This is a genomic window from Thermomonospora echinospora, from assembly GCF_900108175.1.
Taxonomy (GTDB): domain Bacteria; phylum Actinomycetota; class Actinomycetes; order Streptosporangiales; family Streptosporangiaceae; genus Thermomonospora; species Thermomonospora echinospora.
In genome coordinates this window covers 1-46324 of the sequence record NZ_FNVO01000036.1, presented here as the reverse complement: position 1 = coordinate 46324, position 46324 = coordinate 1, and the positions used below count along the sequence as shown (strand labels likewise).

The window sequence follows — 46324 nt, the reverse complement described above, 5'->3', positions numbered from 1 at the left end:
CGCCACGATGGAGCTGGCCGGCCAGATCGCCCGGATGCACCCGTTCGCGCTGCGCCAGGCCAAACGAGCCGTCAACCAGACCCTCGACGTGCAGGGCTTCTACGCCGCCGTCCAGTCGGTGTTCGACACCCACCAAACCGGCCACGGCAACGCCCTCAGCGTCGACGGCTACCCCGTCCTCATGCAACTCGAGGGCATGAAGGACAAGCTCAGGAGGCAGTGAGCAGCCGCGGGCGGCCGGTTCCGCAAAGACGGTTCCGGCCGCCGCTGAGGTCCACGTCGCGAGGAAGGCGACCATCACGGGGACGATCTCGCGGTGAAGAGCGTTCGGGTCCGACCGCACGCGGAGGTCTGCGACGCCGGATCGAGTCGCGCGGGCGGCGAACGCCGGCAAGTCGTCCAGCGGCGGATCGGTACCCGCCATGAGAATAACCGAGTTCGGAGGGCTGATATGGAGTTCGGGGTGCAGCTCGGCGCCGTCAATCCCAAACTGTGGGGCGAGGTGGCCGAAGAGGCGGACCGGCTGGGGTTCGAGTCGGTCTGGATCCCCGAGCATCTGGTCGTGCCGATCGATACTGCGGGGAGCCCGCATCAGGGCTCGGACCACCCGCCGATACCGCCCGAGGTCCCGGTCTTCGACGCGCTGGGCATGCTGTGCCATCTAGCGGCGCGGACGACCCGGATAAGGCTCGGCACCTGCGTGTACAACATCGGGCTGCGGCACCCGTTCGTGACGGCGCGGGCGGCGACGACGGTGGACGTGCTGTCCGGCGGTCGGCTGGCCTTCGGTGTGGGGGCCAGCTGGCTGCGGTCGGAATGGGAGGCGGTGGGGCTGGACTTCGACCGTCGCGGGGCGCGTGTGGACGAGGCCATCGCGGTCTGCCGCCGGCTGTGGAGCGAGGCCGTGGTGGAGCATCATGGCGAGTTCTTCGATTTCGGTCCCGTGGCGTTCGAACCGAAGCCGGTGCAGCGACCGGGGCCGGCGCTGCACATCGGCGGGGACGGGGCAGCGGCGCTGCGCCGGGCGGCCACTGTCGGCACGGGCTGGATGCCGATGAACCACACTCTGGAGCGGCTCCCCCGCTCACTGGCACTGCTGGGCGAGCTGGCCGAGCGCGCAGGACGGACCACGCCGATCGAGGTGACGCTGCCCGGCGCCCGGATCAGCCGGCCGGAAGAGATCGAGTCCTATGCCCGGGCCGGGGTGACGCGCATGATCGTCGCGCCATGGACCCGTTCCCGGGAGGCGCTGGACGGCCTGCGCCGGTTCGCCGACGAGATCCTCCGTCCCGCCCAGGCCACCGGCTGATCCCTGCGCTTCCTCGCGCGTCACCGGCTCCGGGTCCGCCGAGCACCATGGAAGGTTCTGGCGGTGGCGATGCCGGTGAGGCGGTCGCCGTTACCGGCATCGCGCAACTCCACCTGGCCGAGACCGTCGCGCAGGCGGGCGGTGGCGACGACGGGCCCCACCCGGGCGGGCTGGAGATAGCGCAGGCCGAGCGAGCACAAGGTGTCGCCCGGCGCCAGCGACAGTGCCGCTTCCTCGGCGACCAGGGCGATGAGCCCGCCGTTGATGGTGCCGGAGGCGTTCAGCCCGTCCTCGGATCGGGGCAGGACGGCCACACCAGGGCCGCGGCGCGTACAGCCCGCCCGCTCGGCGAACGGCTTGACCAGCCGCTCGCGCTGCAACGGGAGTTCGACGTCGAAGGCGGTCGGCAGCGTGATGCCGGGGTCGGGGGCCATCATGAACGACGCGTGCGCGATCGCCAGCGGTTCGGCACCGGCCGAGGTGAACTCGACGCCGGCGACGAAGACCGAGCGGCCGACTTTGACGACCCTGGCGATCCCGTCGACGGTCCCGTTCGCGGGAGCCGGACGGTACAGCTGGACGTCGAGTTCCAGCGTCACCGGCACACGGGGTGCCGTGACCTGGGTGGCCAGCAGCCCGGTCAGTGTGTCGGCCCATGCGGCCAGGATGGACGTCCGCAGGTGCGGGGTGCCCGGTGCGTGCATCGCGGGGGTGACCGAAGCCGTACCGTGCAGGTCCTCGCCGACCCTCCTGGTCGCGAAGCCGAGTTCGCCGAGCATCCCCTGCGACGCCTGCGGATCGGTGCTGGTGGTCAAATCCCCGCTCCCTCGGTGCGCTGCGGTCATCGGAGTGCCGGCAGGACTTCCTCGGCGAAGAGCCGGATCGTCTCGGGCGTACCGAAGTCGTGGAACTGGCAGACGAACAGTTCGGCCCCGGCTGCACGTTCGCGCGACAGCGCCTCGGCGACCTCGTCGGGGGTTCCGGCGACGACCCCTCCCCAGGCGCCGAAGCGACGGCGGGTCGTCTCGACGACCTCGTCCCGGGTGGCCGAGGAGGCGGCCAGGCCGATCGGGTGCTGGATCGAGATCCGGGCCGCGCCGGCCGACGGGCGCAGCTCGGCGAGCCTGTCCGCGGCGCTCGACGGACAGTTCCACCAGTCGGCCCGGCTCGCGACCAGGGGCATGGTGAGCCGGGAACCGGCACCGCCGATGTGGATCGGCACCCGGCCGTCAACGGGCCGAGGACGGCAGACCGCCGCCCGGAGCGTCCAGTGTTCGCCGTCGAAGTCGACCGGCTCGCCGCTCCACAGCAGGCGGAGGATGTCGATGGTCTCGGCGAGCCGGCCGGCGCGGGCGGCGGGCCCGGGATCGGTGAATCCGTAGTCGGTGAGCTCCCTGGCGACCGATCCCCATCCCAGGCCGAGTTCCAGGCGCCCGCCGGACAGGACGTCCAGGCTGGCGGCCATCTTCGCCAGCAGCGCCGGGTGGCGGAACTCCGCGCACAGCACGAGATGGCCGACGCGCAGCCGCTCGGTGCGCATGGCCACCGCCGTGGCGACGGTCCAGGCGTCGAGCATGTCGAGATCGCGGCCCGCCGGAGGCGCCAGATGGTCGATGAACCAGACGGAGTGGAAGCCGCACTCCTCGGCCGCCCGTGCCCGCCGTTCGATGGCGGCGAAGTCCATCCGGACCTGCGGCAGGTAGAGGCCGGCGTGAGCCCGGTCAGTCGTCATCGTGATCGCTCCTTCGTCCGCGACCGCCGCCCGGACCGTCCTCGGGGCGTCCTCGGGGCGTCAGGCCCGCCGCCCGGACGGACGGCGGGCCCTCCAACGCCCCGGCCCCGCACCCGTCACCACGGCGCGCTCGGGCTGGAAAGGGACGTGCGGTCCGCTCACACGGGGATGAGGCGGGAGAGGTTGCCGCCCATGATCTTGGCTTTGGCCTCGTCGGACAAGGTGGCCAGGTCGTCCACATGGGTGATCGGGTCGGCCTTGCCCTCGGGGTGCGGGAAGTCCGAGCCGAACAGCACCCGGTCGGTCCCGAGCAGGTCGGCCAGCGCGGCCATGTCGTCCTCGATGAACGGGCTCACGTGGATCATCCGGCGCATCTGCTCCACCGGGTCCTCCTGGAAGCCCTGCGGCATCTTCTTGTGGATGACCGCCAGCTTCTCCAGCAGCGGCCCCACCCAGGACGACCCGGTCTCGATGGTGGCGATCTTCAGGTCCGGGAAACGGGACAGGCAGCCGTGGCAGATCAGCGACGCCACCGTGTCCTCGATCGCCCGCCACTGCCCGATCTCGCGGAAGGGCTGCAGCGTGAACGGCAGGTACTCGCGCTGCTTGCCCTCCCAGTCGGCGGTGTAACGCTGGTATCCGCTGTCGGAGGAGTGGAAGGCCACCAGTGTCCCGCTGTCCTGGACCAGCTTCCAGAACGGGTCGAACTCCGGCAGCGCGATCGAGCGGGGACCGTGGACCCCGTACGCCGGCGCGGGACGGACCAGCACGACGCGCGCGCCGCGCTCCAGGCACCACTCCAGTTCCCTGACCGCCTCCTCCACGATCGGGAGCGTGATCACCGGTGCCGTGAAGATCCGGTCCTGGTAGTTGAACGACCAGACCTCCTCCAGCCACCGGTTCAGCGCGTGGACCGCCGCATGGGTCAGCTCCGGGTCGTCGCGCATCCGCTCTTCCAGCAGGCTCGCCAGCGTCGGGAACATCAGGGCGCGCTCGATGCCCTGCTCGTTCATCAGTTCCAGCCGCGGTCCCGGCTCCCGGAACGCCGGGATCGACTCGATCGGCTTGCCGACGATCTCCCGGTACGACTTGCCCTCCGGGTTCCCGTGCCGGAAGTAGTCCTCCTGCGCGCCGGGGCGGGCCACCTTCTCAAACGTCGGGTTCGGGATGTACTCACTGATCCGCCCCTGGATCGCGATCTTCGTCCGCCCTCTGACCTGCACGTACTCGATGGCGCCCTGGTACTCCTTCGGCAGGTGCCGGGTGAAGGCGTCCTCGGTCTCGTACAGATGGTTGTCCGCGTCGAACAGCGGATACGGCAGCTCGCGTGACGGCATGAAAGTCACCCCTTCGGATCGACATGGATCGCCTCTTCCACGAGGAGTCCCGGTGACCTCCCGGTCGCCGGGGCGAGGCGCTCACTCCCGCGGCCACTCTTGGGCACGGCTGGATCGCCTGCAGCGTATATCGACCTCGATGTCAAAATCAATGAACTGCCCGGACGTTGCCGGATACCGCCGGACGCTGCCGGCCGTGCCGTCACAGCACCATGTCCGGGGCCGAGGGCCTGCGCACCAGGGGCCGGATCATCCCGTGCACGGAGTAGGACGCGGCCAGCCGTCCGTCCTCGCCGTAGACGCGCCCCTCGCTCTGGGTCGTCCCCCGTCCCGTGTAGACGACCTGGTTGACGTAGAGGAGCCATCGGGTGACGTCGATGTCGTCGTGATAGGCGACGGTGGCCTTGGAGATTCCCGTGGAGATCGTCTTGTGCGCCATGGCCTCGCTGTAGCCGGCGTGCGGGCGCAGCGCCGCAGCGATCGTCCAGTGCGTGACCGAGTGCGTCATCAGGGCGCTGTGCAGGTACCCGACCGGCGGCGCGTCGGCGAAGCGGGTCCACACGAACAACTCGGCGGGCCCGACATGCCCGGGGTCCCAGTCGTAGGCGTCGTCGACGATGCGCAGCTCGCGGCCTCGAACCTGCATGTCGGGCCACTCGAAGGGGCGCACCGCGTCCGGCGGAGGGACGTCGGGCATCGGCGCGGTGGAACCGATCAGGTCATCGGCGTCGGTCCCCATGAGGATCAGCCCCGCGCAGCGCAGCCTGTCCTCCTGCATCACCCGCGCCTGGACGGTGGAGTAGGTCCGGCCCCTGTGCGGTACGTCCAGCTCGACGGCGATCTCCTCGTCGTGGCGGGCGGCGCGCGAGAACACCATGGACGCTGACGTGACCCGCTGGCCGGGGATCTCCTTGGACGCCGCGACGACCGCATCCGCGAGGAGCTGACCGGCCTCCACCACGTTACGGCTGGTCGCGCCGTGGGCGGGCGCCGTGTACCGCCCTGGTCCGGCCGGCTGGACGTCCATCAGCCGGAGCAGTTCGTCCTGGTCCCAGGGCTTCGCCGGCCCGCCCGCAGCGGCCCGCTCTCCACCAGCCCCCATCGCTCTCACTCCCCAGACGCATCGAGGTCGACGATCGCGCCACGCGGTCCGGCGCGGCGTCCCGGAGCAATCTAGCCCTCCGGCCAATCTATTGACAACGACGTCGAAATTGAGTTGGCTCTGCGGACGGGAGCCCGGGGAGGGGACGTGCCGGACGCGATTTCACAGATCCTGCGCTTCGTCGACGGCTGGGGACGGCGCGCGTACCCGGTGCGGTGGTCGCTCCGGGACACGATCACGTACGCCATCGCCACCGGGGCCGACGCACGCAACGCCCGCGCGTTCGTCTGGGAGTCGGCGCCCGACTTCGGACCACTGCCGACGTTCGCGACGCGCTTCGCGCACGACGCGCTCATCGACTTCGCCGCCGGAACGCAGCACGCGGGCCTGTCGTCCTTCGCGCGCGCGACCCGCGTTCGCCTCCACCGCCCGCTCCCCGCCGAATGCGACCGGGCCCGCGCCGTCACAGCGCTCAGCGTCAAGGAACGCTCCCCCGGACGGCTGGTGCTGACGCTCGATGTCGAAACGTGCGCGGCCGGCGAGACCATCGCGCACTCGTCGCTCGACGTGCACTTCCGGGTCGCCCACGGAAGGAGTACGCGGCCGCCTTCCTCCGGCACCGGCGACACCGAGGGCGGCGGCCGGACGGTCGAGGTGAGGGAGAGCGTCCGGCCCTACCAGGCCGCGGTCTTCCGCACTCTGCTGGGACTGACGGCCGATGGCCGCGTGCAGGACGCGATGCACATCGACCCCGTCCGGGCTCGCGAACTCGGGCTGTCCGCGCCGGCGCTGCCCGGGGAGGTCACCTTGGGCATCGTCGCCAGGCTGGCCGCGCAGAACCTCAGGCGGCTCGGCGTCGGCGGCCTCGTCGCGGCCGAGATGTCGTACCTGAGCCCCGTGTCGGACGTCGACCGGCTGACGATCGCGTTCGCTCCGTCCCGCGGCGGTTCCGTACGCACGAAGGTCGTCAACGGAAAGGGCCGGGTCGCGGCCCGCGGCGCACTGCACTTCCGGACCGGCCCCACAACCTCCGACCGCGGGGAGACATCATGAAACCGTCCTTCGAAGGCTCGCTTCCACCGTTGGCCGAGCGCACCGTCGTGCGCGTCCTGCGGGAACACGCCGAGCGGCACCCCGGCCGGCCGGCGCTCGCGGGTCCCGGGGTCGAACTCGGCTACGGCGCGTTGCTGGACGTGGCCGCCGCTCTGGCCGGCGGGCTGCGCGCTCACGGGATCCGGCCCGGCGACCGCGTCCTGCTGATGCTCGACAACCATGTGGACGCGGTGATCGCGTGGCTGGGCCTGACCTGCGCGGGCGCGGTGGAGGTCCCGGTCAACACCGCATTCGACGGCGGTTTCCTCGACCACGTCGTGCACGACAGCGACGCCGTCGCGGCGATCGCCGAGACGCACTACCTCGATCGTCTGGAGGGGGCCGACGGCGGGCGTCTGCGCGGCCGCGTCATCGCGCACGTTCCGACGGAGACCGGCCTCGGCGCCTTCGGGCTGCCCGAAGGCGAGCCCACGATCACCGACGCCGAGCCCTGGGACATCGCGGCGGTGTTCTACACCTCCGGGACGACCGGGGCGAGCAAGGGCGTCCTCGTCCCGCACGCCCAGGCCTACGGATACGCGAGCCCGGTGTACATCGGCGCGGTCGAGCCGGATGACACCAGCTACGTGGCATTGCCGCTGTTCCACGTGGGCGGCCAGCTGTGGGGCGTCTACAACGCGTTGATCGCCGGTGCCCGCGCCTACATCTGTCCCCGGTTCTCGGCGTCGGGTTTCTGGGAGGACATCGCCCGCAGCCGCTCGACCTTCGCCGTGCTGACCGGAGCCATGGCGCGCTTCCTGGAGGCGCAGCGACCGAGCCCGCTGGAGCGGACGAGCGGCCTGCGCAAGGTGTGCCTGGCGCCGGTCCCGGCGGACGTGGACGCGTTCTGCGCACGGTTCGGCGTCACCTACTGCGCCGGTTACGGCAGTACGGAGGCCGCCACGCCGCTCGCCGCCCCGCACGGGGTCTCGGGCGCCGGCGGGCTCGGCTGGGTGCGTCCGGGTTTCGACGCCTTGGTCGTGGACGAGCACGACCGGCCGGTGCCGGACGGGCGGATCGGGGAACTCGTCGTCCGCCCGCACGAGCCGTGGACGATGTTCCAGGGCTACCTCGGGCGCCCGGAGGCCACGGCGGCGGCATGGCGGAACTCCTACTTCCATACCGGGGACGCCGTCCGCAGAACGGCCGACGGCGAGTTCTTCCTCGTCGACCGCGTCCGCGACAGCATCCGCCGCCGCGGTGAGAACATCTCCTCACTCGAAGTCGAGGCACAGGCGAACACGCACGGGCAGGTCACCGAGGCCGCGGCGGTCGGGGTGCCCAGCGAACACAGCGAGGAAGAGGTCCTGCTGCTGGTGGTCCCCCATCCGGAGGGCCCGCCCCACCCCGCCGACCTGTTCCGGTATCTGGCCGAACGGCTGCCGTACTTCGCCGTCCCCCGCTTCATCGCCTTCGTTCCCGAGCTGCCCAGGTCAGCATCCAACAAGATCATGAAGGGGCCGCTCCGCGCGGCGGGCGTCCCGGACGACGCCTGGGACGCCGAGCTGAACGGCGTGCGCGCCACCCGGCACGGCATCGTGGCGATCTGAACGAGAACAGGGGTACCCCATGGACGTGGCTCCCAGCGACGAGCAACGCCGGCTCGTCGAGTCCTTCACCGCGCTGTTCGGCGACGCGTCGCCACCGTCCCGGGTGCGGGCGGCCGAGCCGCTCGGCTTCGACCCCGCCCTGTGGGAGACGGTGCGGTCCGCCGGCATCGTGGCCATGGCCGTCGGCGAGGCGGACGGCGGATGGGGCGCCGAACCGCTCGACCTCGCGCTCGTCGCCGAGGTCCAGGGACGCTTCCTCGCCCCCGTCCCGATCGTGGAGGCCCAGGTTGCCGCGCGGCTCCTGGCCCGCCTCCGGACACCGCGCGCCGCCTCCGCACTCGCCGCGGCGCTGGCGGGTGAGCGCACCGTGACGATGGCCGTGCACCCGAGCCGCGAGGGCGTGGCCCGGCTCGTACCGGCCGGCGCGGTGGCCGATGACGTGCTCGTGATGGACGGGGGGCGGCTGCTGCTCGTCCCATCCGGCGGCGACCACGGCCAGGTCGAGAACCTCGGTGCGATGCCCCTCGCCGACCTGCGCCTGGGCCCGGACGCCGAGGTGCTCGCGGACGGGCCCGGCGCCGAGGCCGCCTACGAGACCGCACTGGACGAGTTCCTCCTCCTCACGGCCGCCGCCCAGGTCGGCATCGCGGCCCGCGCGGTCGAGATCGGCGTCGGCTACGTCAAGCAGCGCCGGGCGTTCGGCGTTCCGATCGGCTCGTTCCAGTCCATCGGCCACGCCCTCGCCGACTCGGCCACCGCGGTCGACGGTGCCCGCCTGCTCACCTACGAGGCCGCGTGGGCGCACGGCACAGAGCCCGGACGTTTCGCCGAGTTGGCGGCCATGGCCTTCGCATTCGCGACCGAGACGGCGCGCGAGGCGACCTACCGCAGCCTGCATTTCCACGGCGGTTACGGCTTCACCGACGAGTACGACATCCAGCTCTACTACCGGCGCGCCCGCGCATGGGCCGCCGTCTGCCTCGAACCGCGCGCCGCCTACCGCCGGGCGGCCGACCACCGTTACAGCGCCGTCCGGACGGCCGCACCGATGGAGGAACAGTGGACTTCGGCATAGGAGAACGAGGCCAGGCGCTGCGTGCGGAGGTCAGGGCGTTCCTCAAGGAACATCTCACCGACGAGTTGGCCGAGCGTTGCCACCGCACTGGTGTCGCGCATGACGACGCATTCGTCCGGGCGATGCACGAGGCCGGACTGCTCGCGCTGGGATGGCCCGAGGAGTGGGGCGGACGCCCCTGCGACCCGCTCGGCCTGTCCGTCGTCGAGGAAGAACTGAGCAAGGCTGAAGCCCCCACGTACGGGGTCAGCACGACGCACATGGTCGCGCGCGCCATCCTGCGGTGCGGGAACGACCGGCAGCGGGCGGAGATCATCCCCAGGGCCGTGCGCGGTGAGATCCTCATCGTGCTGGGCTTCACCGAACCCGAGTGCGGGTCCGACCTCGCCGCCGCCCGGACCCGCGCGGTGCGGGACGGCGACGAGTGGGTCATCAACGGCTCCAAGATGTTCACGACCAACGCGCACATCGGCGACTACGTGTTCCTCCTGGCACGGACCGGCACCACGTCCAAGCACGAGGGCCTGACCGTGTTCCTCGTCCCCGCCGACCAGCCCGGAATCGAGGCGCAGGCCGTGCGCACCATCTCCGGTGAACGGACGAACATCACCTACTACCGGGATGCGCGCGTCCACGACGACTGGCGGATCGGCGATGTGGGCGGCGGCTGGCGCGTCCTGGGCGAGGCGCTCCAGGAGGAGCACTCGGTCGGCTTCGGCGCCTCGATGCTGCGCCTGCTGGAGGCGGCGGAGGGATGGGCGCGTACGGCGCGCGGCAACTCGGGCCGGCCCCGCATCACCGACCCGGACGTGCGGGAACGCCTCGGCCGGTGCGCCGCCGAGGCCGAGGTCTCGCTGCTGCTCCAGCGGCGCGCCGCGGCGATGGCGGGGCAGGGCGTCGTCCCCGTGGCGGAAGGACCGATGGCCAAGCTCTTCAGCTCCGAGGCACTGACCCGAGCCGCCGAGGACCTGTTCGACCTCCTCGGCCCGGATGCCCTGCGCGGCCACCTGTCGCCCGGCGCGCCCGAGGGAGGGCGGGTCGAGCACGCGCTCCGCTTCTCCCTGGGGACGACGATCTACGGCGGGACGAGCGAGATCCAGCGCGGCATCATCGCCCGCCGGGGCCTCGGTCTCCCCCGCTAGAAGCCGGCCCGCGCGTCATCGTGAGGGACTCCCCCACGATGACGCGCGGGCGAGAACGGACCGGCCATCGCCCTCCGCTCCGTTCCGGGCGTCGGTCAGCCCGGTCCCGTTCCGAGGTACGCCGACCGGAGGACATCGGGTGAAGCGAGCAGTTCGGCGCCCGTGCCCGACGTCGACAGCCGGCCGCGCCGCAGCACGTAACCGCGGTCGCTGACCGCCAGCACCTGCGAGGCGTGCTGCTCGACGATCAGCACCGCCGTCCCGGCGTCGGCGGCCGCGCGCAGCCGCTCCAGCAGCCGCGTCACGATCAACGGTGCCAGCCCCAGGGACAGCTCGTCCACCAGCAGCAGGTCCGGCTTTCCGGCCAGGCTCCGGGCCAGCGCCAGCATCCGCTGCTCGCCGCCCGACAGCAGGCCGCCGCGGCGCCCCAGCAGCGGCTCCAGTTCGGGGAACAGCGCCAGCGCGTCCTCGACCGGGCCGGGCCCAAGCCGCAGGTTGGCCAGCGTCGTCAGCCGGCTGAATACCGACCCCTGCTCGCTGATATAGGAGATGCCGCGCCGCGCCCGCCGGTGCAGCGCGCCGCGCAGCGGGGCGTCCCGGTAGCGGACCTTCCCGGACGTCGGCGTCAGCACCCCGGCCAGCGCCAACAGCGTCGTGGTCTTGCCCGCGCCGTTCGGGCCGAGCAGCGCCACGACCTCGCCCTTGTCGATGGTCAGGTCGAGTTCGCGGACGACGTCCACGCCGGAGTACCCGGCGGACATCCCTTCGACGGTCAGCAGCACGGACCTCACGCCCTCTCCGGCTCGGCCTGCGCGTCGGTTCCCAGGTAGGCCTCCACCACGGCCGGATCGCGCAGGACCTCCTCCGGCTCACCGTCTGCGATCAGCCGTCCGAAGTTCAGGACGGCGATCCGGTCGGCACAGGTCTGTACGAACGACATGTCGTGCTCGATGACCAGGACGGCGATGCCGAGATTGTCGGCCAGCCGCCGGATCAGGCGGGCCAGCTCGGCCGTCTCCTCCTCGCCGAGGCCGGCGGCGGGCTCGTCCAGGAGCAGTACGGCCGGGTCGGACGCCACGGCCCGGGCGATGGCCAGCAGCCGGCGCCGCCCGTGCGGCAGCTCGCCGGGGAAGCGGTCCAGGTCGTCGGCCAGCCCGAACTCCTGGACGGCGGCCTGCCCGGCGGCCGTCAGCCGCGGCCTGCGCGGCCGGACCAGGTCGGTGACGTACCGCAGGGCCGGGACCTGGGAGGTGACCAGCAGGTTCTCCAATACCGTCAGGTCCTCGAACAGTTCCAGGGACTGGAAGGAGCGCACCAGCCCGGCCTGGGCCCTGCGCGCGGCGCTCCAGTCCTCCAGAGCCTGGTCGCCGAGCCGGATCCGCCCTCCGCGCTCCGCGCTCACGAAGCCGGTCAGCGCGTCGATCACCGTGGTCTTCCCGGCGCCGTTGGGTCCGATCAGCGCCACCACCTCACCGGGGCCCACGCGCAGGCTCACGTCGTCGACGGCCTGGACACGTCCGAAACGGACGTTCAGCCCGCTGACCTCCAGCGTGCGCGCGCTCGCCGGCCGCTCCGCCCTTGGTACGTCCCCGGCGTCGGCCGGGACGGGCGCGGCGGCGGACGCGGATTCGCGGCGCTTACCGGAGGTGATCCGCTCGCGGACCGCCGTGACGGCTCTGACCTGCTCGAAGGCCATCCCGCTGGGGTTGGCCAGGATGATCATCAGGAGCATGGCGCCCGAGACGATCTCCAGGGCGTTGGTGCCGAGCCCGAAGGAGTGCAGGATCTGCCCGCCCACGCCGCCGGGGGCGAAGGAGCCGCCGCCCAGCGCGCCGATCACGTAGCCGATCCCGCCGATCACGGTGTACACCACCAGTTGCACGGACGAGAACGGGGAGAACTCGGTCAGCACCAGGTTCTGCTGCCGGAACGCCAGGAACACGCCGCCGAGCGCGGCCAGCGCGGCACCGAGCCCGAACGCGTAGACCTTGATCACCGCGCTGTTGAGGCCGAGCGCCGCGGCCGCCCGCTCGTTGCTGCGCAGCGCGATCAGCCGCAGCCCGGTGCCGCTGCGCCGGACGTTGGCCACCGCGACGCACACGACGACGACGACGGCGAGCGTGACGAAGGCCAGCCGGCGCGGATGGTCGAAGCCGTCCAGCTCCCAGCCGAACAGGTTCAGCTTGCCGATGTCGATGCCCTCCAGCCCGCCGGTGAGGGCGGGGTTCTGCAGGATCAGCTGGGACAGCACGACCGACAGGCCGAAGGTCAGCAGGGCCAGGTTCACGCCCCGGGTGCGCAGCGCAGGCACCGCGATCACGACCCCGACCACGGTGGTGATGACCACGGCGGCGATCAGAGCCGGGACGAACGGCCACGACTGCGTCTGGATCAGCTTGCCGGCGATCCACGCGCCGGTTCCGGCCAGACCCATCTGCGCCAGCGAGATCTGCCCGGTGAAGCCGGTGACCACCACCAGCGACAGGCAGATGATCGCGGCGGCCAGGCTGACCTGGATCGAGGCCGCCCAGGCGGCGGGCACGACCGAGATCACCACGACCGTCACCGCCACCGCGGCGAGCAGGCCCGGGAGCCGGATCCGGCCGGAGCCCAGCACCGGCAACCGGTCCAACAACTCGCCCCGGACGGGCAGGTTGCGGCCCGCGACGAAGAGCACGACGACGATCATGAGGAACGCGGCCGAGTGCGACACCGACTGGGCGGTGAAGGCGCCCAGCAGCAGCCGGTCGTCGGAGACCAGCGGTGCCAGCGGCCCCTCGTCCACGATGTAGCGTCCCAGCAGCGTCTCGACCACGCCGATGACCAGCGCCGCCGCCAGTGTCCGCCAGAACGAGACGAACCGGCCGACCAGCGCCGCCGCCAGCGAGCGCAGCACGATCAGGGCGAGCGCCTCGACGCTGAGGAACAGGATCGGCGCGACCAGGATGCCGGCCAGCGAGGCCAGAACGGCGCCGAGCACCCAGTTGGCGGTGGCGACCTTGTCCGGTGATGTGCCGAGGGCGGCCGCGGCGACCGGGTTCTCCGCGATCGCCTCGGTGGTGCGGCCGAACGGCGTCCAGCGGAACAGCGCGACCAGGCCGAGGGTGAGCACGGCCGCAATGCCGATGACCCAGAACCGGTCCTCGCCGATCCCCGCCTCCGCGCCGAACACGTGGTGGGTGCCGTGCGGAAGCGGGGAGACGACCAGGTCCTGCCCGCGCCCCCACAGCTGGTAGCCGATCCCGACCAGCAGCGCGAACACGCCCAGGGTCGCCACCAGCCGCACCAGCGCCGACGCCCGGCGCAGGTGCTTCATCAGCAGCAGGTGCGTGGCGGCGCCGAGCAGCGCGGGGACGCCCAGGGCGAGCGGCCACGCGGCGGCCTGTGGCAGCCCCAGGTCGGGGGCGACGCGGTAGAACAGGAAGGCGCCGATCATGCTGTAGGCGCCCTGCGCGAAGTTGACCACCCCGCTGCCGCGGTAGATCAGCACCAGGCCCTGGGCGGTGAGGGCGTAGACCGCCCCCACCGACAGCCCCAGGATGAGGAAGGTGAGCAGGTCGTTCATGGGCGAGGCTCCCGACCGGGTCCGGTCACTTCTTGGCGAACTGGTTGAGATCGGTGAACGTGCCGCCCTCGGGCGCCATGATCTTGCCGCCCTGCACCGTCTGGAACTGGACGGTGGCGCGCGGGAGCCGCGGGAGCTTGAGGAAGTTCGGTGAGCCGTAGGTGAAGTCGGGGGCGATGCCGATGGAGACCTTGCTCCCCTCCAGCGACTTCATCAGGGCCGGGCCGCTGATGTCGGTCGCCCCGTTGAGCCTGTCGGCCACCAGGTGGATCGCGGCCCACACGTTCAGCGCGAACTCGGTGCCCTCGATCTTGCCGTCGCCGTACTTGTCCATCTCGTCCACGAACTGCTTGATCTTCGGGTTGGCCGTGTTGGTCGCCGCGTCGTAGTCGCTGACGACGACAGTGCCCTCGCTCGCGTCGCCCATCTTGGCCAGGGACGCCTCCGACACCGCGGTCGCCACGACCGCGATCTTGCCGCGGTAGCCGGCCTGCCGCAGCCCGACGATCGTCTTGGTGGTGACGTCGGTGGAGGCCAGCAGCGCGACCCCGTCGGGGCGGGCCCCGGCGATCTGGCTGAAGTGCGAGGTCAGGTCGGCCGAGACGTCGAAGGGCAGGTAGTGGGCGCCCTTGAGGTCGCCGGGATCGGCGAGCAGGGCCTTGACGTACTGGGGCACCAGCCGCCCGGACGGGCTGTCACCGGTCACGACCGCCACCGTCTTGGCCCCCGCCTGCTGCAGCGCGACGCCGGTGGCCGCCGACAGCATCGGCGAGCCGCCCTGGATCGGGAAGGAGGCGGGGCTGGTGAAGTCCTGCCCGGTCTGCACCTGCGTGCCGACCAGCGGGATCTTCGCTCCGTGGAAGGCCTGGACGACCGCGTCGGAGGAGACGTACTTGCCGACCCCGGCGATCACCTTCTTGTCGATGGCCTCACGGGCGCACTTGGTGGCGGCGTTCGGGTCGGTGACGGTGGAGGCCTCGCAGTGGATCAGCTTGATCGGCCGGGCCGCGCCGCCGCCGCCCGGCTTCACGCCGCCGGCGTCGTTGATCGCGTTGGCCGTCGCCTGGGCTGCCTTCAGCAGCTCGGGCTGGTAGATGGGGCCGGGACCGGAGGCGATCACCGACAGGTTGATGGGCTCACCGGTGAGGTCCTTGCCGTACTCGCTCTCCGAACCGGAGCCGGAGCAGGCGGTGACGGTGGCCGCCGCCAGGGCAGTGAGGGCGGCGAGGCTGAGGGCTCGGCGCATGGGAATCTCCCTATGTCAGGGGCGGGGTGGGGTGGAGACGACCGGGTCGGCGGTGCCGATCTGCACCAGGGTCCGGTCCTGGTAGAAGGCGATGTGGTCGCGCAGGATCGCGACCTCGGTGTACGGCTGCGGGTACTCCCAGGCGATGGGGTCATCGCCGTCCCGCAGCCGCCAGTACTTCGCCCGTCCCTTGTAAGGGCACCGCGACGTCTGGTCGGAGGGCGCGAGGTGCTCGGTTCGCACGTCCGCCCGCGGTATGTAGAGGACGAGTCCGTGGTCCTGCTCGTCGACCACGAGGGCGGCGGTGGTCTCCGCCAGCACCACGCCCTCGTGGGTCACGCGGATGAGGTTGCGCTTGCGGCGCACGTCCACGCGGTAGTCCGGCCGGTCGACGTAACCCGACGGTTCCAAAACCTCTCCCTTCTCGGAGGGCGTCCACCGCGCACTGCACGGGTGCGCGGAACGCATCGACCGGCACGTGTCACCGGGTCTCCCGCAGCGAGCCGTCACGCACCTGCTGGCGCAGGCGGAACTTCTGGATCTTGCCGGTCGCCGTGCGCGGGAAGTCTTCGACCAGGTGCACCGACTCCGGCCACTTCTGCCGGGCGAGCCCGGCCGCGGCGAGATGGGCGCGCACGTCCTCCAGCGAGACCGGCCCGGCCGCCTCGTGCGGGCGGATCACCGCGGTGGCGTGCTCGCCCAGCCGCGGGTCGGGCTCGGCCACCACGCTGACCTCGGCGACCTGCTCCATCCTCAGCAACAGCGACTCGACCTCCTGGGCGCTGATGTTCTCGCCGCCCCGGATGATGACGTCGGCCACGCGGTCGGTGATGGTGAGGTAGCCGTCGCCGTCCACCTCGCCCATGTCGCCGGTGCGGTACCAGCCGTCGGCGTCGAACGCCCGGGCGGTCAGCGCGGGATCGGTGTAGCCGATGCAGCAGTCGGCGCCGCGCGAGAGGATCTCGCCGTTGCCGTCCAGGCGGAACTCGGCGCCCGGCAGCGCCCGGCCGTCGGTGCGCAGACGCTTGTCCGCCGCGTCGTCCAGCAGGCTCGCCGTGATCGACGGGTGCTCGGTGCTCCCGTACGACCGGTACACCGCGATGCCCTCCTTGGTCGCCCGCTCGGTGAAGGCCTCCGGTACCGTCGCGCCGCCCAGCCCCATGTACGGGATCTGGGCCAGGTGCTCGGGGGTGAAGTCAGGGTGGTCGAGCAGGCTGGTCAGGAAGTAGGGCGGACCGCCGGCGATGCCGAGGCCGCGCTCGCTCATCGCCCGTAGCACCTCGGCCGGGTCCCAGACGTCGATCAGCTGCACCGGCTCGGACCGCAGCAGCGGCAGCAGGAACGCGTTGATCATCCCCATGAAGTGGCCGACCGGGGTGCCCACGAGCTGCGGTGGGCCGCCCTTGCCGTAGAAGTGATCGGCCTGGCGCGCCTCCCAGCCGATCGTCTGGTGGCTGTGCACCACGCCCTTGGGGTTGAGCGTCGTCCCGGACGTGAAGCCCACGATCGCCGGGGCCGTGGGGTCGACGGCCTCGGGCCCGGTGAGCGGGTCGGCGTCCAGCATCCGGTGGAAGGGCGTGGCGGCCCGGGGCAGTTCCCGCTCCGGGCGGTCGCTCACCACCAGCCACAGCGGCTCCTCGTCCCGCCCCGCCAGCAGCTGCTCGTACTGCTGGAGGTGGTCGGTGCGGCCGAACCGGTCGGGCGTGACGATCACCGCGGGACGGGTGTCGTCCAGGATGTAGCCGACCTCCTTGGGGCCGTAGAAGTGCACCACCGGGACGACGACCGCGCCGACGTAGGTGGCGGCCCAGAACGTGACGGCCGCCTCGACCCAGTTCGGCAGCTGGAGCATGACGACCGAGCCGGGGCCGATGTCCCGGACCCGCAGGGCCCAGGCCAGCGAACGCGCCGCCCGGTCCACCTCGGCGAGGGTCCCGGTGTAGGGGCGCGCCTTGGAGCGGACGTGGAAGGGCAGGTGGGGGGCGCGGCCGAGACCGTCGGCCACCATCGCGCCGAGGGAGTCCTCGGTCCACCAGCCTTCGTCGCGGTAGCGCTGAGCGAGCCCGGCGGGAACCGTCCGGATGCCCCAGCCTTCGAGAGCAGAGCTTCGGGTCACCGTATCGCCTTCAGTGGTCGGGAGGGGGGCGGGCGGCTTCCGCCCACCGGCGCTGACGACTAACATCAAAGTAGGTTTCGACGTCAACGTCAATAGTTGGGAGCGGGCGTATGAGCATTCCGCGGATCTACCACGTCGGTATCGTCGTGGCGGCCCTGGAGCCGGCGATGGAGGAGTTCAGCGAGGCCACCGGAGTGACGTGGGGGCGCGTGCAGCGCTTCCCCGCCGAGTTCGCCACCCCCTCCGGACCCCGGACGTTCCACCAGACGTTCGTGTTGTCCCTGGAAGGGCCGCCCTACATCGAGTTGCTGGTGCGGGTCGACGACAGCGTGTGGGAGAAGACCGGCCTCCACCATCTGGGCATGTGGAGCGAGGACGTGGCCGGGGAATCGGCGGCCCTGGAGGGGCGCGGCTGTGCGTGGGAGGCGGCCATCCTCGACGGCGAGGGGCGGCGTGCGGGCGGCTGCTACCACACCCTACCCAATTCTGACGCCAGAATCGAATTGGTGTCGCGAGCCGCGAGCGCCCCGCGGCTCGAACGCTACCTGGCCGGCGGCGACTACCGCTGAACCGACCCGGCCCGTGCGCCCGGGGCGGGCGCACGGGCCGGGTCGGGCCTCATGGGGGCGGGTTCAGGAGGACGAGCCCGCGGCCAGGGTCTGCGTCAACGTGGCCTTGGAGCCGACCACGTTGTAGAGGTACCAGTTCTTGAACGGGTAGTGGTCGTCGGCGGTGTAGCCGAACGCGTCGACGATGCCGGGGATCGAGGTCTGCAGCTTCTCCAGCTGCTGCTTGAGCTGCTCGCCGGAACACGGGTACCCGCAGGCCTTCATCGCCTCGCCGTACGCCTTCGCGCTCAGGTAGCCCATGACCGCCTCGCCGTCGTTGAGCCCCATCAGGGTCGAGGAGTCCTTGATCTTGGACTTGACCGCGTTGATGTAGGCCTTGGCGCCCTCTTCCGTCGCGTCCGGCTGGACCAGCGAGTACACGGTCATCGCGTACACGTTCTCGTCGGTGGACGAGGCGAGCGAGGTGAGGTTCGCGGTCCCGTCCAGCCAGACGAAGGGCGCCTGGATGCCGGCGGCGCGCACCCCCTTGAGCACACTCAGCAGGCCCGGCCCGGTGTGGGAGATCAGGACGACGTCGGGCTTGGCCGCGACCACCTTCGCCGTCTGGCTGGAGTAGTCGGTCGACATCAGGTCGATCTCCTGGGCGGTCGCCAGCTGGATGCCGGCACCTGCGGCCTTGGCCTGCACGTCCTTGGCGAGCGCGAGGTCGGTGAGAGTGTTCAGGTAGACGAAGGCGGTCTTCGGGTCGCTCTTGCCGGTCACCTTCTTGGCCGCCTCGAACAGCGGTGTCGCCGCGCGCGCGTTGTCGGGCCCGATGTTGAACACGTAGGGGTTGTGTTCCGCCGCCGAGATGCAGGCCAGCGGCACCTTGTTGCGCACGGCGACCGGCTGCGCGGCCGAGCAGTTCGAGCTCAGCACGTTCCCGAAGATGACGTTCACCCGGTGGGCCGTGGCCAGCTGGGTGGTGTTGGCCGCGGCCCGGGACTGCTCACCCCCGTTGTCCAGTGCGGTCAGCTTGATCTTGTGGCCGTTGATGCCGCCCGCGGCGTTCACCTCGTCGACGTAGGCCTGGATGCCCTGCTGGAGCGTCTTGCCGTAGGCCGAGGTGGCCCCGGACAGCTCGGCGTTGATGCCCCAGTTGTACTCGCCGCCCGAGGCGGCGTCCGATCCGCCGCCGCACGCGGCGAGAACGAGGGCGCCCGCACCTGCCAGGGCGAGGGCCTTGAGCGTGGCTCTGTGTGGACGGGACATCGCAACATCCTTGTCATGAGTACGGGGTGGGAGGGGCGCCGGGGATGCCCCATGAGGGACATCTAGTTTTTGACTTTGATGTCACAAAATAAAAGCGGGGACGAGCGGCGTCAAGGTCTCTCCGGCGGCGTGACCGCAGCCCTTCCCAGGCCCACCGGGATGACGCACGGCTCGCCGGGCTTGGGCCCGATCCGGCCAGCCTGCGGCCGCCGGCCGGTCCGCCCGCCGCCTGTCATAGATCTCTCTCGATTCCGACGTCGGTATTCGCCGACTCACCGAGGTAGGAGCGCTTGACGGCCTCGCTGCTCATCACCTCGTCCGGCAGTCCCACGTCCAGGACCTCGCCGAAGTTCATGGCCATCAGGCGGTCGCAGTTGCCGGTCACGAAACCCGGATCGTGGTCGATCAGCACGATGGTGCGGCCCAGCGTCCGGAGCCGGCGCAGTGCTTCACCGATCCCGCCGCGCTCGTGGCCGCTCACCCCGGAGGTCGGCTCGTCCAGCAGGAGAAGTTCACCGCCCGTCACCACGGCGCGGGCGATGTCCACCAGCTTCTGCACGGCGCTCGACAGCTCGCTCAGGGGCCGGTTCGCATACTGCTCCAAGCCGAACTGTCTGAGCGCCTCCATGCCCTTGTCGCGCGCTTCCGCCTGCGCCTTGCGCCGCTTGCGGTGGCCTGCGAAACGCAGCGCGCCCACGATGGAGTTCGGCAGCTCTCCGAGCGCGACGAGCTGCAACGCCGTGAGGTCACGGAAGTAGTGGGTCGACTGGAGGCTGCGCCCGATCCCGTGCTTGCGCATGTCGTGCGGGCGCACGCGGCACAGGTCGACGTCCCCGTACCGGACGGTGCCGGCACTGGGCCGGACGATGCCGTCGATGACGTTGAGGATGGTCGTCTTGCCCGCGCCATTGGGGCCGACGATGCCGAACACCTCGCCCGGCCGCACGTCGAAGGTGACGCCCCGCAGGATCCGCACACCGCCCAGGTCGACGTCGACCCCGTCGACCCGGAGCCGGCGGGCATCGGTTTTGACCTCGCTGTCAGCGTTCATGTCGCCCCAGGTAGGTGTCGAGGACGGCGTCGATGTCCAGCGAGTCGAGCGGACCGCTCGCCACCAGCGACCCGCTGTCCATGACCTGTACTTGGTCGGCGACGTGCAGCGAGGCGTGCACGGCCTGGTCGGCGGCGAGGATGGTGAGCCCGCGCTCGTCGGCGAGGCGGCGCAGATGGCCCATCAGCTCGCGCACCATGCCGGGCGCCAGTCCCAGCGACAGCTCGTCGACCAGCAGGACGCTCGGTTTGCGCAGCAGCACCAGCGCGGTGGCGAGCATCTGCCGTTCGCCCCCGCTGAGCAGCCCCGCGCGAACGGTACGGCGTTCGCGCAGCCGTGGGAAGAAGTCGTACATCTCTTCCAGGTCCTGCTTGCGGGACGCCACCAGACGCAGCTGGTCCTGGACGCACATGTTGACGAAGACCTTGTGCTGGTCGGCCACCAGGCCTACACCGAGCTTGGACAGCCGCAGTGGGTTGGGGCGCTTGACCACTTGGCCGCGGATCGAGATCCGCCCCTTCGAAGAGCCCGACTCGTGCGCGAGGAAGCCGGTGATGCCGCGCAGCGTACTGGTCTTCCCGGCGCCGTTGCGGCCGAGGATGACCGTGAGCGTTCCGGGGGCCAAGTCGACGTGGTAGCCGGACACCGCCGGTGGGCCACCGTCGTAGGTCACCGTGAGGTCCCGCACCGTGAACACCGATCCGGTGAACACCGGATCCGTGGGCGTTGAGTCCGTCATGCCGGCGACTCCGTCGTTCGTCCGGTGCGTCGTCCACTGAGGGTGCGCCGCAGCAGCCGCTCCGCCTTGCCGAGCAGCCCCTGGACGCCCTCGGGCTCGAAGAGCACGACGAGCAGGAAGAGCAGGTTGAACAGGCCGGCGTTCGCGATGCTCTGGTTCTCGGTGTACCAGTTCGCGTCGATCCCGAGCCCGGCCAGCCATCCCGGCAGCCGCAGTTGCAGGATGTACGGCAGCGCGGTGATGATGACCGCCCCCGTCAGGGCGCCCAGCCGGGAGCGGATGCCGCCGATGTAGATCATCGTGATCAGTGCGATCGACAGGTTGAGGTTGTAGGTCTCGTAGTCCGCCCGCCCGACGAGGTAGGCCATCAGGCAGCCGGCGACCGCGGTGATCGCCCCGCTCATGGCGAAGGCGTACAGCTTCCAGCGGACGGCGTCGACGCCGCTGACCGCGGCCGCCTCCTCGCTCTCGCGGATCGCCCGCCACGCCAGGCCCACCCCCGTCCGCTCGACGAGCGCGACGACGAGGTACACGGTCGCCAGGAGAGTGATCAGCACGATGTAGAACGACTGACCGGTGGAGACGTCCAGCGGGCCGATGTGCAGGGGCGGCACCTCCAGCCCGGCCGGGTGGCGGGCCGACTGGTAGTTCTTGGTCACCGCCGTCACCATGAACTGCAGCGCGAGGCTTGACAGCAGCAGGTACAGCCCGCGGAACCGCAGGCCGGGCAGCCCGGACAGCAGACCGACCAGCCAGCCCACCACCGCGCAGATCAGCAGCGGGAAGGGGAAGGTCTCCAGCGGCGTGCCGGCGAGGCTTCCGGTGACGAAGGCGCCGATGGCCATGAAGGCGGCGCCGCTGAGTGCGATCTGACCGGCGCTGCCGATGAGCACGGACTGCCCGATCGCCGCGACGGCGTAGACGGCGCAGGACTGGCCCACGAGGTTGAGGAAGGGGCCGCCGTTGAGCGCCCACAGCGCGGCGGCCAGCAGCCCGGCGCCCATCACGAACTGGGTCCCGCTGCCCTGCCGCCCGAGCATCCGGCCGAGCGTGCGGCCCAGCACTCCCGCGCCTGTCCGGTCCTTGATGGCATCGGTGGTCACAGCCGTACGACCTCCGCCTTGCCGAACAGCCCGGACGGGCGAAAGAACAGGAACCCGAGCATGAGGGCGAAGGAGACGAAGTCGACCCAGCCGGCTCCGATGCCGATCCGCACCGCGTTCTGGATGCCGGCGAGCAGCAGCCCGCCGGCGAGCGCGCCGCCGACCGAGCCGAGGCCGCCGAGGATGATGGCCGGGAACGCCAGCAGCCCGATGTTGGCGACCCCGACCGGGTCGACCGCGGACCGCAGGCTGAAGGCGATGCCGGCCAGCGCGGCCGTCCCCCCGGCCAGCGCCCAGGCCACGGTGGCGATCCGGGCCGAGCTGATGCCGAGGTGCACCGCCAGCGTGGCGTTGTCGGCCACCGCGTTCATGCGCAGACCGATCTGGGAGTGGCGCAGGATCAGCACCAGGGCCGCCACGACGGTCACGGCCATCACGACCGCCACGATGTCGGCGACCTGCACCACCGCTCCCAGGATCCGGAACGCGCGGGTTGATACCACGTCGGGCAGGCTGAGCGGCGCGGTCCCGTACCTGATCCCCACGGCCGCCTGCAGGACGCCGGCCAGCCCGATCGTGGCGACCGAGGTGGCGAACGCCTCCCGGGCGGCGACCCGGGCGAAGATCAGCACATAGACCACCGCGCTGAAGGCGGCCACGGTGATCATGGTGACGAGCACCGCGGGCAGGAACGGCCGCCCGCCGGTCACCAGCGAGTAGAAGACGAACGCGCCGAGCAGCATGAAGCCGCCCTGCGCGAAGCTCAGGACCTTCGAGGCACGGAACAGCAGCGCGAATCCGACTCCGACCAGGCCGTAGACGGACCCGGTCACGATGGTGCCCACGACAGCCTGGGCGACAACGCTCACGCCGTCGCTCCCTTCTCCGCCGGGAGGGCGCAGGCATGGCCTCGCCCTCCCCGAGCTGCGGGACGAAAATTGACTTCGACGTCACAATATAGGTGTGGTCCAGGACACGTCAATGCGGAAAAACCGCCTGGACCTGCTACTCAGCGTGCCGCCGCACGGGCGGCCAGGAACTCCCACGTGCGTTCTGCATCGACATCATTCTCGGCCAGCGGGTGCGCGGCGAAGTCCGTGACACCGCTGTCGGCGAACGCGTCCAGACGCCGGGCGACCTCGTCCGGCGAACCCACGATCGCCAGCCGGGCCACACCGTCCACGCCCTCCCGGCGCAGCACCTTCTGATAGGAGGGGAACCGGTCGTTGGCCCCGAGCCGGCGGTGGATGTGCTCGCGGGCGCTCGCGACGTCGTCGGTCACGCACACCGGCAGGGCGGCCACGATCCGGAACGGCTCCTCGGCCGGGCGGTCGCGCAGGGCGGGACGGATCACCTCGGTGATGGTGCGCGGCCCCGCGGCCCAGGTGACGACGCCGGCGGCGACCTGTGCGGCCAGCCGCGCCATCGCCGGGTTGACCGCTCCCAGCAGGATCGGCGTCGGATCGCCGCCGATGGCGACCCCACGTCCGTCCCGGCCGGTCATGACGGCCTGCAACTGCTCCACGTAGCGGCGCGTGGCCGCGATGGGCGGCGTCCACTCCAGCCCAAAGGCGTCTCTGACCAGGGCCTCATGGGACGGGCCGATGCCGAGAGCCAGCCGTCCGCCGAGGACCTCCTGGACGGTCGCCACCTGCTGCGCGAGAGCGAAGGGCGGGCGCAGGGGCATCGGCACGACGGCCGTTCCCAGCTCGACCCCCGGCACCTCGCGTCCGGCGATGGCGAACGTGGTGAGCGTGTCATGGCCGGTGAGCATCGGCGCCCAGTAGCCGGCAAGGCCGTACTCGGCGACCTTGCGCACTTCACCGACGACGCCCTCTACCCTTCCGCGCATGGTGACGCCCGAATGAACAGCGATGCGCATACGTCTCCCCGTCCTGTTCAGTACGACTTCGGCAGGCCGAGGACGTGCTCGCTGATGTAGTTCAGCACCATCTCCTGACTGACCGGCGCGATGCGCATCAGGCGGGATTCCCGGAAGTAACGCTCGACGTGGTACTCGCGTGCGTATCCGAATCCGCCGTGCGTCTGGACGGCGGCGTCAGCCGCGGCGAAGGCGGCATCGGCGCACAGGTACTTCGCCGTGTTCGCCTCCTTGCCGCACGGTTCCCCGCTGTCGTAACGGGCGGCGGCGTGCCGCGCGGCCAGTTCCGCCGCGTCCAGGCGCATCGACGCCTCGGCGAGCGGGAAGGCGATCCCCTGGTTCTGGCCGATCGGACGGCCGAACACCACCCGCTCCCCCGCGTACCGGACCGCCCGGCGCAGCGCCGCACGTCCGATGCCCAGCGACTCGTGCGCGAGCAGGATCCGCTCGGGGTTGATGCCGTCCAGAAGGTAGGTGAACCCGCGCCCTTCCTCCCCGACCAGGGCCGATCCGGGGACGCGGAAGTCGTCCATGAACAACTCGTAGGAGGAGACGGCGTTGCGGCCCATCTTCGGGATCGCCCGCATCTCGACCTCGCCACCGGTCAGATCGACCACGAACATCGACAACCCGTCCGTCGGCCGCCCGCCCTCGCGGGGCTCGCCGGTGCGCGCCAGCAGCACCGCCTTCTGCGACTGCGCCGCCTTGGTGATCCAGACCTTCCGGCCGTTGATCACGTAGTCGGAGCCGTCCCGGCGGGCGAAGGTGCGGATGCGGCTGGTGTCCGAGCCGGCGTCGGGTTCGGTGATGGCGAAGCAGACGTGCAGGTCACCGGTGGCGGCGGCGGGGAGCAGCTCACGGCACAGGCGGTCGCCGCCGTGCCGCGCCACCAGGTTGAGGCCGAAGATCGTCAGATGGAACGGGCTGCAGCCGTTCATGCCCGCCCCCGACGCGGCGATCTCGTACATCATCGACGCGGCCGCCGAGATGCCCATGCCCGCGCCGCCGTACTCGCGCGGGATCGCGATGCCGAGCCAGCCGGCCTCGGCGAACGCGTTGTAGAACTCCCAGGGGAACCTGGTCTCCTGGTCGACCTCGGCCCAGTAGGCGTCGTCGAACCGCTCGGCCAGCTCCCGGACGGCCGCGCGCAGTTCCTCGTCGGTCAGCGTCTCATCGGCGGCGGTGTTGGCGTCCGGTGCAGGGTTCTGGGTCATCGCAAGCTCCTCGATCGGTCTTCCGGGGTCAGCGCACCGAGCGTCCGCCGTCGACGTACAGCACCTGGCCTGTCACGAATCCCGACTCGTCCGCGGCCAGGAACAGAGCGGCGTTGGCGATGTCGGCGGGCCTCCCGACGCGCCGCATCGGCAGCGTGGCCGCGACCTCGGCCAGGCGTCGGTCCACCGGGACGCCGAGGCGCTCGGCCGTCGCCCGGGTCATCTCCGTGTCGACATAGCCGGGGCCGATCGAGTTGACGGTGATGCCGAACGGCCCGAGTTCGATGGCGGTCGTCCGGGTGAAGCCCTGGATGCCGGCCTTGGCCGCCGAGTAGTTCGCCTGGCCGCGATTGCCCAGGGCCGAGGTCGAGGAGATGTTGATGACCCGCCCGTACCGCCGCTCGACCATGATCCGCTGCGCGGCCCGGGTGACCAGGAACACGCCGCGCATATGGACGTTCATCACGGTGTCCCAGTCGTCCTCGGTCATCTTGAACAGCAGGTTGTCCCGGGTGACGCCGGCGTTGTTGACGACGATGTCGAGCCCGCCGAACTCCTGGACGAGCCGCTGCACCGCCTGCTCGACCTGCCCGGCGTCGGCGACGTCGGCGCCGAGGCCGATGGCCTGCCCACCCGCGTCCGCGATCGCGGCCACGGTCTGCCGGGTCAGGTCCTCCGTGAGGTCGAGGACGCCGACCCGGGCTCCAGCGCGGGCGTAGGTACGGGCGATCTCCGCTCCGATGCCGCGGGCCGCGCCCGTCACCAGGGCAACGCGGCCGTCCAGGTTCGTCATGATTGCTTGGCTCCTGAGTTCTCGGGGGTGGCGAGGGTGCCCGCGGCACGGACGCGGCCGCGGGTGATCGCGCGGACGGCCGCCCGGTGGGCGCCGGACTCCAGGAGCCGGACGTGCCACTCGGCTTCGGCGTCCGCGCAGGATGCGAGGTCGTGGTCGTGGGCGCGGGCCACATGCCGCTTCATGGCCTTCACCGCGTCCGGGGGGACGGCGGTCAGGCGCTCGGCGAGCTCGGAGACGTGCGTGCCGAGCCGCTCGTCGGGCACGGTCTCGGTCACCAGGCCGAGTTCCTGGGCGCGGGCGGCGGTCAGCGGCGGTGAGAGGTACAGCAGTTCCAGTGCCCGGGAGGCGCCGACCAGCCGGTTCAGCGACCAGGTGCAGCCGAAGTCGCCCGCCAGCCCGAGCCTGCCGAACCCCGTGCGCAGCATCGCGGACGCGCCCGCGTAGCGCAGGTCGCAGGCGAGGGCGAGGCCGAGACCGGCGCCGACGGCCGCCCCTTCGATCAGCGCGATGGACGGCTTGTCCAGCTCGCGAAGCCGGACGACCGTCGCGCGCTGGAGCGCTTTCTGAGCCGCCAGCCGCACGGCCGGGGCGTCCGCCGGGCCGAAGATGCTCTCCCCCGCCGCGAGCCTGGTGAGGTCACCGCCGGCGCAGAAGGTGCCGCCCGCCCCGGCGAGCACCACGACTCGGATGTCCCGCGCCCCCGCGGCGAAGTCCAGCATCGCGGCCAGGGCTTCGAGCATCTCCCGAGAGAACGCGTTGCGGACCTCAGGCCGGTTGAGCGTGAGGGTCAGCACGCCGCCGGCCCGGGTGGCGAGCAGGTGCGCGGTGCCCGTCGCGACGGATCCACTCGAACAACTTGACATAGACGTCGAAATTATAACGACTGGACCCGCCGGTCAATCCTCCGGAGGTCCACACCTAAGCTAGGTGGAAGCAGATCGATATTGACGTCGAGTTATACTAATGTCCGTCGGTACCCCGCAGCACGCAGCCCGGAGGACCCCATGCCCGACCGGTCCGGCGGCCAGGACCCGGCCGCCACCCCAGAAGCGCCCCTCACCGGCACCGTCGTGGTGAGCTTCGAACAGGCGGTCTCGGCGCCCTACTGCACGCGGATGCTGGCCGATCTCGGCGCCGAGGTCATCAAGGTGGAGCACCCACGCTCCGGGGACCTCACCCGCTGGTTCGACGACGCCGCCGACGGCATGGCGACCTACTTCGTCTGGCTCAACCGCAACAAGCGGTCGCTGGCACTGGACTGCAAGCGGCCCGAGGCCCGCCCCGTCCTCGATCGGCTGCTGCGGCGCGCCGACGTCGTCGTGCAGAACCTCGCGCCCGGTTCGGCCCGCCGCCTCGGGCTGGACGCGGCGACGCTGACCGAGCGGTACCCGTCGATGGTGGCGGTCGACATCTCCGGCTATGGCACGGGCGGGCCGCTCGACCATCGCCGCGCCTACGACCTGCTCGTCCAGGCCGAGAGCGGGTCCTGCGCCGCCACCGGACAGGCGGACGCCCCCGCCAAGCCCGGCATCCCCATCGCCGACATCGGCACCGCGATGCAGGCGGCGGCGGGCATCATGGCCGCGCTGCTCGGGCGCGCCCGCACCGGCACCGGCGCCGCCCTCCAGGTGAGCATGTTCGACACGGCGGCCGACCTCCTCGGCTTCGCCCTCCTGTACGCCCGCTACACCGGCCGGGAGCGACCGCCGATCGGCATGTCCTCGCCCATCGTGGCCCCATACAACGCCTATCCCACCAAGGACGGGCGCACCGTCGTCCTCGGGACGACCAACGACGCCGAATGGCAGCGCCTGGCCCGCGACCTCATCGAACGTCCCGACCTGGCGGACGACCCGTCCCTGGCCACCACGCCGCAGCGGTGCGGGCAGCGCGCCAGGCTGGACGAGGCCGTCGCCGCTTGGACCGCGACACTGGACCTCGCCGAGATCTGCGCGCGCGCCGACGCGGCCGGCATCGGCAACGCCGAGTTCCACCGGGTCACCGAGGTCGTCGACCATCCGCAGCTGACCGCACGCGACCGCTGGCAGGAGGTCGGGTCGCCGGTGGGTCCGCTGGCCTCGCTGCTCCCGCCCGTCATCACCCCCGCGTGGCGCACGCCGCTGGAGAACGTCCCCGGCCTCGGCGAGCACACCACCGCGATCCTCACGGACCTGGGCTTCACCCCCGAGGCGCAGGACGAACTCCGCCGAGCCGGCGCGGTGTGAACGCCGCCCGAGCCACACCGCTTCACGAGCTGCGCCACGCCTCGGATCCTATCGGTCCCACGGTTAAGAATCGAACACATGTTCCCTGCGGCATGGTGCCGCGTTTCCTCCCCTGCCTGAAGGCGGGGGTCTCCACGCTTCAAGGAGTCAGATGAACGAGGCTGTGATCTGCCGGCCGGTACGGACCCCGATCGGCCGGTTCGGCGGTGCCCTGAGGACGGTCCCCGTCCAGGAGCTGGGCGTGACGGTGGTCCAGGCGCTGATGGAACGCAGCGGTCTGGACGGCGCGCTCGTCGACGACGTCGTGTTCGGCCACTGTTACGGCACCGCCGAGGCGCCCGCGATCGGACGGGTCATCGCCCTCGACGCCGGCCTGCCGACCACCGTTCCCGGCGTGCAGATCGACCGGCGCTGCGGGTCCGGTCTGCAGGCCGTGGTGTACGCGGCCGCGATGGTGCGCTCCGGCGCGGCCCAGGCGATCATCGCGGGGGGCGCGGAGAACATGTCGCAGGCACCGCACTACTCCCTGACCGCGCGCTGGGGTTCGCGAGCGGGGGACATCACGCTGACCGACACCCTGACGCGCGGACGGACGACGGCCGGCGGCAGGTCCTACCCCGTGCCGGGCGGCATGCTCGAAACGGCCGAGAACCTGCGCCGCGAATACAAGATCGGCCGCGAGGAGCAGGACGAGCTGGCCTACCGGTCGCACCGGCGCGCGCTGGACGCCCAGGACCGCGGGGCGTTCACCGAAGAGATCGTCCCGGTGAAGGTGAGCACGAGGAAGGGTGACGTGGTCGTCGACACCGACGAGCACCCGCGCCGCGACATCTCCCTCGAAGGGCTCGCCGCGCTCCGTCCGGTGATGGGCCGGCAGGACGCCGAGGCGACGGTCACGGCGGGCAACGCCAGCGGCCAGAACGACGGCGCCGCCGCCTGCCTGGTGACGACGCCCGAGTTCGCCGCCGAGCACGGGCTGCGGCCGCTGGCGCGCGTGGTATCCACCGCGATCGCCGGGGTCCCGCCCCATCTCATGGGCATCGGGCCGGTGCCGGCGACGCGAAGGGCCCTGGAGGCCGCCGGCCTGACGCTGGCCGACATGGACCTCATCGAGCTGAACGAGGCGTTCGCGGCCCAGGCGCTGGCGGTGACGAGGGAGTGGGGTCTGGCGCCCGGCGACTTCGAGCGGCTCAACGTCAACGGCTCGGGCATATCGCTCGGCCACCCGGTCGGGGCCACCGGAGCGCGGATCGTGGCGACGCTGCTGCACGAGATGGAGCGGCGGGAGGTCCGCTACGGGCTGGAGACGCTGTGCATCGGCGGCGGCCAGGGCATCGCCGCGATCTTTGAACGGGTACGGGGATAACGGTGCGGCCCCGCGCCAGGAGCGGAAGGCTCGGGCATCGCCCCGCTGCCCCTGGTGCGGGCCTCGTCGCCGACGTCCGGCTAGGCCCTGCCGGCCTTCTCGCTCCTGGCGCGGGCCTTACTGTCGGCGTCCGGGCTCAGCCCCAGCGCGTTGGCCCACAGCAGCGTGAGCTGCTCCACCGCCTCGTTGGTGTCAAAGCGGGCGCCACCGATGAACATCATCTCGGCGAACTTGGCGACCATGCCACCGAGCGCGGTCGCCGCGTACCGCTCGTCGACGCGCTTGTCGGCCAGCCCCTCGGCCTGCAGCCGTTTGATCGCCGATTCCAGGCGGGCCGCCAGGTAGTCGTCGCGTTTGGACCGCACCCTGCGGACGTCGTCGTTGTAGCGGCTGACCTCCTCGATCACCCGCATGATGCGGGCTTCCTTCCGGTACGCGGTCAGGTAGGCCTTGTTGGCCGCGCGGATCCGCTCGATCGGCCCGGCGTCGTCGGCCAGGTCCTGCGCGATGTCGTCCATGGACACCAGGCGCACCTCGACCTCCTCGGCGATCTCCCGGAAGAGGGATTCCTTGGAATCGAAGTAGTGGTAGAACGACCCGTGCGAGACGTTGGCCTCGGTGGCGATGTCGGTGATCCGCGCCTGGAGGAAGCCGTCGCGTTCGAACACGGTCTTGCCTGCCTCGACCAGGCGCGCCCGCGTCCGGCGGCCTTTCGCCGAGCGAGGCTCTGGATCCATCCCGTCCTCCAAGTGATGAATTCGACGTCAGAAACATAATGCCGTACCGGCGCACCCGGCGTCGTAAACCTCCGGCACCGCCCTCGGGCGCCCACCGCCGAGGTGACCGACCCGGCAGCGAGCGGTTCACGCGGGCCGCTTGATGTCGATGTGCCGCCTGGCGAACACCAGACGCCCCTCTTCCCAGGTCATCCGGTCGAGGTACGTCCCTGCGACGATGGCGCCGGTCTCGGCGTTGAAGAACACGAACGGTGCCACCGAGTCGATGTCGCCGTCCGGGCGCTCCTCGATGCCGGGTACGCCCTGGAGGTGAACCCCCTGTGGCGCCCGCGCCGCGAACGCGGTCAACTCCTCCCTGCCGCCGATCCGCCGGCCGTCGGAGATCGTCAGCACGCCCCGGGAACCGTAGAGCGCGCTCCACGCCTCCGCCTCGCCCCCGTCGACGTACCGTGCGTAGTCGGCCTGCAGCCTCGTCACCGCGGCCAACCGTCCGTCACCGTCCTGCACAACTCACCCCATCCTTCAGTGAATACGATCCATAGTTATGACTTCGACGTCAATAATGTCAAGCCTTGCAAGCGCCCAGGGTGGTTCCGGAGGGCATTGCTCGACCCTGCTCCGTCACTTTATTTGATGTCGACGTCAGTATAGGATGGGTCGCCACCGTAACCCCCGTCCCGCCCCGGCGGGCGGGGAAGCAAGGAGAAGAGATGGCACCGGTCCCCATCGCCGATGACCTGTTCACCTGGCCCGACGACGAGCCCCGCCTGATCGGCGGCAGGTGCGCCGAATGCGGCACGCACGTGTTCCCGCTCCGCGCCGGCTGCGCCCGATGCGGCGCGGCCGCCGTGGAACGGGCGCTGCTGAGCCGTTCGGGAACCCTCTGGACGTGGACGTCCCAGGGCTTCCCGCCAAAGGCCCCATTCCGCGGCGAGTTCGCCGGGACGGACCCGTTCGAGCCCTGGCTGGTCGGGGTGATCGAGCTCCCCGGCCAGCTGCGCGTCGAGAGCCTCATCACCGGCTGCACCCAGGACGAGCTGGAGTTCGGCATGCCGATGCGGCTGGTCACCATGCCGTTCCGCACCGACGAGGACGGCCAGGAGATCATCACGTTCGCCTTCAGCCCGGAAGGGGCCGATCATGCCTGATGTCGCGATCATCGGAGTGGGGATCCACCGGTTCGGCCGCTTCCCCGGCAAGCCGGCCCTGGCCATGGGTGCCGAGGCGGCCCGGGACGCGCTGGCCGACGCGGGCCTGACCTGGGCGGACATGCAGTTCGCCGTGGGCGGGAGCTACGAGGTCGACCAACCGGACGCCGTGGTCGCCGAGCTGGGGCTGACCGGTGTGCAGTTCACCAACGTCTACAACGGCTGCGCGACCGCCGGCAGCGCGCTGGCCTTGGCCAGCCAGACGATCAAGCTGGGGCAGCACGAGATCGGCCTGGTCCTCGGCATGGACAAGCACGAGTCGGGCGCGTTCACCGCCGATCCCCAGGAGTACGGCTGCCCGCCCTGGTACGGCGAGATGGGGCTGTTCCTGACCACCAAGTTCTTCGGCATGAAGATCAACCGCTATATGCACGACCACGGGATCACGCACCAGACGCTCGCCGAGGTCGCCGCGAAGAACTACCGCAACGGTGAGCTCAACCCCAACGCGCACCGGCGCAAGCCGCTGACCCCCGAGCAGATCCTCGGGTCGCGGATGGTCAACTACCCGCTGACCCAGTACATGTTCTGCAGCCCGAACGAGGGCGCGGCGGCGCTGGTCGTGTGCAGCGCCGACGTGGCGCACCGCTACACCGACAAGCCGATCTACCTGCGCAGCGTCGTCACCCGTACCCGGCGCTTCGGGGCGTTCGAGGTGCACACCCCCTCCGCCTCCGTGGCGGCCGACCACGTTCCGGCGCCGACCGTGGACGCCGCGAGGGCCGCGTTCGAGGCGGCGGGCGTCGACCCGGCGGACGTCCAGATCGCCCAGCTCCAGGACACCGACGCGGGCGCCGAGGTCATCCACATGGCCGAGGTCGGCCTATGCGCGGACGGCGAGCAGAACAAGCTGATCGCCTCCGGGGCCACGGCGCCGGGCGGCAGCCTTCCGATCAACACCGACGGCGGCCTGATCGCCAACGGCGAGCCGGTCGGCGCCTCGGGCCTGCGGCAGGTCCGCGAGTTGGTGCTGCAGATGCGCGGGCAGGCGGGCGACCGCCAGGTCGCCGGTGAGCCACGGGTCGGCCTCGCCCAACTGTACGGCGCGCCCGGGGTCGCCGCGGTCTCCATCCTGTCCACCTGACGAAGGCCGAACGACCCAAGACGGGGCGGCCCGGGCGTGCTCGGCCCGGGCCGCTTCCTCGTTCTCAGCCCGCGGCCGCGCCGATCGTCTGACGGGCGATGATGACCTGCTGGATCTGGCTCGTCCCCTCATAGATCCGGAACAGCCGCGCGTCACGGTAGAACCGCTCGACCGGGACCGACCGCATGTACCCGGCGCCACCGTGCACCTGGACGGCGCGGTCGGCCACGCGTCCGACGGTCTCGCTGCAAAAGTACTTGGCGGCGGCCGGGCCGGTCCGGCGGTCGGAACCGTCCGCGTAGGCGCGCGCGGCGTCCAGCACGAGGGCGCGGGCCGCCATCGTCTCGGTCACCGAGTCCGCGATCATCGCCTGCACCAGCTGGTGGGACGCGATCGGCCGGCCACCCTGCCTGCGGTCGGAGGCGAACCGGACCGACTCGTCGATCAGCCGCTGGCACATCCCCACACAGGCGGCGGCCAGCAGCAGGCGCCCGTTGGACAGGCAGCGCATCGCGGTCAGGAATCCAGTGTCAACGCCTGCCGCACCGCCGACCACCGCGTCGGACGGCACCCGCACGCCGTCCAGATTCACGTCGGCCGTCCAGGCTCCGAACTGGCCCATCTTGTGGTCGCGCGGCCCCACCGTCAGTCCGGGAGTGCCGGCCGGGACGATGAACGTGGAGATGCCCCGCGACGACCTGCTGTGCGGGTCGGTCCTGGCGAACACCATGAACACGTCGGCGATCGGCGCGTTGGTGATGTAGCGCTTGCTGCCGTTGAGGACCCACTCGTCGCCGTCGCGGACCGCGCTCGTCCGCAGATCGGACGGGTCCGACCCGGCGTCCGGCTCGGTGAGCGCGAACGAGGCGACGGCCTCGCCCGAGGCGAGCCTCGGCAGCCAGTGCGCCTTCTGCTCCGGGGTCCCCGCGTCCATGATCACCTGACCGGCGATACCCACGTTGGTGCTGAACATCGAGCGCAGCGCCGGGGTGGTGTACCCGACCTCGATCAGCAGCCGGCACTGGTCGACGATGCCGAGGCCCAGGCCGCCGTACTCCTCGGGAATGGTGAACCCGAACAACCCCATCCGCTTGGCGGCCTCGCGCAGTTCGGCGGGCACCTCGTCCCTCTCGTCGATCTCCGCCTCGCGCGGGATCACCTCCTTGCGGATGAAGGCGCGGACGGCCTCCAGCATCGGCTCGAGGTCGTGCTCGTGCGTGTCGTCCACGTGTCCGTCCCTTCCCTGGGCAAAGTCTGAAATCGACGTCAAAATAAATACTGAGTCGGATCAGGTGGCGGCGCGAGCGGCCGCCCGCTCCTGCAGCGCGGTCTTGCGCACCTTCCCGCTCGCGGTGAGCGGCAGCTCGTCGATCAGCTCGACGAAGCGCGGCACCTTGTAGTTGGCCATCCGCTCCCGGCACCAGGCGATCACCTCGTCCGCGGACGGCTTCGGGGAGCGCGGCACGACGAACGCCATGCCCACCTGTCCGAGGCGCTCGTCGGGGACGCCGATGACCGCGGCCTCCCGGACGCCCGGGTGTTCGAGCAGCATGGCCTCGATCTCCGCCGGGTAGGCGTTGAACCCGCCGACGATGAACATGTCCTTGGAGCGTCCGGCGATGCGCAGGCAGCCGCGCTCGTCGAGGCACCCCAGATCGCCGGTGCGCAGCCAGCCGTCCGCGGAGAGCACCGCCGCCGTCGCGTCGGGGTCGTCCAGGTACCCGGCCATGACGGTCGGCCCGCGCAGCACGATCTCACCGACCTCGCCCGGCCTGGCCGCACCGCCCGCACCGTCAACGACGCGGATCTCGAAGCCGGGACGGGCGCGGCCGACCGTCGTGGCGACGGTCTCCGGATCGTCGCCGGGCGCGGTCGAGCTGGCCGTACCGCCCTCGGTCAGCCCGTAACCGGCGACAACGACCGAGAACGGCAGCTCGTCGCGGATCCGGCGGATGAGCTCGACGGGGATGTCGGCCGCGCCGGTCACCGCGACGCGCAGACTCGACAGGTCGTACCGGCCGCGGTCGGCGTGCTCCAGGATCGCGTGGTACATGGTCGGCGGCCCGGGCAGGACGGTGATCCGCTCCTCGGCGACCTGCGCCAGCACCTTGTCCACGTCCAGGACGGCCTGCGGGTACATGGTGGCGCCGGCGGCGACACAGGCGAGGATGCCGCCTTTGAACCCGAACATGTGGAAGTAGGGGTTGACCATCACGTAGCGGTCGCCTGCCGAGAGCCCGGTCATGGCGACCCAGTCGGTTCCCACGCCCATCGTCCGGCCGTGGGTCATCAGCACGCCCTTGGGCGTCCCGGTCGTCCCGGACGTGAAGAGGATGTCGGACGTGTCGTCCGGGCCGAGGGCCGCGCGGCGCCGATCGGTCTCGGCGAGTCCGTCCTCGGTGGCGCGCGCCAGGAAATCGGGCCACATCACCCCGGACCCGGACGGGCGGCCCCGGGCGATGACGACGGTCCGCAGGTCCGGCAGAGACACGCCCGTGCCGGCGAGCATCTCCACGTAGTCGTTGCCGAGGAAGTCCGTCACCGTCACCAGGACCTTCACCTTGGCGCGGCGCAGGATGTCGGCGGCCTCCCATCCCTTGAACCTGGTGTTGACCGGGACGAGAACGGCGCCCGCCTGGTACAGCCCGAGCAGCGCGACGATCCACTCGCGGCTGTTGAACGCCCAGACACCGACGCGGTCGCCGGGCTCGACACCGTCGGCGACCAACGCCGCCCCGAACCGACGGGCCTCCTCGTACAGCTCCGCATAGGAGATACGCGCGTCACCGTCCACGACCGCGATGCGGTCGGGGAAGCGCTCGGCTGCGGACGCGGTCATCGCCGCGATGCTCGGCCAGGTCGGCCCCGGAGTGTCGGTCATGTCAGGCCTCCATGATTGACATCGACGTCAGTATAGACTTTTATCTAGAGTAGAAAAGAGCTCACAGGCATCCGCGCCGGCGGTCCGCGCGCACCCCCGCGCGTGGAGCCGGCGCGCTTCTCCCGAGGTCGCCGCCACATGATCCTTAAGTCCGCCCCCCACCCGGCCGCCATCGCAACCTCTGCCCCGTCACGGAGTGAGCGCTGATGGATGTCCGCCTTTCCGCGGAACAACAGGCGCTGCGCGAGGCCGCGGCCCGCCTCGTCGACGACCACGCGCCCGGCTCCGTCGCCGAGCTGGACGACGCCGCCCGCACCGCCAGGCTGGAGGCGGCACTGACCGGTTCCGGCTGGCGCGAGCTGCGCGCCCCCGAGGACGAGGGCCGGCCGCTCGCCTCCGCCGTCGAGACCGCGATCGTGGCCGAGGAGCTCGGCCGCGGCCCGGCCGACGCCTCCTTCCTGGGGCCGACGCTGGCCACCGAGCTGCGGCGCCGCGCGGGTGCCGAGCCCGCCACCGCCCTGGAGACCGTGCTGCTGCGCCCCGATCTGTCCGGCCTGGTCGTCGTCGAAGACGAGCAGACCCGCTGTTCCGGCGTCGCGATCGACGCCCGGGGCGTGGCGTCCGCCCTGGCGCTCGTCCGTACCGGTCACGGTTACGACCTGGTCGGCGTCCCGGTGGCCGGCGCGTCCCCGGGACGCGATCTCACCCGTCCCGCCGCCATGGTCGAGGGAGCGGCGCCCGAGCGGCTGCCCGGCGCCGGCCGCCGCCTGCTCACCGCCGAGGACATCGAGGCGTGGTCGGCGTTCACCCTCGCTCTCACCTGCGCCGATCTGGTGGGGACGATGCGCGGTGCGGTGGATCTGGCCCGCGAGTACGCCAGTGTCCGCCGCCAGTACGGCAAGGCCATCGGCTCCTTCCAGAGCGTCCAGCACATGCTGGCGGACGCGTTCGTCTCGATCGAGGGATCCAGCAGCGTCACCCGGCACGCGGCCTGGGCGGCCGACACCCTGCCGCCCGGCGAGGCGCTCGCCGCCGCGGCGGTCGCCAAGGCCTACTGCGCCCGCGCCGCCCGCGAGGTGTGCGAGACCGCCATCCAGGTGCACGGCGGCATCGGCATGACCTGGGAATGCCTCGCCCACATCCACCTGCGGCGGGCGCTGCTGTCAACCCAGGTGCTCGGCGATGTGGGCGCGAATCTGGCCCGCGTCGTCGCGCACCGCAAGATCGGAGGCGTGCACGATGGACTTCGCTGACTCCCCCGAGGAGGCCGCGTTCCGCGCGCGGCTGCGGGCGTGGCTCGCGGAGAACAACCCCAAGCTTCCCCAGTCGTCCACGGCCGACGAGTACTGGGACGGCCAGGCACCCTGGCACCGGGCCCTCTACGACGCCGGCTTCTTCGGGCTGTCCTGGCCCGAGGAGATCGGCGGCCATGGCCTGCCCAGCGTGTACGAGGCGATCGTCGACGAGGAGCTGGCACAGGCGGGCGCCCCGCCGCGGCCCAGCCTCGGCTACCTGGTGCAGGGCATGATGCGGCACGGCGGCCAGGATGTGCGGCGCCGTTTCCTGCCCGGCCTGGTCAGCGGGCGGGAACGCTGGTGCCAGGGATTCAGCGAGCCGGACGCCGGGTCGGACCTGGCCTCGCTGCGCACCCGCGCCGTCCCCCGCGGGGACGAGTACGTGATCACCGGCCACAAGGTCTGGACGAGTTACTCCGACGAGGCCGACTGGTGTCTGGTGCTCGCGCGGACCGACCCCGACGTGCCCAAGCACCGGGGCCTGTCGGCGTTCGCGGTCCGGATGGACCAGCCGGGCATCGAGCAGCGCCCGCTCAAGATGATCAACGGGGTGACCCGGGAGTTCGGCGAGGTGATCTTCGACGGAGCGGTCGCGAAGGCGTCCGACATGGTCGGATCGCCGGGCGAGGGCTGGAGGCTGGCCATGACCGTGGTCAGCCACGAGCGGGAACCGGGCGAGCTGGGCTACGTCGCACGCTACAGCAAGGCGGTCAACGAGCTCGTGGACCGGCTGCGCTCCGCGCCCGGCCGGTTCACCGAGGAGAACGTGCGGGACGTGGCGTGGGCGGTCGTCGAGGCCGAGATGCTGCGGCTGCACGTGTGTCGGCGGCTCTCGGACCGGCTGGACGGGATCTCGCACGGGCCCGAGGGCTCGGTGGACAAACTGCTGATGACGCGTGTCGAACAGGCCGTCGGGCACGCCGCACTCGGCATGAGCAACCTCACCGGCGGCATCGAGGAGGACACATGGCTGAAGATGTACCTCTACAGCCGGGCGCAGAGCATCATGGGCGGGACGTCGCAGATCCAGCGCAACCTGGTGGCGACCCGGATCCTCGGGCTCCCGGTCGCATGAGCGGCGCGTACGGGATGCCCCCGGAGATCGAGGTCACCGCCGACGGGCCGATCAGGATCGTGACGCTCAACCGCCCCGAGTCCCTGAACGCGACCAACCACGCCCTGCACGAGGGGCTCGGCGCGCTGTTCCCCCGGCTCGACGCGGACGAGGAGGCCCGCGCGGTGGTACTCACCGGCGCCGGGCGCGCGTTCTCGGCGGGCGGCGACTTCTCCTACCTGGACGAGCTGACCAAGGACGACGAGCTGCGGCGGCGGACCCTGGTGGACGCCCGCCGCATCGTGACCGGGATGGTGCAGTGCAGGCTCCCGATCGTCGCGGCGGTCAACGGGCCCGCCGTCGGCCTGGGATGCAGTTTGGCCGCGCTCTCCGACATCGTGTTCATCGCGGAGAGCGCCTACCTCGCCGACCCCCATGTCCTGGTCGGGCTGGTGGCGGCCGACGGGGGCCCGGTGACCTGGCCGCTGCTGACGAGCCTGCAACTGGCCAAGGAGTACGCGCTGACCGGCGACCGGATCAGCGCCCGCCGGGCCGCCGAGATCGGCCTGGCCAACCATGTCTGCGCCGACGGCGAGGTGATGTCCTCGGCGATGGCCTGTGCGCGCAGGCTCGCGGCCATGCCGCGCCGGACGCTTGAGGACACCAAGCGCGTGCTGAACCTGCACCTGGAACGGGCCGTCCTCGCCACGCTCGACTTCGCGATCGCCGCGGAGGACCGGTCCTTCCTGTCGCCGGAACTGCGGGCGACCCTGGACAGGCGGCTGTCCCAGCGAAAGAAGTAAGGCTAGGCCCGCCGGTGGCAGGGGCGCGCGCCGCCCCTGCCACCGGCGGTGTTTCTACAGGGGCGGCGCGGCCGGCAGACGCCGGTCACGGAGCAGTTCTTCGCCGAGTTCGCGCGTCAGCGTCCTCGCGTCACCGAGCAGCCCGTCGAGGGTGAGGACGCGCCGGAAGTAGTGGTGGAAGTCGTGCTCGTCGGTGAATCCGACGCCTGCGAGCACCTGCTGGCAGTGGCGTGCCACCGTGCGCGCGTTCCGTCCGGCGAGGGACTTGGCCATCCCGGCCAGCAGCGGGGAGACCCGGTCCCCCGTTCCGAGCGCGATGGCGGCGGCGGCCTCGGCGCTCTCGATCGCGACCAGGCACTCGGCCAGACGGTGCCGGACGGCCTGGAACGTGCCGATCGGCCTGCCGAACTGGATGCGGGTCACGGCGTGCTCCCGCGCGAGGCGGAGCATCGCCCGGCTCGCGCCGATCAGCTCGTACGCCACCGCCACCCGCCCGGACGCCAGCGCGTTCTCCCAAGCGGCGGGTGTGACCGCGGTGCTACCGGACGCGAGGACACCCTGTCCTTCGACCGCGACCAGTCCCAGGCGCGGGTCGACGCCCCCGACCGGCCGGGTGCAAAGTCCGCCCGTCTCCACGGTGATCGCCTGGAGTGCGCCGTCCCGCTCGGCGAGCAGGACGGCGCGGGCGGCGCTCGGCATCCGTGCGGTGCCAAGGCCCCGCACGGTGAGGCCGCCGTCCTGGACACGGCCGGGCGTCCCGTACGTCCCGAACTCCGGCAGGACGAATGCCGTCCCCGGATCGGCCGGCAGCCCGAGCGCAGCCGTCAGAAGATCGTCCAGCGCGCCGGACGTCGCGTTCGCGGCGCCCTGCCGGGTGAACAGCAGCGGGATGACGGCCGCGCCCTCCTCCTGCAGGGCCTCCCGCCAGCCGACCTCGGCCAGCGATGCCTCGACGGCGGCGACACTCTCGTGCCGGAAGGCCCGCCCCAGGCTTTCCGCCAGCAACTCGGCGGTTTCGGCATCCATCATCGTTCGGTCCCCAGGTCGAGAAGGCGGCGCGCGATGATGTTGCGCTGGATCTCGGCGCTGCCGCCGTAGATCGTCGCCGCCCGGGAGTACAGGAACTCGGTGCGCCACCGGTCGCCGTCCGCGTCGTCGCCGATCGCGATGGCCGTCGGCACCGCGTCCGCGACCAGGTCGAACACCGCCTGCTCGGTGGTGGCGAGGAGCACCTTGTCGATCGAGGTCTCCGGCCCCAGCCGCTCACCGCGCGCCATCCGGTGCTGCGTCCCACGGGAGCGGGCGTGGAAGGCGAACACCATCTGGACGACCTCGCCGAGGTCGCCGGGATCGATCGCGCCGTCCGGAACGGTGGCCAGCAGGCGCCCCAGCCGCTGCCGGAGGTAGGCGCCGCGGTGCCACAGCGACGTGCTCCGCTCGTAGGGCAGCAGGTCCATCGCGACAGCCCAGCCGCCGCCGACCTCGCCGAGCGTGCGGTCCACAGGGACGCGCACGTCGTCGAAGAACACCTCGCAGAACTCGTCCCGCCCGTGGATCGCGCGGATCGGACGCACCGTGATCCCCGGTGAGTCCATGTCCACGAACATCGCGGTGATGCCCCGGTGGCTCGACTCCGGTGAGCCGGTCCGGGTCAGTAGCACGCAGCGGTGCGCGTACTGGGCCAGGCTCGTCCACACCTTCTGGCCGGTGACGCGCCAGGCGTCGCCATCGCGGCGGGCACGGCACGACAGGGAGCCCAGGTTGCTGCCGGTGCTCGGCTCGGAGAACCCCTGACACCAGGTCTCGTCCCCGCGCAGCAGCCGCGGCACCATCTCCGCCGCCAGCTCGGGACGGGCGAACTCGATCATGGTGGGCGCCAGCACCTCGGTCATCGAGTAGACGCCGGGCTCGATCAGGTCGCGGGACGCCAGCGCCTCACCGAGATAGGCGCGCATGAGAGTGGACCCGCCGAGCCCGCCCACCCGTTCGGGCCAGCCCCGGCGCATCCAGCCCGCGTCGTACGTCATGCGCTTGACCTTGGAGAGGTGTTCCATCTCCTCGTCGAGCGTGAGGTCGGGACCGGACTCGGCCCTGAGCTCCGGCTCGTGCTCGTCGAGCCACGCGTCCAGGCCGGTGCGAAACTCCTGCAGATCCATGAGGCGGCTCAGCTCGTGGACTTCTGCCCGGGCGCAGGACGCAGCGGGTCATGGGGACGCCCGGAGTCACGGGCACCACTGCGGCGCAGGAACGTCATCGCCCTGGTCCGCAGCCGCCACCCCTCCCGCGTGCGGGTGTAGGTGTCGGTGTACCAGCCGATCCGCATCGAGTGGTCGTGCTGGGCGACGAAGCACAGGGGCTGCTCGCCCCGCGCCGAATCCTCCCCCTCGAACGTGATCGCCGGGGTGCCCACCGAGAACAACCCCTTGGGCGCGGCCGCCACCAGCTCCGGGAAGTCGTCGACACCGTACTTCTCCCCGAAGGCGCTGTAGGTGCCGCCCGGCGCGAAGACGGCCACGACCGCGTCCACGTCGTCCTTCGTCATGCCGACCGCGTAGCGCGCGAGCAACTGCTCGATCTCGATGATGTCGGCTATGCGTGAGGTCTCCACGCTCCGGCCCTCCTCAGCAGTGATCAGGGGTGAGCCCGCCGTGCCCGCACGGCACCCGCTCGCCGCGATCTTAACTCGACTTCGACGTCAAATCCATTATCTTCACAAACCCGGCGCAGCCCTCTGGGACACCCGGCGTCGCAGCCTGTGGATGCCGAACCGCCACGTCGGCACGCCCGCGCAGCCATGCGCGGCTTCACCGCGGACCGGGCACCGGACCTTGCGCCATGTGCGCCAGTGACAGCCGGTGGGCGCAGCGTGTCACCGTCGAGGCAGGCTCGAACACCCCAAGCAGGCGCCGTAGTCCGGTCATCGCCTCCGACCGGTCCCCCGCCGCCCCTGCGGGTGACCGGTCGCACTGCTCGGGTTGTGAGGGTGGTGCCGTAACGGCAGGCGCCGGGGCGGTTCGAACGGGCTTCCGTCAGCGGGAAGCCGCAGCCGCCCACAACTCCAGCAGCACGGGGGGCGCGACGTCGAGTCTCCAGAAGGTCGAGCCGGGGGGGACGGTGATGAAGGGCCGCAGGCCACCACCGTCCATGTCGGTGGTGACGAACCGGAGGAAGCCGGCGTCGTGGACGTAGCGGATGATGCGGTCGCCGACGACGGCCATGAGGGCGCCGGGCAGACGGTCGGGGCCACGGCTACCGCCGTTGTAAGGGTCCTGGAGCGTCCAAGCCTCGTCATCTCCGGCGTACTCGTCGTACAGCAGGAGCCCACGTTCGCTCAGCCAGGCCCCGCCCGGTCCGCCGACCGTGCCCATCTGGGGGTGGTGACCTAGGACGGTGCCGTCCGCGGCGTCGAGGATCACGGCCGCTATCTCCTCGTCCGGATCGAGGTAGGTGGCCGCCAGCAGCCGCCCGTCGGGAGACCAGTTGATTGCGCTCTCCTCTGACCAGCCGCCCGGCGCCCGCCACAGCCGCCGCGCGCCCGGCGTGCCGATGCGGGACACGCTCACGGACACGGTGTCGTCACCGACCTCGTCCGTGCCCGGCGACAGGACGGCCAGATCGCGGCCGTCGGGTGAGGGCGCGGCCAGCCCAGGCTCCCCGGGGAGCGGTTGCCGCCACCCGGTGGCCAAGGTGAGCAGGCTATGGCCGCCCCCGGAGCGGCCCAGCAGGAGGCGGGTGCCATCACGGTAGAGCGCCAGCGAATGGAGGCCGTCTTCGATCTCCGGAACGCGTACGAACTCCCCGGCATCGGCGTCCAGGACGGCCACCACGGTGTCATGCCGCCGATGCAACCCCAACACCAGACACGCCCGCTCGACCCGCCGTTCCGGCAGCGCGTCGATGACAACGTCCCACGAACGATCCCCCACTGCCCACCTCCGAGCGCCGGCCGGCCCACGGCCGCAGCGTACCGGCCCGGTGTACTCGCCGTCGGCGGGAGCCGTTCCGTCCGGTCACCGTGCGTGTGCTCGTCGTCCCTTTTTTGCGTGACCTGCGCGAGTGGCAGTATCGGCCCCTTCCGGTGAGGCGAACAGTCCGAACCGAAATTAGGTCCACGCCCGCTCTCGGCTTTCCGCCCGGACGGGGTTGCCACATTCCCCGAGCAAGATCAAGTCAATCTCCGCAAGAAGCGATGATGATCTTTGTCGTCGACGGCAGTGGTCCGCCGGTTCGATGGCGTCCTACGGTCCAGAAGGTTCATTTGAAAACAGAATCGGGGAGACACATGCATCTCGTCCGGACGCTCGTCGCGCTGTCTCTCCTTGTGACGATGCTCTCCCCGATACAGATGTTCGTCGCGGAACGGCCCGCCCTCGCCGCCCCCACGGCGTGCCAGCCGAACGAGCCGAACGACGAGAACTGGCAGCCCGGTGTGAGCGGAGAGCCGCAGCGCTGCATCAACGGGTACAAGTACACAACGCGGCGGCGACTCAAGAACGTCGACGGCTGCCTGAAGAGCCGGCCCGACGCCCTCTCCCACGTCTACCGGCACAACAAATGCGGTCAGGGCATCGAGTACATCGGGCAGGCCCGCGCCATTCGCTACCTGAGCGACCAACTGGAGCCCGGACTGGCCGGCGTGACCCCCGACGTGCAGTGGGAAATGCAGGTGGGCAGGGACCGGCTGGACATCCTCTACTACGACCGCACCATGCCCGCTCCGAACGCCGCGGTCCAGGTCATCGAGGCCAAGGTCACCACCAACAACGACTACGCCCAATGGCCCGGCCAGGTGGACGGGTACATCGACTACCTGCGGAACAACGGCATGACCAGCGTGGCGCGCGGGCAGATCCTCAACTACTGGGGTCCCTACGTCGACCTGTTCCGCGTCGAGGACAACAAGTCCAAGTGCGAGTCGGCCGACGGGCAGCCCATCACCAATGCGGCATCGGTCATCCGCACCTACCGGGCGACCTCCCCCGAACCCGGCCTGCTGCGCATCGAGGAGATCGAGGACCTGGCCGAGTGCGCCGAGCACCCGGACCCGCCGCAGACCCTCCCCCGCCCGGGCAACCAGACCGAGGAGCCCAAGCCGAGCTGGCTGGAGCGTCTGCGGGAGTGGTTCCGGCTGCACCGCCCGAGCAAGGTCTACGGCGAGCCGCACCTGGTCACCGTGGACCGCCTGCACTACGAACTGCAGTCCGTGGGCGAGTTCCTGCTGGCCGACTCCGACCGGTACGACATGCAGATCCAGGCGCGCTTCACCGAACGGCGCGAGAACGTCTCGATCATCGACCGCACGGCCATGTACGTCAACGAACACGTGGTCGAACTCGGTAACTACCAGTTGCGCATCGACGGCGAGCTGGTCAGCCTGGCCTCGGGCGACGCGGTCGATCTGGGCGCCCAGGCCGCCGTCCTCCGCTCGGGCGGCAGTTACTACGTGCTGTGGGACGGCCCGGACGGCCCGATGTTCCAGTGGGACGGCGCGTGCTGCCACGCCAGCCTCAAGATGCCCCGCACTTCTGACAGCGACCTGGTGGGGCTGCTGGGCAACGCCGACGGTGACCCCAAGAACGATCTGCGGCTGCGGGACGGTACCCAGTTGCCCGTGAACGCGTCGCCGGCCGTCCTGCACGAGTCCTACGCCGACTCCTGGCGGGTCAGCAACAACGAGTCGCTGTTCACCTACGCCCCCGGCCAGAGCACCGACACGTTCACCGACCTGTCCTTCCCCCAGAAGATCGTCAACATCCACGACCTGACACCCGAGCAGCGCAGCGCGGGCGCCGCCTACTGCGAGGAGCAGCAGGTGCCACCGGGCCCGCAGTTCAACGCCTGCGTCCTGGACATCGCCCTGACCTCCGACGAGAGCTTCGCGGAGATGGCGGCGCAGCAGCAGGAGATCGTGCTCGACCCACAGGCCGCGACCGTCGACGCCAACGGGAGCCTGTCCGTCGACTTCGAGACCAGCCCGCTGCCGGAGAACCTGCTGCCGACCCGGGTATCGTCCGACCCGGCGACGAGCACCTTCGCCGGGAGCTTCAGCGGCAGCGGGTCCTACCGGTTCTTCGTCCAGTCGCTGCCGCCCCACATGAACGGAACGCTGGCCTTCGACCTGATCACCCTCGGCGACTGGAACTCCGACGACGACACCGAGACCGTCACCGTCGAGACCGACCGCGGCGATCCGTACGTGATCACACCGAGTGAGCTCACCCCGGCCTCCTCGGGGACGCTCGCCAGCGGCGTGCCGTTCTCGGTCTACCGGGTCCAGGTCCCCTTCGAGCACGCCAAGAGCCAGATCGAGTTCACCTTCAGCGGCACCGGCGTGGACGGGGTCTCCGGCCAGGGGTTCGGCATCGACGACATCCAGTTGTCCATGCAGGTCGTGCCGCCCCAGTCGTTCGAGGCGACGCTGCCGTTGTCGGTCTCCGACGGCGTCCCGGCAGCGGGCGCCGGCAACCTGGAAACCAGCATCTCCGAGGACGCCTACCAGTTCGAGGTGGCCCAGGGCGGTTCGATCTACATCGACATCCGGTCGTGCGCGGGCGGCGGCAACAACCTGCTGTGGGAGCTGCGGAACGCCGCCGGCGCGAAGGTCGCCTCCAAGGGCTGCGAGGACGGTGAGGTCAGGGGGCTGGCCGCCGGAACCTACCGGCTGGTCGTCAAACCCGAACGAGAGAGCACGGGAGCCTACTCCCTGCGGGTGTCGACCATCCCGGCCGACGTCTCGGCCACGGTCACGACCGATGGGCAGCCCTCGACGCTGACCGTGGGCGACCCGGGGCAGAACGGAACGTGGACGTTCACCGGCACCGCCGGACAGCGGCTCTACTTCGGCTTCTCCGGCGGCACGTTCGGCAGCATCACCCAAGCCACCGTGCAGGTGCTCAAGCCCGACGGGAAGGCGCTGTCCGAGGCCCGCTGGTGCGGGCGGTCCTGCTCGTTCGACACGACCGCCCTGCCGGTGAGCGGCACCTACACCATCGTCCTCAACCCGGAGAACACCCACACCGGCGCCCTGACCGCCAGGGTGAACGAGGTCCCGGCCGACGTCTCGGCCACGGTCACGACCGATGGGCAGCCCTCGACGCTGACCGTGGGCGACCCGGGGCAGAACGGAACGTGGACGTTCACCGGCACCGCCGGACAGCGGCTCTACTTCGGCTTCTCCGGCGGCACGTTCGGCAGCATCACCCAAGCCACCGTGCAGGTGCTCAAGCCCGACGGGAAGGCGCTGTACGGCGCCGCATACTGCGGCACATCCTGCGCTTTCAACACCACCATCCTGCCGGTGGGCGGCACCTACACGATCCGGTTGAACCCCAAGGACGGTCACACCGGCTCTCTCACCGCGAAGGTGACCGACGTGCCGGAGGACGCCTCCGACGACACGATCACCATCGGCGGCCCCGCGTCCACGCTCACCACCACTTCGCCGGGTCAGAACGGCACCTGGCTGTTCACCGGGACGACCGGCCAACGCGTCTACTTCAACTTCACCGGCGGAACCTACGGCAACATCAACTACGCCACCGTGCAGGTCAAAAGTCCCGACGGCTCCACGCTGCTCGACTCCAAGGCCTGCGGCAATCACTGCGCCTTCAACACCACCACCCTGCCGTTGGACGGCACCTACACCATCGTTCTCAACCCGAAGGACAACTACACCGGCTCCCTCACAGCGCGACTCTACGAAGTGCCGGGCGACATCTCGACCACCGTCACCATCGGCGGCCCCGCATCCACACTCACCACCACCGCCCCCGGCCAAAACGGCACCTGGACCTTCACCGG

The 46324-nt window shown here is 71.0% G+C and carries 41 protein-coding genes; 15 read left to right on the top strand and 26 right to left on the bottom strand.

The window, feature by feature from the left end; genetic code table 11:
* A partial coding sequence (locus C4U03_RS37530; protein WP_200827737.1) for a Clp protease/crotonase-like domain-containing protein occupies positions 1-223 on the top strand: 223 nt, incomplete at its 5' end.
* A 228-nt stretch (positions 224-451) separates the two neighbouring features.
* Entirely contained in the window at positions 452-1309 is an 858-nt protein-coding gene (locus C4U03_RS37520; RefSeq protein ID WP_103944557.1) for a TIGR03619 family F420-dependent LLM class oxidoreductase, read from the top strand.
* A gap of 20 nt (positions 1310-1329) precedes the next feature.
* On the opposite strand, the gene C4U03_RS37515 is transcribed toward C4U03_RS37520, so the two are convergent.
* The 4 genes from C4U03_RS37515 to C4U03_RS37500 form a co-directional block, all read right to left on the bottom strand.
* On the bottom strand, positions 1330-2124 hold the full coding sequence (locus C4U03_RS37515) for a PaaI family thioesterase (protein WP_200827736.1): 795 nt from the start codon (positions 2122-2124) through the stop codon (positions 1330-1332).
* A 26-nt stretch (positions 2125-2150) separates the two neighbouring features.
* Positions 2151-3041: an LLM class flavin-dependent oxidoreductase gene (locus C4U03_RS37510; RefSeq protein WP_103944555.1), complete on the bottom strand. Its 891-nt coding sequence runs from the start codon at positions 3039-3041 to the stop codon at positions 2151-2153.
* A 158-nt stretch (positions 3042-3199) separates the two neighbouring features.
* The gene (locus C4U03_RS37505) at positions 3200-4378 is read right to left on the bottom strand and encodes an amidohydrolase family protein (protein WP_103944562.1); all 1179 of its coding nucleotides are present in this window, start codon (positions 4376-4378) and stop codon (positions 3200-3202) included.
* A gap of 202 nt (positions 4379-4580) precedes the next feature.
* A complete protein-coding gene (locus tag C4U03_RS37500) occupies positions 4581-5480 on the bottom strand; it encodes an acyl-CoA thioesterase (RefSeq protein ID WP_103944554.1) in 900 nt (299 codons plus the stop codon).
* 147 nt (positions 5481-5627) lie between these two features.
* On the opposite strand from C4U03_RS37500, the gene C4U03_RS40855 reads away from it, so the two are divergent.
* The 4 genes from C4U03_RS40855 to C4U03_RS37485 are packed head-to-tail and all read left to right on the top strand — an operon-like array spanning position 5628 to position 10339.
* Complete coding sequence (locus tag C4U03_RS40855; protein WP_160147233.1) at positions 5628-6533, top strand: hotdog family protein; 906 nt, start codon at positions 5628-5630, stop codon at positions 6531-6533.
* A complete protein-coding gene (locus C4U03_RS37495; protein WP_160147232.1) occupies positions 6530-8122 on the top strand; it encodes an AMP-binding protein in 1593 nt (530 codons plus the stop codon). Before C4U03_RS40855 ends, C4U03_RS37495 begins: the two co-directional genes overlap by 4 nt.
* A gap of 19 nt (positions 8123-8141) precedes the next feature.
* The gene (locus C4U03_RS37490) at positions 8142-9197 is read left to right on the top strand and encodes an acyl-CoA dehydrogenase family protein (RefSeq protein ID WP_103944552.1); all 1056 of its coding nucleotides are present in this window, start codon (positions 8142-8144) and stop codon (positions 9195-9197) included.
* The gene (locus tag C4U03_RS37485) at positions 9182-10339 is read left to right on the top strand and encodes an acyl-CoA dehydrogenase family protein (protein ID WP_200827735.1); all 1158 of its coding nucleotides are present in this window, start codon (positions 9182-9184) and stop codon (positions 10337-10339) included. Before C4U03_RS37490 ends, C4U03_RS37485 begins: the two co-directional genes overlap by 16 nt.
* 95 nt (positions 10340-10434) lie before the next feature.
* Here the strand turns inward: C4U03_RS37485 and C4U03_RS37480 are convergent, their stop codons facing one another.
* The 5 genes from C4U03_RS37480 to C4U03_RS37460 form a co-directional block, all read right to left on the bottom strand.
* Positions 10435-11130: an ABC transporter ATP-binding protein gene (locus C4U03_RS37480; RefSeq protein WP_200827734.1), complete on the bottom strand. Its 696-nt coding sequence runs from the start codon at positions 11128-11130 to the stop codon at positions 10435-10437.
* Positions 11127-13904 carry an ABC transporter permease subunit gene (locus C4U03_RS37475; protein ID WP_103944550.1) on the bottom strand — a complete coding sequence of 926 codons (2778 nt, stop codon included), beginning with the start codon at positions 13902-13904 and terminating at the stop codon, positions 11127-11129. The genes C4U03_RS37480 and C4U03_RS37475 overlap by 4 nt, the downstream gene beginning before the upstream one ends.
* Before the next feature lie 25 nt (positions 13905-13929).
* Positions 13930-15150 (bottom strand): ABC transporter substrate-binding protein, encoded by a 1221-nt coding sequence (locus C4U03_RS37470; protein ID WP_103944549.1) that lies wholly within the window; start codon positions 15148-15150, stop codon positions 13930-13932.
* 15 nt (positions 15151-15165) lie between these two features.
* Positions 15166-15561 carry a DUF427 domain-containing protein gene (locus tag C4U03_RS37465; protein WP_200827733.1) on the bottom strand — a complete coding sequence of 132 codons (396 nt, stop codon included), beginning with the start codon at positions 15559-15561 and terminating at the stop codon, positions 15166-15168.
* Between the two features lie 70 nt (positions 15562-15631).
* Positions 15632-17266, bottom strand: coding sequence for an AMP-binding protein (locus C4U03_RS37460; protein ID WP_200827732.1), 1635 nt, complete (start codon positions 17264-17266; stop codon positions 15632-15634).
* 110 nt (positions 17267-17376) lie between these two features.
* On the opposite strand from C4U03_RS37460, the gene C4U03_RS37455 reads away from it, so the two are divergent.
* Positions 17377-17835, top strand: a complete 459-nt coding sequence (locus tag C4U03_RS37455; RefSeq protein ID WP_103944547.1) for a VOC family protein — start codon at positions 17377-17379, stop codon at positions 17833-17835.
* A 63-nt stretch (positions 17836-17898) separates the two neighbouring features.
* Here C4U03_RS37455 and C4U03_RS37450 read toward each other — a convergent pair whose 3' ends face one another.
* The 9 genes from C4U03_RS37450 to C4U03_RS37410 form a co-directional block, all read right to left on the bottom strand.
* Entirely contained in the window at positions 17899-19086 is a 1188-nt protein-coding gene (locus tag C4U03_RS37450) for an ABC transporter substrate-binding protein (protein ID WP_103944546.1), read from the bottom strand.
* A gap of 232 nt (positions 19087-19318) precedes the next feature.
* Positions 19319-20137: an ABC transporter ATP-binding protein gene (locus C4U03_RS37445; RefSeq protein ID WP_103944545.1), complete on the bottom strand. Its 819-nt coding sequence runs from the start codon at positions 20135-20137 to the stop codon at positions 19319-19321.
* Positions 20127-20876: an ABC transporter ATP-binding protein gene (locus tag C4U03_RS37440; RefSeq protein ID WP_160147231.1), complete on the bottom strand. Its 750-nt coding sequence runs from the start codon at positions 20874-20876 to the stop codon at positions 20127-20129. Before C4U03_RS37440 ends, C4U03_RS37445 begins: the two co-directional genes overlap by 11 nt.
* A complete protein-coding gene (locus C4U03_RS37435) occupies positions 20873-21979 on the bottom strand; it encodes a branched-chain amino acid ABC transporter permease (protein WP_103944543.1) in 1107 nt (368 codons plus the stop codon). Before C4U03_RS37435 ends, C4U03_RS37440 begins: the two co-directional genes overlap by 4 nt.
* A complete protein-coding gene (locus C4U03_RS37430) occupies positions 21976-22848 on the bottom strand; it encodes a branched-chain amino acid ABC transporter permease (RefSeq protein ID WP_160147230.1) in 873 nt (290 codons plus the stop codon). Before C4U03_RS37430 ends, C4U03_RS37435 begins: the two co-directional genes overlap by 4 nt.
* 140 nt (positions 22849-22988) lie before the next feature.
* Entirely contained in the window at positions 22989-23861 is an 873-nt protein-coding gene (locus C4U03_RS37425; protein WP_103944541.1) for an LLM class flavin-dependent oxidoreductase, read from the bottom strand.
* 17 nt (positions 23862-23878) lie between these two features.
* A complete protein-coding gene (locus C4U03_RS37420; protein WP_103944540.1) occupies positions 23879-25075 on the bottom strand; it encodes an acyl-CoA dehydrogenase family protein in 1197 nt (398 codons plus the stop codon).
* A 28-nt stretch (positions 25076-25103) separates the two neighbouring features.
* On the bottom strand, positions 25104-25868 hold the full coding sequence (locus tag C4U03_RS37415) for a glucose 1-dehydrogenase (protein ID WP_103944539.1): 765 nt from the start codon (positions 25866-25868) through the stop codon (positions 25104-25106).
* Positions 25865-26734 carry an enoyl-CoA hydratase/isomerase family protein gene (locus C4U03_RS37410; protein WP_103944538.1) on the bottom strand — a complete coding sequence of 290 codons (870 nt, stop codon included), beginning with the start codon at positions 26732-26734 and terminating at the stop codon, positions 25865-25867. The genes C4U03_RS37415 and C4U03_RS37410 overlap by 4 nt, the downstream gene beginning before the upstream one ends.
* Before the next feature lie 141 nt (positions 26735-26875).
* Between C4U03_RS37410 and C4U03_RS37405 the strand changes: the two genes are divergently transcribed.
* Both C4U03_RS37405 and C4U03_RS37400 read left to right on the top strand, forming a co-directional pair.
* Entirely contained in the window at positions 26876-28096 is a 1221-nt protein-coding gene (locus C4U03_RS37405; RefSeq protein ID WP_103944537.1) for a CaiB/BaiF CoA transferase family protein, read from the top strand.
* 151 nt (positions 28097-28247) lie between these two features.
* Positions 28248-29462, top strand: a complete 1215-nt coding sequence (locus C4U03_RS37400) for an acetyl-CoA C-acetyltransferase (protein WP_103944536.1) — start codon at positions 28248-28250, stop codon at positions 29460-29462.
* Between the two features lie 80 nt (positions 29463-29542).
* Here the strand turns inward: C4U03_RS37400 and C4U03_RS37395 are convergent, their stop codons facing one another.
* Together C4U03_RS37395 and C4U03_RS37390 are read right to left on the bottom strand one after the other, a co-directional pair.
* Positions 29543-30199 (bottom strand): TetR/AcrR family transcriptional regulator, encoded by a 657-nt coding sequence (locus C4U03_RS37395; RefSeq protein WP_103944535.1) that lies wholly within the window; start codon positions 30197-30199, stop codon positions 29543-29545.
* Positions 30200-30325: 126 nt separating this feature from the next.
* The gene (locus C4U03_RS37390; protein WP_160147229.1) at positions 30326-30676 is read right to left on the bottom strand and encodes a nuclear transport factor 2 family protein; all 351 of its coding nucleotides are present in this window, start codon (positions 30674-30676) and stop codon (positions 30326-30328) included.
* A 233-nt stretch (positions 30677-30909) separates the two neighbouring features.
* Between C4U03_RS37390 and C4U03_RS37385 the strand changes: the two genes are divergently transcribed.
* Together C4U03_RS37385 and C4U03_RS37380 are read left to right on the top strand one after the other, a co-directional pair.
* The gene (locus C4U03_RS37385; RefSeq protein ID WP_103944533.1) at positions 30910-31347 is read left to right on the top strand and encodes a Zn-ribbon domain-containing OB-fold protein; all 438 of its coding nucleotides are present in this window, start codon (positions 30910-30912) and stop codon (positions 31345-31347) included.
* Positions 31340-32491, top strand: coding sequence for a thiolase family protein (locus C4U03_RS37380; protein WP_103944532.1), 1152 nt, complete (start codon positions 31340-31342; stop codon positions 32489-32491). The genes C4U03_RS37385 and C4U03_RS37380 overlap by 8 nt, the downstream gene beginning before the upstream one ends.
* A 64-nt stretch (positions 32492-32555) precedes the next feature.
* On the opposite strand, the gene C4U03_RS37375 is transcribed toward C4U03_RS37380, so the two are convergent.
* A complete protein-coding gene (locus tag C4U03_RS37375; RefSeq protein ID WP_235018369.1) occupies positions 32556-33719 on the bottom strand; it encodes an acyl-CoA dehydrogenase family protein in 1164 nt (387 codons plus the stop codon).
* Between the two features lie 60 nt (positions 33720-33779).
* Positions 33780-35372 carry a FadD3 family acyl-CoA ligase gene (locus C4U03_RS37370; RefSeq protein ID WP_103944531.1) on the bottom strand — a complete coding sequence of 531 codons (1593 nt, stop codon included), beginning with the start codon at positions 35370-35372 and terminating at the stop codon, positions 33780-33782.
* A 206-nt stretch (positions 35373-35578) separates the two neighbouring features.
* Between C4U03_RS37370 and C4U03_RS37365 the strand changes: the two genes are divergently transcribed.
* Genes C4U03_RS37365 through C4U03_RS37355 form a run of 3 tightly spaced genes read left to right on the top strand, consistent with a single transcriptional unit; the run spans position 35579 to position 38524 of the window.
* Positions 35579-36625 carry an acyl-CoA dehydrogenase family protein gene (locus C4U03_RS37365; RefSeq protein WP_103944530.1) on the top strand — a complete coding sequence of 349 codons (1047 nt, stop codon included), beginning with the start codon at positions 35579-35581 and terminating at the stop codon, positions 36623-36625.
* Complete coding sequence (locus C4U03_RS37360) at positions 36612-37742, top strand: acyl-CoA dehydrogenase family protein (RefSeq protein ID WP_103944529.1); 1131 nt, start codon at positions 36612-36614, stop codon at positions 37740-37742. The genes C4U03_RS37365 and C4U03_RS37360 overlap by 14 nt, the downstream gene beginning before the upstream one ends.
* Positions 37739-38524: an enoyl-CoA hydratase/isomerase family protein gene (locus C4U03_RS37355; protein ID WP_103944528.1), complete on the top strand. Its 786-nt coding sequence runs from the start codon at positions 37739-37741 to the stop codon at positions 38522-38524. Before C4U03_RS37360 ends, C4U03_RS37355 begins: the two co-directional genes overlap by 4 nt.
* 54 nt (positions 38525-38578) lie before the next feature.
* Here the strand turns inward: C4U03_RS37355 and C4U03_RS37350 are convergent, their stop codons facing one another.
* The 4 genes from C4U03_RS37350 to C4U03_RS37335 all read right to left on the bottom strand — a co-directional run bounded on the left by C4U03_RS37350 (position 38579) and on the right by C4U03_RS37335 (position 42450).
* Complete coding sequence (locus C4U03_RS37350) at positions 38579-39553, bottom strand: acyl-CoA dehydrogenase family protein (protein WP_200827731.1); 975 nt, start codon at positions 39551-39553, stop codon at positions 38579-38581.
* Complete coding sequence (locus C4U03_RS37345) at positions 39550-40680, bottom strand: acyl-CoA dehydrogenase family protein (RefSeq protein WP_103944527.1); 1131 nt, start codon at positions 40678-40680, stop codon at positions 39550-39552. The genes C4U03_RS37350 and C4U03_RS37345 overlap by 4 nt, the downstream gene beginning before the upstream one ends.
* 8 nt (positions 40681-40688) lie before the next feature.
* A complete protein-coding gene (locus C4U03_RS37340) occupies positions 40689-41132 on the bottom strand; it encodes a nuclear transport factor 2 family protein (protein ID WP_103944526.1) in 444 nt (147 codons plus the stop codon).
* 421 nt (positions 41133-41553) lie between these two features.
* A complete protein-coding gene (locus C4U03_RS37335; RefSeq protein ID WP_103944525.1) occupies positions 41554-42450 on the bottom strand; it encodes a WD40 repeat domain-containing protein in 897 nt (298 codons plus the stop codon).
* A gap of 401 nt (positions 42451-42851) precedes the next feature.
* Here C4U03_RS37335 and C4U03_RS42740 point away from each other — a divergent pair.
* Positions 42852-46324 (top strand): VWD domain-containing protein (locus tag C4U03_RS42740; protein WP_200827730.1); only part of this gene is annotated, 3473 nt, incomplete at its 3' end.

Bases quoted from the DNA above. Each gene is read 5' to 3' on its own strand.
- C4U03_RS37520 (WP_103944557.1), top strand. From the start codon at position 452: ATGGAGTTCGGGGTGCAGCTCGGCGCCGTCAATCCCAAACTGTGGGGC.
- C4U03_RS37420 (WP_103944540.1), bottom strand. From the start codon at position 25,075: ATGACCCAGAACCCTGCACCGGACGCCAACACCGCCGCCGATGAGACG.
- C4U03_RS37380 (WP_103944532.1), top strand. From the start codon at position 31,340: ATGCCTGATGTCGCGATCATCGGAGTGGGGATCCACCGGTTCGGCCGC.
- C4U03_RS37440 (WP_160147231.1), bottom strand. From the start codon at position 20,876: ATGACGGACTCAACGCCCACGGATCCGGTGTTCACCGGATCGGTGTTC.
- C4U03_RS37415 (WP_103944539.1), bottom strand. From the start codon at position 25,868: ATGACGAACCTGGACGGCCGCGTTGCCCTGGTGACGGGCGCGGCCCGC.
- C4U03_RS37505 (WP_103944562.1), bottom strand. From the start codon at position 4,378: ATGCCGTCACGCGAGCTGCCGTATCCGCTGTTCGACGCGGACAACCAT.
- C4U03_RS37405 (WP_103944537.1), top strand. From the start codon at position 26,876: ATGCCCGACCGGTCCGGCGGCCAGGACCCGGCCGCCACCCCAGAAGCG.
- C4U03_RS37500 (WP_103944554.1), bottom strand. From the start codon at position 5,480: ATGGGGGCTGGTGGAGAGCGGGCCGCTGCGGGCGGGCCGGCGAAGCCC.
- C4U03_RS37370 (WP_103944531.1), bottom strand. From the start codon at position 35,372: ATGACCGACACTCCGGGGCCGACCTGGCCGAGCATCGCGGCGATGACC.
- C4U03_RS37360 (WP_103944529.1), top strand. From the start codon at position 36,612: ATGGACTTCGCTGACTCCCCCGAGGAGGCCGCGTTCCGCGCGCGGCTG.
- C4U03_RS37400 (WP_103944536.1), top strand. From the start codon at position 28,248: ATGAACGAGGCTGTGATCTGCCGGCCGGTACGGACCCCGATCGGCCGG.
- C4U03_RS37410 (WP_103944538.1), bottom strand. From the start codon at position 26,734: ATGTCAAGTTGTTCGAGTGGATCCGTCGCGACGGGCACCGCGCACCTG.
- C4U03_RS37450 (WP_103944546.1), bottom strand. From the start codon at position 19,086: ATGTCCCGTCCACACAGAGCCACGCTCAAGGCCCTCGCCCTGGCAGGT.
- C4U03_RS37445 (WP_103944545.1), bottom strand. From the start codon at position 20,137: ATGAACGCTGACAGCGAGGTCAAAACCGATGCCCGCCGGCTCCGGGTC.
- C4U03_RS37350 (WP_200827731.1), bottom strand. From the start codon at position 39,553: ATGATGGATGCCGAAACCGCCGAGTTGCTGGCGGAAAGCCTGGGGCGG.
- C4U03_RS37470 (WP_103944549.1), bottom strand. From the start codon at position 15,150: ATGCGCCGAGCCCTCAGCCTCGCCGCCCTCACTGCCCTGGCGGCGGCC.
- C4U03_RS37385 (WP_103944533.1), top strand. From the start codon at position 30,910: ATGGCACCGGTCCCCATCGCCGATGACCTGTTCACCTGGCCCGACGAC.
- C4U03_RS37490 (WP_103944552.1), top strand. From the start codon at position 8,142: ATGGACGTGGCTCCCAGCGACGAGCAACGCCGGCTCGTCGAGTCCTTC.
- C4U03_RS37355 (WP_103944528.1), top strand. From the start codon at position 37,739: ATGAGCGGCGCGTACGGGATGCCCCCGGAGATCGAGGTCACCGCCGAC.
- C4U03_RS37365 (WP_103944530.1), top strand. From the start codon at position 35,579: ATGGATGTCCGCCTTTCCGCGGAACAACAGGCGCTGCGCGAGGCCGCG.
- C4U03_RS37510 (WP_103944555.1), bottom strand. From the start codon at position 3,041: ATGACGACTGACCGGGCTCACGCCGGCCTCTACCTGCCGCAGGTCCGG.
- C4U03_RS37455 (WP_103944547.1), top strand. From the start codon at position 17,377: ATGAGCATTCCGCGGATCTACCACGTCGGTATCGTCGTGGCGGCCCTG.
- C4U03_RS37345 (WP_103944527.1), bottom strand. From the start codon at position 40,680: ATGGATCTGCAGGAGTTTCGCACCGGCCTGGACGCGTGGCTCGACGAG.
- C4U03_RS37495 (WP_160147232.1), top strand. From the start codon at position 6,530: ATGAAACCGTCCTTCGAAGGCTCGCTTCCACCGTTGGCCGAGCGCACC.
- C4U03_RS37425 (WP_103944541.1), bottom strand. From the start codon at position 23,861: ATGCGCATCGCTGTTCATTCGGGCGTCACCATGCGCGGAAGGGTAGAG.
- C4U03_RS37395 (WP_103944535.1), bottom strand. From the start codon at position 30,199: ATGGATCCAGAGCCTCGCTCGGCGAAAGGCCGCCGGACGCGGGCGCGC.
- C4U03_RS37475 (WP_103944550.1), bottom strand. From the start codon at position 13,904: ATGAACGACCTGCTCACCTTCCTCATCCTGGGGCTGTCGGTGGGGGCG.